Annotated in this window: 42 protein-coding genes, 1 tRNA gene, 1 pseudogene and 1 riboswitch; of the genes and pseudogenes, 31 read left to right on the top strand and 13 right to left on the bottom strand. The window is 73.2% G+C overall.

Annotation, left to right across the window (positions count from 1 at the left end; all coding sequences use genetic code 11):
• Positions 1–77: 77 nt before the first annotated feature.
• Positions 78–2483, bottom strand: a complete 2406-nt coding sequence (locus tag ACH9D3_RS13115; RefSeq protein WP_396411271.1) for an acyl-CoA dehydrogenase family protein — start codon at positions 2481–2483, stop codon at positions 78–80.
• 115 nt (positions 2484–2598) lie between these two features.
• Positions 2599–3366 (bottom strand): TetR family transcriptional regulator, encoded by a 768-nt coding sequence (locus ACH9D3_RS13110; protein WP_396411270.1) that lies wholly within the window; start codon positions 3364–3366, stop codon positions 2599–2601.
• Positions 3367–3435: 69 nt separating this feature from the next.
• Here ACH9D3_RS13110 and ACH9D3_RS13105 point away from each other — a divergent pair, with 69 nt between their 5' ends.
• From ACH9D3_RS13105 to ACH9D3_RS13080, 6 genes are all read left to right on the top strand, one after another.
• On the top strand, positions 3436–4809 hold the full coding sequence (locus ACH9D3_RS13105) for an acetyl-CoA C-acetyltransferase (protein ID WP_396399042.1): 1374 nt from the start codon (positions 3436–3438) through the stop codon (positions 4807–4809).
• 50 nt (positions 4810–4859) lie between these two features.
• On the top strand, positions 4860–6242 hold the full coding sequence (locus ACH9D3_RS13100) for a 3-oxoacyl-ACP reductase (protein WP_396411269.1): 1383 nt from the start codon (positions 4860–4862) through the stop codon (positions 6240–6242).
• Positions 6243–6244: 2 nt separating this feature from the next.
• The gene (locus ACH9D3_RS13095; RefSeq protein ID WP_396411274.1) at positions 6245–7207 is read left to right on the top strand and encodes a MaoC/PaaZ C-terminal domain-containing protein; all 963 of its coding nucleotides are present in this window, start codon (positions 6245–6247) and stop codon (positions 7205–7207) included.
• 57 nt (positions 7208–7264) lie between these two features.
• Positions 7265–9589, top strand: coding sequence for an NAD-dependent DNA ligase LigA (gene ligA / locus ACH9D3_RS13090; RefSeq protein WP_396411268.1), 2325 nt, complete (start codon positions 7265–7267; stop codon positions 9587–9589).
• A 2-nt stretch (positions 9590–9591) separates the two neighbouring features.
• Positions 9592–10431, top strand: a complete 840-nt coding sequence (locus ACH9D3_RS13085) for an inositol monophosphatase family protein (protein WP_396399070.1) — start codon at positions 9592–9594, stop codon at positions 10429–10431.
• 455 nt (positions 10432–10886) lie between these two features.
• Complete coding sequence (locus ACH9D3_RS13080; RefSeq protein WP_396411267.1) at positions 10887–11609, top strand: transglycosylase family protein; 723 nt, start codon at positions 10887–10889, stop codon at positions 11607–11609.
• Between the two features lie 117 nt (positions 11610–11726).
• Here the strand turns inward: ACH9D3_RS13080 and ACH9D3_RS13075 are convergent, their stop codons facing one another.
• Complete coding sequence (locus tag ACH9D3_RS13075; RefSeq protein ID WP_396411266.1) at positions 11727–12278, bottom strand: hypothetical protein; 552 nt, start codon at positions 12276–12278, stop codon at positions 11727–11729.
• Between the two features lie 137 nt (positions 12279–12415).
• On the opposite strand from ACH9D3_RS13075, the gene gatC reads away from it, so the two are divergent.
• The 4 genes from gatC (at position 12416) to ACH9D3_RS13055 (ending at position 17093) form a co-directional block, all read left to right on the top strand.
• Complete coding sequence (gene gatC / locus ACH9D3_RS13070) at positions 12416–12712, top strand: Asp-tRNA(Asn)/Glu-tRNA(Gln) amidotransferase subunit GatC (RefSeq protein ID WP_396399037.1); 297 nt, start codon at positions 12416–12418, stop codon at positions 12710–12712.
• Between the two features lie 4 nt (positions 12713–12716).
• Positions 12717–14363, top strand: coding sequence for an Asp-tRNA(Asn)/Glu-tRNA(Gln) amidotransferase subunit GatA (gene gatA / locus ACH9D3_RS13065; protein WP_396411265.1), 1647 nt, complete (start codon positions 12717–12719; stop codon positions 14361–14363).
• A complete protein-coding gene (gatB, locus tag ACH9D3_RS13060) occupies positions 14363–15877 on the top strand; it encodes an Asp-tRNA(Asn)/Glu-tRNA(Gln) amidotransferase subunit GatB (RefSeq protein ID WP_396399035.1) in 1515 nt (504 codons plus the stop codon). Before gatA ends, gatB begins: the two co-directional genes overlap by 1 nt.
• Before the next feature lie 88 nt (positions 15878–15965).
• A complete protein-coding gene (locus ACH9D3_RS13055; protein WP_396411264.1) occupies positions 15966–17093 on the top strand; it encodes an FAD-dependent oxidoreductase in 1128 nt (375 codons plus the stop codon).
• A 68-nt stretch (positions 17094–17161) separates the two neighbouring features.
• Here the strand turns inward: ACH9D3_RS13055 and ACH9D3_RS13050 are convergent, their stop codons facing one another.
• Both ACH9D3_RS13050 and ACH9D3_RS13045 read right to left on the bottom strand, forming a co-directional pair.
• Positions 17162–17917 carry an alpha/beta fold hydrolase gene (locus ACH9D3_RS13050; RefSeq protein ID WP_396411263.1) on the bottom strand — a complete coding sequence of 252 codons (756 nt, stop codon included), beginning with the start codon at positions 17915–17917 and terminating at the stop codon, positions 17162–17164.
• A 152-nt stretch (positions 17918–18069) separates the two neighbouring features.
• A complete protein-coding gene (locus ACH9D3_RS13045) occupies positions 18070–20241 on the bottom strand; it encodes a S9 family peptidase (RefSeq protein WP_396411262.1) in 2172 nt (723 codons plus the stop codon).
• Between the two features lie 85 nt (positions 20242–20326).
• Here ACH9D3_RS13045 and ACH9D3_RS13040 point away from each other — a divergent pair, with 85 nt between their 5' ends.
• Positions 20327–21106 carry a CPBP family intramembrane glutamic endopeptidase gene (locus ACH9D3_RS13040; RefSeq protein WP_396399032.1) on the top strand — a complete coding sequence of 260 codons (780 nt, stop codon included), beginning with the start codon at positions 20327–20329 and terminating at the stop codon, positions 21104–21106.
• A 42-nt stretch (positions 21107–21148) separates the two neighbouring features.
• Here the strand turns inward: ACH9D3_RS13040 and ACH9D3_RS13035 are convergent, their stop codons facing one another.
• On the bottom strand, positions 21149–21787 hold the full coding sequence (locus tag ACH9D3_RS13035) for a VOC family protein (protein ID WP_396411261.1): 639 nt from the start codon (positions 21785–21787) through the stop codon (positions 21149–21151).
• 198 nt (positions 21788–21985) lie between these two features.
• A riboswitch (SAM riboswitch) is annotated at positions 21986–22101 on the top strand.
• Between the two features lie 77 nt (positions 22102–22178).
• On the opposite strand from ACH9D3_RS13035, the gene ACH9D3_RS13030 reads away from it, so the two are divergent.
• Genes ACH9D3_RS13030 through ACH9D3_RS13020 form a run of 3 tightly spaced genes read left to right on the top strand, consistent with a single transcriptional unit; the run spans position 22179 to position 25466 of the window.
• Complete coding sequence (locus ACH9D3_RS13030) at positions 22179–23570, top strand: bifunctional o-acetylhomoserine/o-acetylserine sulfhydrylase (protein WP_396411260.1); 1392 nt, start codon at positions 22179–22181, stop codon at positions 23568–23570.
• Entirely contained in the window at positions 23567–24751 is a 1185-nt protein-coding gene (gene metX, locus ACH9D3_RS13025) for a homoserine O-acetyltransferase MetX (RefSeq protein ID WP_396411259.1), read from the top strand. Before ACH9D3_RS13030 ends, metX begins: the two co-directional genes overlap by 4 nt.
• 37 nt (positions 24752–24788) lie before the next feature.
• Positions 24789–25466: an alpha/beta hydrolase gene (locus ACH9D3_RS13020; RefSeq protein WP_396399028.1), complete on the top strand. Its 678-nt coding sequence runs from the start codon at positions 24789–24791 to the stop codon at positions 25464–25466.
• Here ACH9D3_RS13020 and ACH9D3_RS13015 read toward each other — a convergent pair.
• A complete protein-coding gene (locus tag ACH9D3_RS13015; RefSeq protein ID WP_396399027.1) occupies positions 25450–25692 on the bottom strand; it encodes an RNA-binding S4 domain-containing protein in 243 nt (80 codons plus the stop codon). The genes ACH9D3_RS13020 and ACH9D3_RS13015 overlap by 17 nt on opposite strands.
• 196 nt (positions 25693–25888) lie before the next feature.
• On the opposite strand from ACH9D3_RS13015, the gene ACH9D3_RS13010 reads away from it, so the two are divergent.
• The 10 genes from ACH9D3_RS13010 (at position 25889) to ACH9D3_RS12965 (ending at position 35966) form a co-directional block, all read left to right on the top strand.
• On the top strand, positions 25889–27271 hold the full coding sequence (locus ACH9D3_RS13010; protein WP_396411258.1) for a glycine--tRNA ligase: 1383 nt from the start codon (positions 25889–25891) through the stop codon (positions 27269–27271).
• On the top strand, positions 27271–28251 hold the full coding sequence (locus ACH9D3_RS13005) for a GNAT family N-acetyltransferase (protein ID WP_396411257.1): 981 nt from the start codon (positions 27271–27273) through the stop codon (positions 28249–28251). Before ACH9D3_RS13010 ends, ACH9D3_RS13005 begins: the two co-directional genes overlap by 1 nt.
• Before the next feature lie 93 nt (positions 28252–28344).
• A complete protein-coding gene (dusB, locus tag ACH9D3_RS13000) occupies positions 28345–29523 on the top strand; it encodes a tRNA dihydrouridine synthase DusB (RefSeq protein WP_396411273.1) in 1179 nt (392 codons plus the stop codon).
• Positions 29524–29551: 28 nt separating this feature from the next.
• Complete coding sequence (locus tag ACH9D3_RS12995) at positions 29552–30883, top strand: deoxyguanosinetriphosphate triphosphohydrolase (RefSeq protein ID WP_396399023.1); 1332 nt, start codon at positions 29552–29554, stop codon at positions 30881–30883.
• A 136-nt stretch (positions 30884–31019) separates the two neighbouring features.
• On the top strand, positions 31020–32900 hold the full coding sequence (gene dnaG / locus ACH9D3_RS12990; RefSeq protein WP_396411256.1) for a DNA primase: 1881 nt from the start codon (positions 31020–31022) through the stop codon (positions 32898–32900).
• Positions 32901–32988: 88 nt separating this feature from the next.
• Positions 32989–33064: transfer RNA gene (locus ACH9D3_RS12985), tRNA-Asn, on the top strand.
• Between the two features lie 321 nt (positions 33065–33385).
• Positions 33386–33889, top strand: coding sequence for a hypothetical protein (locus ACH9D3_RS12980; RefSeq protein ID WP_396411255.1), 504 nt, complete (start codon positions 33386–33388; stop codon positions 33887–33889).
• A gap of 70 nt (positions 33890–33959) precedes the next feature.
• Positions 33960–34151, top strand: coding sequence for a hypothetical protein (locus tag ACH9D3_RS12975; RefSeq protein ID WP_396411254.1), 192 nt, complete (start codon positions 33960–33962; stop codon positions 34149–34151).
• Between the two features lie 414 nt (positions 34152–34565).
• On the top strand, positions 34566–35156 hold the full coding sequence (locus ACH9D3_RS12970; protein WP_396411253.1) for an ester cyclase: 591 nt from the start codon (positions 34566–34568) through the stop codon (positions 35154–35156).
• A 132-nt stretch (positions 35157–35288) separates the two neighbouring features.
• Positions 35289–35966, top strand: coding sequence for a hypothetical protein (locus ACH9D3_RS12965; protein ID WP_396411252.1), 678 nt, complete (start codon positions 35289–35291; stop codon positions 35964–35966).
• An 89-nt stretch (positions 35967–36055) separates the two neighbouring features.
• Here the strand turns inward: ACH9D3_RS12965 and ACH9D3_RS12960 are convergent, their stop codons facing one another.
• Positions 36056–36190 carry a hypothetical protein gene (locus ACH9D3_RS12960; RefSeq protein ID WP_396411251.1) on the bottom strand — a complete coding sequence of 45 codons (135 nt, stop codon included), beginning with the start codon at positions 36188–36190 and terminating at the stop codon, positions 36056–36058.
• Between the two features lie 43 nt (positions 36191–36233).
• Complete coding sequence (locus tag ACH9D3_RS12955; RefSeq protein ID WP_396411250.1) at positions 36234–36737, bottom strand: hypothetical protein; 504 nt, start codon at positions 36735–36737, stop codon at positions 36234–36236.
• A gap of 118 nt (positions 36738–36855) precedes the next feature.
• On the opposite strand from ACH9D3_RS12955, the gene ACH9D3_RS12950 reads away from it, so the two are divergent.
• Entirely contained in the window at positions 36856–37137 is a 282-nt protein-coding gene (locus ACH9D3_RS12950; protein WP_396411249.1) for a hypothetical protein, read from the top strand.
• Positions 37138–37521: 384 nt separating this feature from the next.
• On the opposite strand, the gene ACH9D3_RS12945 is transcribed toward ACH9D3_RS12950, so the two are convergent.
• On the bottom strand, positions 37522–37917 hold the full coding sequence (locus ACH9D3_RS12945) for a hypothetical protein (RefSeq protein ID WP_396411248.1): 396 nt from the start codon (positions 37915–37917) through the stop codon (positions 37522–37524).
• Between the two features lie 175 nt (positions 37918–38092).
• On the bottom strand, positions 38093–38287 hold the full coding sequence (locus ACH9D3_RS12940; protein WP_396411247.1) for a hypothetical protein: 195 nt from the start codon (positions 38285–38287) through the stop codon (positions 38093–38095).
• 110 nt (positions 38288–38397) lie between these two features.
• On the opposite strand from ACH9D3_RS12940, the gene ACH9D3_RS12935 reads away from it, so the two are divergent.
• Entirely contained in the window at positions 38398–38592 is a 195-nt protein-coding gene (locus ACH9D3_RS12935) for a hypothetical protein (RefSeq protein WP_396411246.1), read from the top strand.
• Positions 38593–38817: 225 nt separating this feature from the next.
• On the opposite strand, the gene ACH9D3_RS12930 is transcribed toward ACH9D3_RS12935, so the two are convergent.
• Positions 38818–40296, bottom strand: a complete 1479-nt coding sequence (locus ACH9D3_RS12930; protein ID WP_396411245.1) for a nucleoside transporter C-terminal domain-containing protein — start codon at positions 40294–40296, stop codon at positions 38818–38820.
• A gap of 148 nt (positions 40297–40444) precedes the next feature.
• On the opposite strand from ACH9D3_RS12930, the pseudogene ACH9D3_RS12925 reads away from it, so the two are divergent.
• From ACH9D3_RS12925 to ACH9D3_RS12915, 3 genes and pseudogenes are all read left to right on the top strand, one after another.
• Positions 40445–41350 (top strand): annotated as a pseudogene (locus ACH9D3_RS12925) (nucleoside hydrolase); the annotation flags it as partial.
• Between the two features lie 39 nt (positions 41351–41389).
• Positions 41390–42325, top strand: a complete 936-nt coding sequence (locus ACH9D3_RS12920; RefSeq protein WP_396411272.1) for a PfkB family carbohydrate kinase — start codon at positions 41390–41392, stop codon at positions 42323–42325.
• A 101-nt stretch (positions 42326–42426) separates the two neighbouring features.
• On the top strand, positions 42427–42951 hold the full coding sequence (locus ACH9D3_RS12915) for an HPP family protein (RefSeq protein WP_396398996.1): 525 nt from the start codon (positions 42427–42429) through the stop codon (positions 42949–42951).
• A 297-nt stretch (positions 42952–43248) separates the two neighbouring features.
• On the opposite strand, the gene ACH9D3_RS12910 is transcribed toward ACH9D3_RS12915, so the two are convergent.
• The gene (locus ACH9D3_RS12910) at positions 43249–43512 is read right to left on the bottom strand and encodes a hypothetical protein (protein ID WP_396411244.1); all 264 of its coding nucleotides are present in this window, start codon (positions 43510–43512) and stop codon (positions 43249–43251) included.
• Between the two features lie 378 nt (positions 43513–43890).
• On the opposite strand from ACH9D3_RS12910, the gene ACH9D3_RS12905 reads away from it, so the two are divergent.
• Both ACH9D3_RS12905 and ACH9D3_RS12900 read left to right on the top strand, forming a co-directional pair.
• The gene (locus ACH9D3_RS12905) at positions 43891–45111 is read left to right on the top strand and encodes a heparan-alpha-glucosaminide N-acetyltransferase domain-containing protein (protein WP_396411243.1); all 1221 of its coding nucleotides are present in this window, start codon (positions 43891–43893) and stop codon (positions 45109–45111) included.
• 598 nt (positions 45112–45709) lie between these two features.
• Positions 45710–46612: a phage holin family protein gene (locus ACH9D3_RS12900; protein ID WP_396398992.1), complete on the top strand. Its 903-nt coding sequence runs from the start codon at positions 45710–45712 to the stop codon at positions 46610–46612.
• Positions 46613–46655: the final 43 nt, after the last annotated feature.

Below are 46655 nucleotides of genomic sequence, written 5' to 3'. Positions count from 1 at the left end.
GTGCGGGACGGCGACGGAGGAGCACGCCGCCCCGGGAGTCCCGGGGCGGCGTGCTCGCCGGACGGCGTGGCCGCGGCTCAGGCGTCCCGCGTTCCGACCGTGCTCGCGGCGTGCTCGGCACCGGAGTCCTCGGCACCGGAGTCCCCGGCACCGGCGGAACCGGGGCCGGCAGCTCTCGTGCCGGCGGCCCGGGCCGTGCTCCCGGCCGGCTCGCCGGACCCCGCGGCCCGCTTCGCGGCCAGCTTGCGCGGCTTGAGCTCGAGCCGGCGCTCGTGCTTGCGCTCGACCCTTCGCTCCGTGCGGCGCTCCGCCTGCCGCTCGGTCCTGCGCTCCTTCTTCTGCTCCTCCGGGGTCTTCTCGCCCGGGGCCCCGGCGGCGGAGGTGGCGGCCTCCCGGCGCGGAGCCTTCTCCCGGACCGGGGCGCTGCCCGAGGCGCGCCGCCGCCGGTAGTGCTCGGCGGCCTCCTCCTGGCGCTCCGCCTCGATCCCCGTGGCGATCTCGGCGCGCAGGTGCTCCGGCTCGAGCTCGAACGCGGCCACGAGGTCCAGCGCGTGCGGGCGCAGCCGGGCGAGCAGCCGGTCGATGTACTCGTCGAGGCTGCGCCCGCGCCGCATGGACAGCCGGCCGTAGGAGAGGTACCACGCGAGGTTCTTCTCGATCAGCCGCAGCCCGAAGACGTCGCGCAGCCAGGTGAGGACCGTGCGGGTGCCCGGGTCCTCGACCTGCTCCAGGCCCCGGGTGAAGGCCTCCCACTGCAGCAGCTCCGCGTGGGCGCGGGCCGTCGCGATGATCCTGTGCTGGTTCTCGTTGAACAGGGCCGCGGCCTCCGCACGGGGGAGCTTGGCGCTGGGCCGCAGGTTCTCCGCGATCTCGGCGACCATGGTCTCGACCCGGTCCGTGAGCAGCGCGCGCTGGGCGGACTCCTCGCGCAGGGCGTTGACGGAGCGGCGCACGTCCCCGGTGTCCCGGAACGCCTGTCCGAGCTTGCGCAGACCGGACCGGTGGTACGTGGCCTCGGTGGCGCGGCCGGCCACGTAGCGGGCCATCACGCCCACGTCGACCTGCTTGAACTCGTCCGCCCAGTCGGACAGCAGCCGCTTCGCCACGAGCTGCAGCAGCACCGTGTTGTCGCCCTCGAACGTCGCGTAGATGTCCAGGTCGTGGCGCAGCGAGGTCAGCCGGTTCTTCGTCAGGAACCCCGCCCCGCCGCAGGCCTCGCGGCACTCCTGGACGGTGTCCAGGGCGCTCCACGTGGACAGGGCCTTGAGGGCCGCGGCGAGGGTCTCGAGGTCCTGGCGGTTCTCGTCGGTGTCCTCGCGCCCGGAGAACACGTCGTCGTACTTGTGCAGCAGCTCCTGGTGGGCGAAGTGCATCGCGTACGTCTCGGCGAGCCGGGGCAGCAGCCGGCGCTGGTGCTGCTGGTAGTCCAGCAGCACCTCCTCCTGGATGTCGGAGGCGGCGTTGAACTGGCGCCGTTCGCTGCCGTAGCGGACCGCGATGCTCAGCGCGGCCTTGTTCGCCAGCACGGCCGCGCCGTCCAGGGAGACCCGGCCCTGCACGAGGGTGCCGATCATGGTGAAGAAGCGGCGTCCCGGGCTCGCGATGGGCGAGCTGTAGGTTCCGTCGGCGGCCACGGCGCCGTACTTGTCGAGCAGGTGCACCCGCGGCACCCGGACGTGGTCGAAGTGCAGCCGCCCGTTGTCGATGCCGTTGAGGCCGCCCTTGTGGCCGTCGTCCTCGCCGCCCACGCCGGGCAGGAAGTTCCCGTCCTGGTCCCGCAGGTCCACCCAGAACGCGTGCACGCCGTGGTTGACGCCGAGCGTGACGAGCTGGGCGAAGACCACGGCCGCGCGCCCGTGCAGGGCGGCGTTGCCGAGGTAGTCCTTCCACGCCGCCCTGAAGGGCGTGTGGATCTCGAACTCCTCCGTGGCGGGGTCGTACGTCGCCGTCGTGCCGATCGAGGCGACGTCGGAGCCGTGGCCGATCTCGGTCATCGCGAACACGCCCGGGATCCGGAGGTCCCGGATGTCCGCGAGCCAGCGCCGGTGGTGCTCCTCGGTGCCGAGGTTGAGCACGGCGGAGCCGAACAGGCCCCACTGCACACCGGCCTTGATCTGCATCGAGGGGTCCCCGAGGAGCAGCTCCTCGAAGCCCGAGACGTTCCCGCCCGGGTCGTTGTGCCCGCCGTACTCCTCCGGCAGGCCGCGGCTCATCGCGCCGTGCTCCGCCAGCAGGTGCAGCTGGCCCAGCACCCGCTCGCGCTGGTCCTGGTAGGCGAGGTCCGGCCGCTGGTGCAGCCGCTCGTCGAGCAGCATCCGGCGGGTCTCGCGGCGGACGCCGGCCCAGCGCCCGAGCAGCTGCTCGCCGAGGGCGGCGACGTCCACGGCGGGGGCCGGGATCCCGACGGCGTCCGCGGCGGTGGACCCGGTGGCGGCTCCGGTGGCGGTTCCGGCGCCGGCGGGTCGGTCGACGGTGGTGGTCATGATGGCTCCTGTCGTGGATGACCGGCGGTGGCCGGTGCGGTCACGGGGTGGTCGGGGCCGGTCGGGGTCCGGTCGGCCCGGGTGGTGGTCGGTCTGGCGAAGGTCGGTCGGGTGGTCAGGCGGGCGGCTGCTCCGGCTCGGGCGCGCCGGGCGGGCGCAGGCCGTCGACGGCCCAGCCCACGATGAGCTCCGTCATCCGCTCGCGGGACGGGCGCGGCGTGCCCTCGGGGGTGTTCATCCAGGCCTCGCCCGCGCCGCGGACCATGCCGATCGTGGACGCCGCCCAGTAGCTGAGCACCGGCTCCTCCAGCCGGCGCGCCGCAGGGGTGTGCCGCACGTGCGCCTCCGCGAGCAGGCCGCTGACCGACTCGGCGAACTCCTGGATCAGCCAGCGCTCGCCGCCGTCCCCCGCGCCGGCCTCCTCCTTGCGCTCGCCGCGGGCCCGTTCGGCCCGGTGCCTGTCGTGCCGGCCGCGGCCGGCATCGGGGGAGAGTGCGACGACGAAGCGGTACACCGACGCCGAGCGCTCGATGCTGAGCAGGTACTCCGCGACCATCGCCTCGACCGAGTCCTCGAAGGAGCCGGCCGCGCGGGCCGCCTCCTCGAGCCGGTCGCGCATCCGGGTCACGGTGTACTCGCCGACCGCGCGCTGCAGTCCGGCCTTGTCCCCGAAGTACCGGTAGTAGACGGACTTGGAGGTCTTGCACGCGGAGGCGATCTCGTCCATGGACGCCTGCGCGCCCAGCTCGTCCACGGCGCCGCGCGCCGTGCGGATGAGCTCGATCCTCCGCTGCGCCCGGTGCCGGGCCCAGCGGGAGGAGCGGCCGTCCGCGCTCGGCGCGGCGTCCGCGGCGGGCGGTTCCGATGCGTCGTCGTGTTTCACGATACCCAGAGTATCAGGTATTATCGTTCGTGACGTGATCGTCGTCACAACACCACCGAGGAGTTTCCTGTGAGCGAGTCCACCCCCGAGCAGACCGTCGAGCCCACCGCCGAGCACACCACCCCCAGCGGCGCCGGACGCACCGGCGTGGCCCGCCGTGCCGTGGTCGTCGGCGCCAACCGCATCCCGTTCGCCCGGGCGCACGGCGCCTACGCGAACGCCGGCAACCAGGACATGCTCACCGCCGCCCTGGACGGGCTGGCCGCCCGCTACGGTCTCGCCGGGGAGCGGATCGGCGAGGTCGCCGCCGGCGCCGTGCTCAAGCACCCCAAGGACTTCAACCTCACGCGCGAGTCCGTGCTGGGCTCGGTCCTGGACCCGCGCACCCCCGCCTTCGACGTGCAGCAGGCCTGCGCGACCGGCATGGAGGCCGTCTCCACGCTGGTCAACAAGATCCGGCTCGGCCAGATCGACTCGGCCGTCGCGGGCGGCGTCGACTCCGCCTCGGACGCCCCGATCGTGGTGAGCGAGCGGCTGCGCCGGGCCCTGCTCGAGCTCAGCCGGGCCAAGAGCACCCCCCAGAAGCTCAAGGCCCTCGCGGGCCTGCGCCCGGCCGACCTCAAGCCGGTGGCCCCCGGCACGGGGGAGCCGCGCACGGGCCTGTCCATGGGCGAGCACCAGGCCCTCACCACCGCCCGCTGGGGCGTCCCCCGCGAGGCCCAGGACGAGTTCGCCGCCGCGAGCCACCGCAACCTGGCCGCCGCCTACGAGCGCGGGTTCTTCGACGACCTCGTCACCCCGTTCCGCGGACTGTCCCGGGACAACAACCTCCGTCCGGACAGCTCCGTCGAGAAGCTCGCCGGGCTCAAGCCGGTCTTCGGGAAGTCGCTCGACGCCGAGGCCACGATGACGGCCGGCAACTCCACGCCCCTCACCGACGGCGCCTCGACCGTGCTGCTCGCCTCCGAGGACTGGGCCGCGGAGCACTCCCTGCCCGTGCTCGCCGACGTCGTGGACGTCGAGGCGGCCGCCGTCGACTTCGTGCACGGCGACGAGGGCCTGCTGATGGCCGGCGCCTACGCCGTCCCCCGCCTGCTGGCGCGCCAGGGCCTCGCCCTCGACGACTTCGACTTCGTCGAGATCCACGAGGCGTTCGCCGCGACCGTGCTCTCGACCCTCGCCGCCTGGGAGGACGAGCAGTTCGGCCGCGACCGGCTGGGCCTGGACGGCGCCTTCGGCACCGTGGACCGGAGCCGCCTCAACGTCACGGGCTCGTCCCTCGCCGCCGGGCACCCCTTCGCCGCGACCGGCGGGCGCATCGTCGGCACCCTGGCCAAGCTCCTGCGCGAGCGCGCCGACGAGACCGGACGCCCGGCCCGGGGGCTCATCTCCGTCTGCGCCGCCGGCGGCCTGGGCGTCACCGCGGTCCTCGAGGCCCGCTGACCCCCGCCCCCGAGGCCACCCACCGACCCGCACAGCAAGGAATCCACCCCATGGCAGACACCTATCTCGACCTCGTCAGCTCCGGCCCCGGCGGCACGCTCGCCCGGCAGCTCGGGCTGCCCGCGCCCGCCCGGCTGCGCCGTCATCGCCCCGGCGACCCGCTCGTGCCCGGACCCGTCCTGGTGCTGGGCCGGGGGGAGGAGGCCGACCGGATCGCCACGGCCCTGCTCGGCTGGGACCTCGACGTGCGCCGCCACCCCGACGACGTCCACCGGTTCGGGGCCGTCGTGCTGGCCCTGACGGAGCTCGCCCGGCCCGCGGACCTGGCCGAGCCCGCGCTCGGGCTGGGCGGGGCGCTGCGCTCGCTCGCCCCCGGCGGGCGGGTGGTCACGGTGTCCCGTCCCGCGCCGGGCATCGGCACGGGCGCGGCCTCGGCGACGCCCGCGCCGGCGGAGCCGCTCGAGCCGGTCATCGCCGCGGCCCGCCAGGCGGTCGTCGGTCTCCTGCGCTCCACGGCCCAGGAGATGCGCGGCGGGGCCACCGCCAACGGCGTCCTGCTCGCCGAGGGCGTCGCCCCCGAGGCCCCCAGCGTGCTGGGCGCCCTGCGGTTCCTGCTCTCGGGGCGCAGCGCCTTCGTCTCCGGGCAGTTCGTCACCGTCGGAGACGACGCCGGAGCCCTGCCCGCCGACTGGGAGGCCCCGCTGCGGGGCAAGGTGGCCGCCGTGACCGGCGCCGCGCGCGGCATCGGGGCGCAGATCGCCCGCACGCTCACGAGCGCCGGCGCGCGCGTCGTCGTCGTGGACGTCCCGGCCGCGGGCGAACCCCTCGCCGCGCTCGCCAACGAGCTCCGCGCCGTGGCCCTCCAGCTCGACGTCACGGACGAGCACGCCGGGGACCGGATCCTCGGGCTCGCCCGCGAGCGCTTCGGCCGCCTCGACGTGGTGGTGCACAACGCCGGGATCACCCGGGACAGGCTGCTGGCCAACATGGACGACTCCCGCTGGTCGTCGGTGCTCGCCGTGAACCTCGAGTCGCAGCTGCGGATGAACGAGCAGCTGCTGTCCGGGGACGGGCTCGGGGACGCCCCGCGCATCGTCTGCCTCGCCTCCACGAGCGGTGTCGCCGGCAACCGCGGCCAGACCAACTACGCCGCCTCGAAGGCCGGCGTGATCGGGATGGTCGCCGCCACCGCACCCCTGCTGGCCCGGCGCGGCGGCAGCATCAACGCCGTGGCCCCGGGGTTCATCGAGACGGAGATGACCGCCCGGATCCCGGCGGCGCGCCGTCAGGTCGCGCGCCGGCTGAACTCCCTGCAGCAGGGCGGGCTGCCGGAGGACGTGGCGCAGGCCGTGCTCTTCCTGGCCTCGGACGCCGCCGGCGGCGTCAACGGACAGACGCTGCGCGTGTGCGGCCAGAACCTGGTGGGGGCGTGAGCATGGGCACCGGGCGGAACGAGCAGGTGGTGCTCACGGAGGTGCCCTCCCTGGGCGGCCTCTACGTCCGGGCCGCGGCGGGCGCCGCCGGCCGGGCGCTGCCGGGCGCCCTCGCGCAGCGGCTGCCCGGGCGGCGCCGCGGCTCCGGCGGCGCGCCGGGCGACCTGCCCGCGGTGGCGCACGTCGTCGAGGGCGTGGTCGCGGAGGCGGCCCGCCACGAGGCGTTCTGCCGCACGGTCGGCGCGCCGCTGCGCGAGGGCCCCGGCGGGACGGAGGCCTTCTCGGGGTACCTGCACGCCCTCGCCTTCCCCGTGGCGATGAGCGTGCTGACCCGCCCGGACTTCCCGCTGCCGGTCCTGGGGATGGTGCACCTGGCCAACGAGGTCGAGCACCGCGGCGCCGTGGCGGTGGGGGAGGACCTCACCGTCACCGCCTCCGCCGAGCGGCTGCGCCCGCACCGGGCCGGCGCCCAGGTCGACGTCGTCGCCCGGCTCGCGCGCGAGGACGGCGAGCCCGTCTGGACGGGCCGCTCGACCTATCTCGCCAAGGGCGTGCGCGTTCCCGGCACGGTCGACGACGCCCCGCGCGGGGAGTTCGTGCCGCCGGCGCCGACCGGACAGTGGCGCCTGCCCGCCCGCACCGGACGGGACTACGCGGCGGCGAGCGGCGACTGGAACCCCATCCACCTCTCGGGCCCGTCCGCGAGGGCGCTCGGGATGAAGGGGACGATCGCCCACGGCATGTACTCGGCCTCGCGCGCGCTGGCCGGGATCGCGGTGCCGTCCGGGACGCCGTTCCGCTGGGCGGTGGAGTTCGCCGCCCCCGTCCCGCTCCCGGGCACCGTGGCGGTCGCGGTCGACGACGAGGGGCGGGGCGAGGCCTGGCGCCGATCGCGCTGCACCGGGTGGGACCCGGGGCGCGGACGCCCCCACTTCACGGTGACGGCCGAGCGTCTGGGCGGCTGACCCGCCGCCGCGCGACGGCGCGACGGTCCTGTCCGGCGCGTGGGCCACAATGGTCGGGTGAGCCCACAGCACAGGACAGCCGCACGACCCGTCGACGCCACCGGCCAGGACCTCAACCCGGTCCCGCCCAGCGAGGACCTGAAGGAGCAGTACGCGGACCTCGTGGACCGGGTGCGCGCCGCGCGGACCGCCTACTACGTGGAGGACGCGCCCACCATCTCGGACGCGGAGTACGACGAGCTCTACCGGCGGCTCGAGGAGGTCGAGGCGCTGAACCCGGAGCTGGTGGCCAACGACTCGCCCACCCAGGAGGTCGGCGGCGAGGTCTCCACCGCGTTCGCACCGGTGACCCACCTGGCGCGGATGTACTCGCTCGAGGACGTCTTCTCGATCGACGAGCTCACGGCCTGGATGGACAAGACCGCCGCCTCGATCGAGGCGCTGCCGGACGCCCCGGAGTCCGCGTGGCTGACCGAGCTGAAGATCGACGGCCTGGCCGTGAACCTGCTCTACCGGGACGGAGAGCTCGTGCGGGCCGCGACCCGTGGCGACGGCACCACGGGCGAGGACGTCACGCACAACGTGCGAACGATCGCGACGATCCCCGGGACGCTCACCGGCGAGGACGTCCCCGAGGAGGTCGAGATCCGCGGCGAGGTGTTCATCTCCTCCCGCGACTTCCGCTCCCTCAACGAGGCGATCGTGACCGAGGGGCGCGCGCCCTTCGCCAATCCCCGCAACGCCGCGGCGGGCTCGCTGCGGCAGAAGGACCCCGAGGTCACGGCCCGGCGCCGGCTGTCCATGTACGTGCACGGGGTCGGCGCGGCCACCGGCCTGCGCGCCGACACCCAGTCGGGGGTCTACGAGCTGCTCGAGCAGTGGGGGCTGCCGGTCAGCCCGTACTGCAGGGTGCTGCCGTCCACGGACGAGGTGCTGGCGTTCATCGAGGAGTTCGGCCGCCGCCGGCACGACCTCCTGCACGAGATCGACGGCATCGTGGTCAAGGTCGACGACCGCCGCACCCAGTTCCGGCTCGGGCACACCTCCCGGGTGCCCCGCTGGTCCGTGGCCTACAAATACCCGCCGGAGGAGGTGCACACGAAGCTCAGGGACATCCTGGTCAACGTGGGCCGCACCGGGCGGGTCACCCCGTTCGGGCTGATGGAGCCCGTGCGGGTCGCCGGGTCCACGGTCGAGATGGCGACCCTGCACAACCAGGACGTCGTGAAGGCCAAGGGCGTGCTCATCGGGGACACCGTGGTGCTGCGCAAGGCGGGGGACGTGATCCCCGAGATCGTGGGGCCCGTGGTGGCGCTGCGGGACGGCACCGAGCGCGAGTTCACGATGCCCACCTCCTGCCCGTCCTGCGGCACGGAGCTGCGCCCGGCCAAGGAGGGCGACGTCGACATCCGCTGCCCCAACGCCCGCAGCTGCCCGTCGCAGCTGCGGGAGCGGGTCTTCCACGCGGCCGGGCGCGGGGCCTTCGACATCGAGGCCCTCGGTTATGAGGCCGCCCTCGCCCTGACCCGGCCCGACGAGCCGGGGACCCCGCCGCTGACCAGTGAGGCGCACCTCTTCGACCTCACGCCCGAGGACCTGCGGGACGTCCGGATCCGGCGGGAGAAGAGGACGCGCGGCGAACCCACGGGCGAGACGGAGCTGGTGCCGTACTTCTGGACGAAGGGCACGGCCAAGAAGCCCTCCGAGCCCACCGCCACCACCCGCAAGCTGTTCGAGGAGCTCGAGAAGGCCAAGTCGCAGCCGCTGTGGCGGGTGCTGGTGGCCATGTCGGTCCGGCACGTGGGCCCGACCGCGGCCCGGTCGCTGGCCACCGCGTTCGGCTCGCTGCCGGCCATCCGCGACGCCGACGAGGAGACGCTGGCCCAGGCCGACGGCGTGGGCCTCGTGATCGCCGCCGCCCTCACCGAGTGGTTCGCCGAGCCGTGGCGCTGCGAGATCGTGGAGCGCTGGGCGGCGGCCGGCGTGCGCATGGAGGACGAGGTGGACGAGTCCGTGCCCCGCACCCTCGAGGGCACCACCGTGGTCGTCACGGGCACCCTTGAGCGCTTCAGCCGCGACTCCGCGAAGGAGGCGGTGCTGGTGCGCGGGGGCAAGGCCTCCGGCTCCGTGTCCAAGAAGACCCACTTCCTGGTGGCGGGCGAGAACGCCGGCACCAAGCTGGACCGGGCCGAGCAGCTCGGGGTGACCGTCCTCGACGAGGCGGGGTTCGAGCGGCTCCTCGCGGAGGGACCGGACGCCTTCGGCGCCGGCGCCGGGGGCACGGAGGGCGGTACGCCGGACAGCGCGCCGGCGAGCACGCGCGGGGGCACGGACGACGGCACGACGGACGACGGCACGACGGACGACGAGGACGGGGCATGAGCATGGGACGGCACGACGACGCGCTGGAGGGACTCGGTCCTTCGGGCGCCCACCTGGAGGAGCTGCTGGAGCTGGCCCTGGCGGCCGCGGAGGCCGGGGCCCAGGTCCTGCGGGGCCGTGATGCCGACCGCATGGGCGTCACCGGCAAGTCCGGCGAGGGGGACTGGGTCACCCGCTTCGACGTCGCCGCCGAGCAGGCGGTGCTGCGCACCATCCTGGACCGGCGCCCGCACGACACCGTCACCGGCGAGGAGTCGGGCACCCACCGTCCGCAGCACCCCTCCGGGATCCGCTGGTCGGTGGACCCGCTCGACGGCACCACCAACTTCATCCGCGGCGTCGTCTACTACTGCACGTCCGTGGCCGCCGCCGACGCCGAGGGCAACTGGCTCGTGGGCGCGGTCAACGCCCCGGCGCTGCGCCGCACGTACTTCGCGCTCCGGGGCGCCGGGGCGTGGGTCGAGGCGGACGGGGCGTCCCGGCGCCTCGCGGGGCCCGAGCCGGACCGGCCGGGCCGGCTCTACGGCACCGGCTTCCCGTTCGACGCCGCCCGCCGGGAGGAGCAGTTCCCGGCCTTCCTGGCCACGATGCGGCAGTACACGGACATGCGGCGGCTCGGCTCGGCGGCCCTGGACCTGTGCATGGTCGCGGACGGAACGCTCGACGGGTACGGCGAGCAGGGCCTGCACGAGCACGACTGGGCGGCCGGCGCACTGATCGCCGAGGAGGCGGGCGCCCTCGTGACCCGTCCGGAACTGCCCTCGCCGGCGCAGGGAGAGGTGCCGGTCGCCGACCGTCTCGCGGCCTGGATCACGGCGCGGGAGCGGGGGATCCCCGGCTGAGACCGGGACTCGCGGCCCGAGGCCGCCCTGTGACCTGGCTCTCGTGATTTGACCGAGACCAAAACGTTGCCATAGCGTGATCTACGAAGCGTTCTTCCCGAGGGTCTTCCCTCCGCTTCCCGGGGTGCGGACTCCGGAGCCGGCGTTCTGGTCCACACCGGCGCCCCTGTGACCCGTGCACGTGTGATACCTCACGTCGGGCCAGAAGGGGTAGCGCAAGCAAAATCGTTACGCTATCGTGATCATCAGCTTCCCCGAGGATTCCCTCCGGGGATCCGGTGTGCCTGGAGAACGATTCCCGGCCCACCACCACACCTGCTGGGTGCTGCCGTAACACCGCACGTCGTCTGAAGGGCAGACACCTGTAAGCACGTACCCGACAACACTTTGACGGGTAGACGACGGCGCGAAGACATCCGGGGACGGAAACGAGCGCAGGTGGCCCTGGGAGCATCATGACCAACGCTTTCGCTGTTCGTCGCAACGTCCGTCGCGGTGCCGCCGCCCTGATCCTCGGCGGGACCGCCGTGGGCGCCATGGCCCTCCCGGCCAACGCCGCTCCGGCCTCCACCTGGGACGCCCTCGCCGAGTGCGAGTCCGGTGGCAACTGGAACACCAACACCGGCAACGGCTTCTCCGGCGGCCTGCAGTTCACCCCCTCCACCTGGGCCGCCTTCGGTGGCCAGGGCGCCCCGCAGGACGCCTCCCGTGCGCAGCAGATCGCCGTGGCCGAGAACGTCCTCGACGGCCAGGGCTGGGGCGCGTGGCCCGCCTGCTCCGCCAAGCTGGGCCTCACCGGCTCCGCCGCCCCGTCCGAGAACCCGATGGGGACCGCCACCGTGACCCCGCAGTCCGTCCCGGCCCCGGCCGCCGCCCCGGCTCCGGCCCCCGCGCCCGCCCCCGTCGCGGCCCCGGCTCCGGTGGCTGCCCCGGCCCCGGCTCCGGCCCCCGTCGCGGCCCCGGCTCCGGTCGTCGAGTACGTGGCTCCGGCCGCCGCCCCGGCCCCGGCCCCCGTGTCCGCCGGTTCCTACACCGTGGTCTCGGGCGACACGCTCTCCATCATCGCCGAGAAGCTGGGCGTCGAGGGCGGCTGGCAGGCCCTGGCCGCCGCGAACGCGGGCACCATCGCCGACCCGAACCTGATCTTCCCGGGTCAGGTGCTGCACATCCCCGCCTGATCCCGTCGGATCGGCACCGCGCGGCCCCGCCGCGCGAGGGCACGCGAAAGGGCCCCTCCGCACGGAGGGGCCCTTCCGCGTGCCCGGCGTCCGCCGGGGGCGGCGCCGTGCGCGCGCTCAGGTCCACAGCCACGGGTCGGCGGGCTCGACGGCGACGTCCCCGAAGCTCACGGAGCGCTCCGCGCCCTTGACCCGGTACGGCTGGACGACCGTCAGGGACTCGCCCTCCCGGTGCTGGACCTGCACGGCCACGGCGTCCTGCCCGGAGCGGTCCGGCAGGGTGACGGGAAAGGCGACCCCGGCGCACAGGATCTCGTCGCGCAGCTCCCCGGCCCGCTCCCGCAGGGCCTCCAGGGCCGCCTCGGGGGACAGCTCCTCCAGCTGCTCCGGCGACAGCGCGTCGAGCTCGTACTCGCCGTCCCGCCGGGAGGTCACGAGGAACGCGGGGAAGGACCCGTAGCGCCCGAGCTGCTGCTCCGCCACGGCCTGCACGTGCGCCATGACCGTGTCGATGGTCGCGGCGGCGTCCTTGCTGACTCGCTGGCGCCACGCGTTGGCGGCGTCCGTGGCCGAGACCGAGCGTGCGGCCTTCCCGGAGCGGGCGCCTCCGGTGCGCTCCTTCTGGGCCCCGCGGGCCTTCTTCGTGCGGGCGGGGGTGGTCTTGGCCATGTTCGGGTGCTCCTGTGCGGTGGGTGGGCGTGACCTCCAGGGTAAGCCCCCGGGCCGTTCCTCCGTCCGGGCGGACGGCGGGACCCGCGCCGCTAGACTGGACCGGAAACCACCCCCGATCACCAGCAGGAGTGCGCATGTCTGCGATCACCCGCGAGCAGGTCGCCCACCTGGCGAAGCTCGCGCACCTCGAGATGACCGAGGCGGAGCTGCGGTCCATGGCGGAGGAGCTCGACCTCGTCGTCGAGTCCGTCGCGTCCGTCAGCGAGGCCGCCGGCCCGGACGTCCCGGCCACGAGCCACCCCATCCCGCTGCAGAACGTCTTCCGCGAGGACGTCGTGGGCGAGACCCTCACCGCCGAGGAGTCGCTGCGCAACGCCCCCGACGCCGCCGAGGGCAAGTTCAAGGTGCCCGCGATCCTGGACGAGGAGTAGTCGCATGACCAGCACAGGAACCCCCCAGGGCGTCGTCGGCCTCCCGGCCGCGGAGCTCGCCCGGCGGCTCGCGGCCGGCGAGGTCACCTCCGTCGACGTCGTCCAGGCGCACCTCGACCGCATCCGGGACACCGACGGCACCCCCGTCGACCCCGCCGACCGCAGCCGCGGCCGGACCGGGCTCAACGCGTTCCTGCACGTCAACACCGAAGGGGCCCTGTCCGTGGCCGCCGAGGTGGACGCCGCGCGCGCCCGCGGCGAGGAGCTGCCCGAGCTCGCCGGCGTGCCGATCGCGGTCAAGGACCTCATCGTCACGCAAGGGCAGCCCACCACCGCCGCGTCCCGGATGCTCGAGGGCTGGATGAGCCCGTACGACGCCACCGTGACCCGGCGGCTGCACGCGGCCCGGATGCCGCTGCTGGGGAAGACGAACCTCGACGAGTTCGCGATGGGCTCCTCCACCGAGCACTCCGCCTTCGGCGACACCCGCAACCCCTGGGACCTGGCCCGCACGCCGGGCGGGTCCGGCGGCGGGTCCGCCGCGGCCGTGACGGCGTTCCAGGCGCCGCTGGCCCTGGGCACCGACACCGGCGGGTCCATCCGCCAGCCCGCGGCGCTGACCGGCTCGGTCGGCGTCAAGCCGACCTACGGAGGGGTCTCGCGCTACGGCGTGATCGCCATGGCCTCCTCGCTCGACCAGGTCGGCCCCGTGTCGCGCACGGTGCTCGACGCCGCGCTGCTGCACGAGGTGATCGGCGGGCACGACCCGCACGACTCCACGTCGCTGCCCGACCCGGTCGGCGACCTCGCCGCCCAGGCGCGGGCCGGAGCCGCCGACGGCGGGCTGCGCGGCCTGCGCGTGGGCGTCGTCAAGGAGCTCACGGGCGAGGGCTTCCAGCCCGGGGTCCAGCAGCGCTTCGAGGAGGCCGTCGAGCTGCTGCGCTCGGCGGGGGCCGAGGTCGTGGAGGTCTCCACGCCGAACTTCACGTACGCGCTGGGGGCCTACTACCTCATCATGTCCTCCGAGGTCTCCTCGAACCTCGCCAAGTACGACGGCGTGCGCTTCGGCCACCGCGTGCTCCCCGAGGAGGGGCCCCTGACCATCGAGCGCGTGATGGGCTCCACGCGGGCCGCGGGCTTCGGCGCGGAGGTCAAGCGCCGGATCATCCTGGGCACCTACGCGCTGTCCGCGGGCTACTACGACGCCTACTACGGCTCGGCGCAGAAGGTCCGCACCCTGGTGCAGCGCGACTTCGCGGCCGCGTTCGCACAGGTCGACGTGCTCGTCTCCCCGACGTCGCCGACGACCGCGTTCGAACGGGGCGCCGTGGACGAGTCCGCCGACCCGATGCAGATGTACCTCAACGACATCGCCACCATCCCCGTCAACCTGGCCGGGGTGCCGGCGATCTCCGTGCCCGGCGGCCTCGCCCCCGAGGACGGACTGCCCGTGGGCATCCAGTTCATGGCCCCGGCCCGCCAGGACGCCCGGCTCTACCGCGCCGGCGCCGGTCTCGAGGCCCTGCTCGAGCAGCGCTGGGGCGGACCGGTCTGGCAGACCCTGCCGGACACCGCCGCCCTCGTCCGGGAGCTCTCGGGGGAGTCCGCCGCGTCCGATCTGTCCGCACCCGTCCGGGGAGGAGCCCGCTGATGACCCAGACCACCGAAGAGGTCCTGTCCTTCGACGAGGCCATGGAGAAGTTCGACCCCGTGCTGGGCTTCGAGGTCCACGTGGAGCTCAACACGCGGACCAAGATGTTCGACGCCGCCCCCAACGTCTTCGGCGACGAGCCGAACACGAACGTCACCCCGGTCTCGCTCGGCCTGCCCGGGGTGCTCCCCGTGGTGAACCGGGTGGCCGTGGAGTCGGCCATCAAGCTCGGCCTCGCGCTGGGCTGCGAGATCCGTCCGGTCTCCCACTTCGCCCGGAAGAACTACTTCTACCCGGACACCCCCAAGAACTTCCAGACCTCCCAGTACGACGAGCCGATCGCCGAGAACGGCTCCGTCGACGTCGAGCTGGAGGACGGGACCGTGTTCACGGTCGAGATCGAGCGGGCCCACATGGAGGAGGACGCCGGGAAGCTCACGCACCTGGGCGGCTCCGCGGGGCGCATCCAGGGCGCCGACTTCTCCCTGGTCGACTACAACCGCGCCGGGGTCCCGCTGATCGAAATCGTGACGAAGCCGATCGTGGGCGCCGGGTCCCGTGCGCCCGAGCTGGCCCGCGTCTACGTGGCCATGATCCGGGAGATCGTGCGGAACCTCGGGATCTCGGACGCCAGGATGGAGCGCGGCAACGTCCGCTGCGACGCCAACGTGTCCCTCATGCCCAAGGGCGGCGCCACGTTCGGCACCCGCTCCGAGACCAAGAACGTGAACTCCCTGCGCGCCGTGGAGCGCGCCGTGCGCTTCGAGATCCAGCGCCACGCCGCGGTCCTCGCCTCCGGCGGGACCATCGTGCAGGAGACCCGGCACTGGCACGAGGACACTCGTTCGACCACGAGCGGGCGGCCCAAGTCCGACGCCGACGACTACCGGTACTTCCCGGAGCCGGACCTCGTGCCGGTCGTGACCGACCACGAGTGGATCGAGCGGCTGCGCGCCGAGCTGCCCGAGCCCCCGGCCGAGCGCCGCAAGCGGCTGAAGACCGACTGGGGATTCTCCGACGAGGAGTTCCGCGACGTGGTCAACGCGGGGGTCCTCGACGAGATCGAGCAGACCGTCGCCGCCGGCGCGGTCCCGTCCGCGGCCCGCAAGTGGTGGATGGGCGAGATCGCCCGCCTGGCCAAGCAGCGGGAGGTCGAGATCGCGGAGCTCGGCGTGACCCCGCAGCACGTCGTCGAGCTCGACGGGCTCATCACCGCCGGGAAGATCAACGACAAGCTCGCCAAGAAGGTCCTCTCCCACGTCTCGGACGGCGAGGGCTCTCCGGCCGAGGTCGTCGAGCGGCGCGGCCTCGCGGTCGTCTCGGACGACTCGGTGCTGACCGCGGCGATCGAGGACGCCATGGCCCAGATGCCCGACGTCGTGGCGAAGGTGCAGGCCGGCAAGGTCCAGGCCGTCGGCGCCCTCATCGGCCCGGTCATGAAGGCCACCCGTGGCCAGGCCGACGCGGGCCGGGTGCGCGAGCTGATCCTGGAGAAGCTCGGCGTGCAGGGCTGACCCGCGCCCGCGGGGCCCGGCACCGAGGGGCCGTGCGCCGCGCGGTGCGCCACGGCACCGGCCCCGCGCGGCGTGCGAGCATGGGCGCATGGACCCAGTGTGCGACGTGCTCATCATCGGCGGCGGTATCGCCGGACTGTCCCTGGCCTCGGAGCTGGCCGCGCGGCGGGGGAGCGGGGCGGGGATCGTGCTCGCGGAGGCCGAGCCGCAGCTGTCCTTGCACACCTCCGGCCGCTCGGCCGAGCAGCTCATCCCCAGCTACGGACCGGCGCCCGTCCGGGAGCTGACCGGGGCGACCGTCGCCCGGCTGCTCGACCCCCGGCCCGCCCCGTCCCGGCCCCTGGCCTGGCCCAGCCGCATGGTCCTGGTGGGGTCCGAGGCGCGGCTGCGCGCCGAGGCCGCCCCGGGGATGCGGGCGCTGTCCCGCGCGGAGCTCGTGGAGCTGTGCCCCGAACTCGCCTGCTCCCCGGCGGACGCGGTCGAGGCCGGGCGCCTCGACGACACCTCCGTGCGCACCGACGCCGCGGCCCTCGTGGCGTGGCACCGGGACCGGGCGGCGACGGCCGGCGCCCGGCTGCTCACGGGCGCCCCGGTGACGGCGGCGGAGCGCGACGGCGACGTCTGGCACGTCGCGGCCGGCGTGCACCGTCTGCGGGCCCGGCGGGTCGTCGTCGCCGCGGGCGCGTGGGCGGACGAGGTCGCGGCCCTGTTCGGCGCCGCCCCGCTGGGCCTGCGCCCGCTGCGGCGCACCGCCGCGCTCGTGCGGCTCGCGAAGCCCCTCGCCCCCGACCACCCCATGGTCGTCGCCGCCGACCGCGGCTGGTACTACCGGCGGGCCGGGGACGGTGCGCTCGTCTCCCCGTCCGAGGCCGTGCCGAGCGCGCCCTGCGACGCGCAGCCCGTGCTCGAGGACGTCGAGGACCTGCTGGCGCGGCTCAACACCGTGACCTCCCTGGGCGCCACGGGGATCGAACGGGCCTGGACGGGCCTGCGCACCGAGACACCGGACGGTGTGCCCGCGTGCGGTCCCGACCCGGCCGTCCCGGGCCTGGTGTGGCTCGCCGGCCAGTCCGGCTACGGCTTCCAGACCAGTGCCGCCATGGCGGACGCGGCCGCGGACGTGCTCCTAGACGGGACCGTGGGTGCGTGGTGCTCCCCGGAGACCGCCGCCGCCCTGGACCCGGGCCGCTTCCGGGCCGGGTCCGGCGCCGCCTGAGCCGCCCGGCACGCTGGCCGCCACGCCACGGAGACCGTGCCCCGCCCGGGGCGCAGCTCTTCCCGGCTTCAGCGGCCGAGCTCGTCGAGGAACATCACGAGATCGGCGGCGACCCGCTCCGGTCGCTCCCACGTCACCAGGTGACCGGTGTCCTCGTAGGCGACCAGTCGCGATCCGGGGATCGCCGCGATCAGCGCCTCCGTGTGGTCGCGGGGGAGCAGGCCGTCGCACGCGCCCCAGAGGACCAGGGTGGGCGCGGTGATCGTCCCGGCATCGGTCGGTGGACGGGCCGTGCCCAGACCCTCGAGCGAGCGCTGCCGCACGCGGGCGGGGATGGCCGCGCCGTCCCGCACCCGTTCCTCCACGTACCACCCGGGGACCGGCTGGACGGTCGGGAACCAGCTGTGGAGATCCCGGACCCAGGCGGGGTCCACGGGGTCGCGCAGTTCTGCCACGGCGTCGGCGAAGGGCGGGCGGCCCTGCAGGGAACGAGGCGAGCCCACCAGGACCAGGCCGAGCACTCGTTCGGGATGGTCGACGGCGACCTGCTGGGCGACGTACCCGCCGCTGGACGATCCCAGCAGGACGGCCGACGGCAGGTCGAGGGCGTCGAGGAGCGCCACCACGTCCGCGGCATGGTCCTGCAGGGTGTAGCCGTCCTGCGGCCGGTCGGAGGATCCGTGGCCGCGCTGGTCCGGGGCCACGGCGCGCACTCCGGCGGGAAGCAGCGGCAGCAGCCGGGAGAACTCCCGGTGGGTTTCGCCCCAGCCGTGCAGCAGGACGACCGGCGTCGCGCCGACGGGTCCGGTGGCAGCCCAGGACATGGTCACTCCCGTCGGGAGAGCGGCACGGTGGATGGGCGGATCGTTCCCCATCGGCTCATTCTAGTCCGCCGGGAGCTGCTGTCCCGGTGGGACGGGCGGTCCACAACGCGGCCGCCGCCCCCGAGGAGGCGAGCAGTGCAGCAGGAGCGTGGTCAGGACCCGGCGAGACCCATCCGGTCCAGCACCCAGGCGTATTCCCAGGCCGTGTCCTTCCACTGCTCGTACCGGCCGGAGGCGCCGCCGTGGCCGCCGGCCATCTCGCAGCGCAGCAGCACCGGGTGGGCCGCCGTCGTGGCGCCCCGCAGCGCGGCGACCCACTTGGCGGGCTCCACGTAGAGCACGCGGGTGTCGTTGAGGCTCGTCACGGCGAGCACCGGGGGATAGGGCAGGGGGCGGACGTTCTCGTAGGGGGAGTAGTCGCGCATGTACCGGTAGACGTGCGCGTCCTCGATGGGGTTGCCCCACTCCTCCCACTCGAGCGCCGTGAGCGGCAGGGTGGGGTCGAGGATCGACGTCAGCGGGTCCACGAACGGCACCGCGGCCAGCGCGCCGCAGTACTTCTCCGGGGCGAGGTTGAGCACCGCGCCCACCAGCAGCCCGCCGGCGGAGCCGCCCATCACCAGGATCCGCCGCTCGTCGACGTCCGGCCGTGCGGCGAGGTGGTCGGTGACGGCGACGTAGTCCGTGAAGGTGTTCGTCTTGTGCAGCTTCTTGCCGTGCTCGTACCAGGTTCGGCCGAGCTCGCCGCCGCCGCGCACGTGCGCCACCGCCCACACCACGCCGCGGTCCAGCAGGGACAGCCGCGAGACCGAGAACGACGGGTCGGTGCTGTGCTCGTAGGAGCCGTAGGCGTACTGCAGCACCGGTGCCGGCACGGAGGGGTCGAGGTCCGCCCGGCGGACCAGGGAGACGGGGATGCGGGTGCCGTCCGCCGCGGTGGCCCAGTCCCGCTCGACCGCGTAGTCCGCGGGGTCGTAGCCGCCGAGCACCGTGGCCTCGCGGCGCAGCAGCGGCTCGGCGGGCAGGGCGGCGTCGTCCCCGGTGGCGCCCGCGGCGAAGACGTCGTAGACGCGCGGGGGCGTCGTGAAGGACGTGTAGGAGAGCCGGACCACGGGGGCGTCGTGCTCCGCGGCGGAGACGCTCGCGGTGTAGAGCTCCTCGGCGAAGGCCGGCTCCGCCGGGGCGGCCTGGGCGGGCGTGCCCAGTCCGGCGAGCGGGAGCAGCCGGACCCGCAGGGTGGTGTCCGCCCGGACGGAGACCACCAGGTGGGTGGACGTCACGGCGCAGCCGTTGACCCGGACGGTTTCCGAGGCCGGCACGACGTCGCGCAGGGCCACCTCCGTCACCGGCCGGCCGAGGTCGGCCGGGTCCATGAGGGAGATGCGGGAGTTCGGGGCGTCGTGGTCGTGGGTCAGCAGGATCTGCTCCCGCCCCTCCAGCAGCAGGGGCTCGGCCTCGTAGAGCACACGGTCGGTGCGGGGCAGCACGACGCGCAGCGGCGCCTCCGGGTCCGCGACCGGCTGGAGGAGCTGCTCGGAGAACTCGGAGCACACGGCCTCCACGACGATCCAGCGCCGGTCCGCGGACAGCCCCGCCCCGAGCCAGAGACCGGGGTCGCTCTCCTCGTGGACGACGACGTCCTCGGCCACCGGCGTGCCCAGCTCGTGCCGGCGCAGCTGGTGGGGACGCCAGGAGTCGTCCACCACGGTGTAGTACACGGCGCGGGCGTCGGGGGTGAGGAAGGACCCGTAGAAGGTGCCGGGGATCTCGTCGGCGAGCACGGCGCCCGTGGTGAGGTCCCGGATCCGCAGCGTGAACCGCTCGTCACCGGTGACGTCCTCGGCCCAGGCCAGCAGCTCCCCGTCCTCGGAGACGTCGAAGCTGCCGAGCGAGTAGAACTCGTGCTTCGCGGCCTCCGCGTTGGCGTCGAGCAGCACCTGCTCCCCGGCCATGGGGATCCCGGGCTCCACGAGGGGCGGCGTCCAGTCGGCGACGACCTCGCCGGAGATCGCCGCGGGGACCCGGCAGAACACCTGGTGCGCTCCGCCCTCCACCGTCCGGGCGAAGTACCACCAGTCCCCGCGCCGGTTGGGCACGGACAGGTCGGTCTCCTGGGTGCGGTCCTTGATCTCCCCGAAGACCGTCTCCCGCAGCCCCGCCAGGTGCGCCGTGGCGGCCTCGGCGTAGTCGTTCTCGGCCGCGAGGTGGCCGAGCACCTCGGGGGAGTCCTTGTCCCGCATCCACTCGTACGGGTCGGAGAACACGTGGCCGTGGAAGGAGCGCTCGGCGGGCTGCTGTCGGATCTGCGGGGGAAGGGCTGTCATGGACCCCATCCTAGGGAAGACGGCCCGGGGCGCGACCCGCCGCCGCTGCCGGGCCGCACCGGTGCTGCGGTGCCAGAATGTGCGCATGAGCACCCCCGCGCACCTCGCCCCGCGACCGCCCGCCTTCGGCTCCACCCGCGCCGACCTGTGGGCGCAGGTGCTCCTGGTGCTCGGGGTGTCCCTGGGCGCCTCGGCGGTCTACGCGGTGCTCTCCCTCGCCGAGGACCTCGCCCGCGGACCGCTGTCCGAGGCGCAGGCGACGATGAACCCGCCGCTGAGCCGGCAGCCGCTGTTCGACCTGCTGCGCCAGCTGACCGGCATCGCCCTGGACCTGGTGCCGGTCCTGCTGGCGCTGTACCTGCTCGCCGGCTCCGCAGGCGCCCTGCGCACGGTGCGCCGGCGGATCGGGCTCGACGCCCGCATGCCCCTCCCGGACCTCGGTCTGGGCACCGTGCTCTTCCTGCTCATGGGGGTGGGGACGCTGGCCCTCTACGGGGCCGGGCGGGCCCTGGGCATCACCGCGGAGGTCACCACATCGGGTCTCGGCGAGCACTGGTGGGCCGTTCCGGTGCTCCTGCTCTCGGCGCTGCGCCACGCCCTGCTCGAGGAGGTCGTCGTGGTCGCGTTCCTGACCGACCGGCTCACCCGCATCGGGTGGGGCTGGCCGGCGGTCCTGGTGGTCACGGCCCTGTTCCGCGGCAGCTACCACCTCTACCAGGGGATCGGGCCCTTCCTCGGCAACGTGGTGATGGGACTCGTCTTCGCGGAGCTCTACCGGCGCACCGGGCGGGTGATGCCGCTCGTCGTCGCGCACTTCCTGCTGGACGCCGTGGGCTTCCTCGGCACCGCGTGGCTGCTGGGCTGAGCCGGCTGCGGCCGGGCACCGGCGTGCCCGGCCGCAGCGGTCTCAGATGGTGACGGAGCCGTCCGGGGTGCTGAAGGTGACGGAGAGGACCCCGGGGGTGCCGGCGGGGTAGCGCCAGTCGACGTCGAGGTCGTCGAGGGCGGTCTCGACCGGGGCGCCCAGCCACTCGGTGACCCGCTCCGGGGCGCCGGCGATCGACATCCCGGCGAGGCCCACGTCCGTGATCCGCGCCTGGGACGGGTGCATCTCCGGGCCGGAGTCGAAGCGCACCATGAACGGCAGCTGCGGATCCGCGATCAGGCCCTTGACCCCGATCTGGTGCCACTCCAGGCACCGCCCGTCCGGGAACACCCGGCAGCCGGGGACGGAGGAACGGCCCAGTCGCCGTTCGAACGGCGCGAGGTCCTCGACCTCGACGACCCAGCCCAGCCAGCCGCCGCCGGCCTCGGAGCGGGCGCGCACGGCCTGGCCGAACGGGGCCTTCACCGCCGCGGGGTGCTCGAGGACCTCGACGACCTCGACGTACTGGTGGTTCGTGAGGGGGAGGATCATGTTGCGGGTGCCGAAACGGGGGTGCACACCGCCCTTGACCGGTTCGATCCCGAGCTGGTCGGCGATCCGCTCGGTGGTGGCCGCCAGGCCCTCCGGGCGGCAGGCGTAGGACACGTGGTCGACTCTCATGGCCACATCGTGGCACCGTGTGAGTTTCGTCTCCAAATCGGCCGGGCCCGGCCACGACGCGGTTCGCTCCCCGGCTCACCTTCCGGTCCGAACTCCGGTCCGCGGCGCGTCCGGCGCCGCGCGGGCCGGGCCGTTCTCGGGAGTCGTGCCCGGCCCCGGCTTGACGCCGCCGCGCCCGAATCCGGACAATGTTGTCCAGGTCATGAGCGCCAGCGTCCAAGCCCCAGCTAGCTGGCCGGCAACCCTCCTCCGCGGTGGGGTGCCCTGGGTGAAGACCAGGCTCCTCGCGACCCGCGAGCGAGCAAGCGCGGGTCCCCGGTGCCCGGCCGTCGCTCGGCCGCACCAGCTCGGCCGGAAACCGGACCCCTGACACCGCAAGGAGTCCCACGGCATGTCCGAGTCCCCCGCTGCCGGCACCGGCGCCCCCACGACCGCACGGCCCACCCCGGACAACCCGGCCGGCTGGTCCTTCGAGACCCGGCAGATCCACGCGGGGCAGAGCCCCGACCCGGTCACCGGGTCCCGGGCCCTGCCGATCCACCAGACCACGTCCTTCGTCTTCCCGGACGCCCAGGCCGCCGCCGACCGCTTCTCGCTCGCCGAGCTCGGCCCGATCTACACGCGGATCGGCAACCCGACCACGGAGGTCGTGGAGAACCGGATCGCCGCCCTCGAGGGCGGCGTGGGCGCCCTGATGGTCAGCGCGGGACAGTCGGCCACGACGTTCGCGGTGCTCAACGTCGCGGGAGCGGGCGACCACGTCGTGGCCAGCCCCAGCCTGTACGGCGGGACCTACAACCTCTTCAAGTTCACGCTGCCCAAGCTCGGCATCGAGACGACGTTCGTGACGGACCCGGACGACCCCGAGGCCTGGCGGAGCGCGGTGCGCCCGAACACCAAGGCCTTCTTCGCGGAGACGATCCCGAACCCGCGCAACGACGTCCTCGACATCGAGACGGTCGCCGGGATCGCCCACGACAGCGAGGTGCCGCTCATCGTGGACAACACCGTGGCCACCCCGTACCTGGTCCAGCCCTTCCGCTGGGGCGCGGACGTCGTGGTGCACTCCGCCACCAAGTTCCTGGGCGGCCACGGCACCGCCATCGGCGGCGTGATCGTGGACTCCGGCGCCTTCGACTTCGGCCGCTACCCCGAGCGCTTCCCCGGCTTCAACCAGCCGGACGAGTCCTACGGCGGGCTCGTCTACGCCCAGGCCCTGGGCGCGGAGGGCGTCTTCGGCGTCAACCTCTCCTACGTCCTCAAGGCCCGGGTGCAGCTGCTGCGCGACCTCGGCTCGGCGATCTCCCCGTTCAACGCGTTCCTCATCGAGCAGGGCATCGAGACGCTGTCCCTGCGGATGGAGCGGCACGTGGCCAACGCCGGGGCGGTGGCCCGCTGGCTGGCGGCCCGCCAGGACGTGCGCTCGGTGTCCTGGGCGGGGCTGGAGTCCTCGCCGTGGCACGAGCGGGCGCTGAAGTACGCGCCCCGGGGCGCCGGGTCGATCCTGGGCTTCGTGCTCGACGGCGGCCGGGAGGCCGGGGCCGCCTTCGTGGACGCCCTCACCCTGCACTCCAACGTGGCGAACATCGGGGACGTCCGCTCCCTCGTGATCCACCCGGCGTCCACCACGCACAGCCAGCTCCTCCCCGAGGAGCAGCTGGCGTCCGGCGTGGAGCCGGGCTTCGTGCGCCTGTCCGTGGGCCTCGAGCACATCGACGACATCCTCGCGGACCTGGAGCAGGGCTTCGCCGCGGCCGCGGCCGCGCGCGGAGGACAGGAGTGACCGTGACGGTCGTGCGGGGCGCCGCCGCCGGGACCGACGTCCGCGAGGACGGGGTGCCGCGCGTGGCCGAGATCGGCACCCTGGAGCTCGAGTCGGGCTTCCGGCTGCCCGGGGTCCGGATCGCCTACGAGACCTGGGGGACCCTCGCCCCGGACCGGTCCAACGCGGTCCTCGTCCAGCACGCCCTCACCGGGGACACCCACGTGGCCACCGGACGGGCCCGCCCCGGCGCCTCCGAGGCCGAGCGCCGCGCCGCGGAGACCGGCGGCTGGTGGGAGGGTCTGGTGGGCCCCGGCGCCGCCATCGACACGGACCGGTGGTTCGTGGTCTGCACCAACATCGTGGGCGGCTGCTACGGCTCCACCGGCCCGGCGACCCCCGCGCCGCCGGAGGTGGACCCCGAGGGGCGTCCCTGGGGCTCCCGCTTCCCGCTGATCACCGTCCGGGACGCCGTGCACGCCGAGGCGGCGCTCGCCGACGCCCTCGGCATCGAGGCGTGGCGCCTCGTGATCGGCGGCTCCATGGGCGGCGCCCGGGCCCTCGAGTGGGCCGTGACCCACCCGGACCGCGTGCGGGCGTGCGCGGTGGTCGCCGCGTGCGCCCGGTCCAGCGCCGAGCAGCTCGCGTGGGGCCAGGCGCAGAAGCTGGCGATCCACCAGGACCCCGACTTCCGGGGCGGGGACTACTACGACGGGCCGTTCCCCGTCACGGGCCTGGGGCTGGCCCGGCGGATCGCCCACATCACCTACCGCTCGCCCGACGAGCTGCACCACCGGTTCGGCTGCTCGCCGCAGGCCGGCGAGCAGGTCATCGACACGCACCCCGGTCGCCGGGGGCGCTACCAGGTGGAGAGCTACCTCGACCACCAGGCGTCCAAGCTCGCCGGGCGCTTCGACGCCAACAGCTACCTGGCCGTCAACGAGACCCTCATGTCCCACGACATCACGCGGAACCGGGGCACCCTGGAGGAGGCCCTGTCCATGACCTCGTGCGAGTGGCTCGTGGCGGCGGTGGACTCCGACCGGCTGTACCTGCCCCGCGAGTCGGACGTCCTGGCGGCCGCCCTGCCTGGAGACGTGCGGCGGCACACCCTCACCTCGCCGTCGGGCCACGACGGCTTCCTCATCGAGGCCCCGCAGCTCGGCCGGCTGCTCCTGGAGACGGTCCTGCACGAGCCCTGAGACCGTGCCCGCCGCACCCGGGTGGCAGACTGGAGCCATGACCGACACCCCCGCGACCGACACCCCCTTCGCCGTCTGGAACAACGACGCCGACGCCCGTCCCGGCACCCCGCTGCTCGTGCTGCTGCACGGCTACGGCTCGCACGAGCAGGACCTCATGGGCCTCGTCCCGGCCCTGCCGGAGGAGTTCAGCGTGGTGTCCCTGCGCGCTCCCGAGCCCATCGACTCGGGCTACCAGTGGTTCCCGCTCGCCGCGGACCTCAGCTTCTCGCTCGACCGGGTGGCGGAGGCCGTGCGGCCCGTCGCGGCCTGGCTGCGGGAGCTGGCCGCCGACCACCCCAGCATCACGCTGCTCGGGTTCTCGCAGGGCATGGCCATGGCCACGTCCCTCGCCCGCCACCTGCCCGGCGAGGTCACCGCGGTGGTCGGACTGTCCGGCTTCGTGGTGCCCGGGGCGCACCCCCTGTTCGCCGACGAGCGGCTGCGGGAGCAGCCGCTGCGGATGTTCTGGGGCCGCGACCCGCAGGACCCGGTCATTCCGCAGGAGCTGGTCGACTCCACGGCCGAGTGGGCGCTCGAGCACGCCGACGCCATGAAGGTGCACTACACCGGGGTGGGCCACGGGATCAGCCCGCAGGAGCTCGGGCACGTGCGCGAGTACCTGACGCAGGTGGTGCTGGGCGCCCCGGTCCGGGCGGTCAGCCGCCCGCGGTGATCCGGACGGAGGCACCCCCTGCGGAGACGACGTCGCCGGGGTGCAGCTGCCGGCCGCGGCGGGTCTCGACCTCCCCGTTGACCGAGACCTGACCGTCTTCCACGAGACCCCGGGCGTGCGCGCCGTCCTCGGCGAGGTTGGCCAGCTTGAGCGCCTGGCCCAGCCGGATCATGTCGTCGCGGATGGGCAGCTCGTCGGGGCCGCCGGGCGGCTGGGGAGTCGTCATGCGCCCATTGTCCCAGCTCCGGGCCGGTCCGCGCGCCCGGCGGGAATTGGCTACCCTGGGACGAGGACGTCGCACGCGGCGTCCTCGTTCATGACGGCCGACGGCGGCCGCTCTCCCGGCGGCGCTCCGCCGGGCCACACCACTGACCACGCGCGTCCGCAGCCGGCGGTCGGGCGGAATCCCGGAGGAAAACCACATGGCCCCCAAGTCCACGTTGGACAACGTCATCTCGCTGGCCAAGCGCCGCGGGTTCGTGTTCCAGGCGGGTGAGATCTACGGCGGCTCCCGCTCGGCCTGGGACTACGGGCCCCTCGGCGCGGAGCTCAAGGAGAACATCAAGCACGAGTGGTGGCAGACCTTCGTGCGCGGTCGCGAGGACATGGTGGGACTCGACTCCTCGATCATCCTCCCGAAGGCCGTCTGGGAGGCCTCGGGGCACGTGGCGACCTTCACGGATCCGCTCGTGGAGTGCACCTCCTGCCACAAGCGCGCCCGGCAGGACCACCTGGTGGAGGCCTTCGAGGAGAAGAAGGGCCGCGCCCCGGAGAACGGCATGGCCGACATCCCCTGCCCCAACTGCGGGACCAAGGGCCAGTGGACGGACCCGCAGCAGTTCTCCGGGCTGCTGAAGACGTTCCTGGGCCCCGTCGACAACCAGGAGGGCCTGCACTACCTGCGGCCCGAGACCGCGCAGGGCATCTTCGTCAACTTCAACAACGTGGTCACCGCGGCGCGGAAGAAGCCGCCGTTCGGGATCGGCCAGATCGGCAAGGCCTTCCGCAACGAGATCACCCCCGGCAACTTCATCTTCCGCACGCGCGAGTTCGAGCAGATGGAGATCGAGTACTTCACGCACCCGTCCGAGGCCGGGCACTGGTTCGACGAGTGGGTCGAGGCGTGCTGGGACTGGTTCACGGACCTGGGCATCGACCCCGATCACATGCGCCGCTTCGACGTCCCCGAGGACGACCGGGCGCACTACTCCGCCGGCACCATCGACATCGAGTACCGGTTCGGCTTCCAGGGCAATCCGTGGGGCGAGCTCATGGGCGTGGCCAACCGGACGGACTACGACCTCGGCGTGCACAACGAGCACTCGAACACCGACCTCAGCTACTTCGACCAGCAGAGCAACGAGCGCTACGTCCCGTACGTGATCGAGCCGTCCTTCGGGCTGACCCGCTCGATGATGGCGTTCCTGGTGGACGCGTACACCGAGGACGAGGCGCCCAACTCGAAGGGCGGCACGGACCGGCGCACGGTCCTGAAGCTGGACCCGCGCCTGGCGCCGGTGAAGGCCGCGGTGCTCCCGCTGTCCCGCAACGAGGACCTCTCGCCCAAGGCGAAGGACCTGGCCGCCGAGCTGCGCCGGAGCTGGAACATCGACTTCGACGACTCGGGGGCGATCGGGCGCCGCTACCGCCGCCAGGACGAGATCGGCACCCCCTACTGCATCACCGTGGACTTCGACACCCTCGAGGACCAGGCGGTGACCATCCGCGAGCGGGACGCGATGACCCAGGAGCGGGTGGCCCTCGACCAGGTCAAGTCCTACCTCGCCGGGAAGCTCGTCCGCTGATGAGCGGCGTGCACAGCGGACCGGGGCTGCGGCCGTGGCGGGACGGGGACGACCTGCGGCTGCTCGAGGTGTGGCCCGACGCGGAGACGCCCCAGGCGGCCGCCTTCCGTGCGGCACTGCGTCCCGACGACGACGCCCCGTGGTCGCGCACCCTCGTGGCGGAGGACTCCGGCGTGCCGGTCGCCGCGGGCACGGTCTACGAGTCGGCCCTGCACCCGGAGCGGCTGTGGGCCTACGTGGAGGTCGCCCCCGACCGCCGCGGCGAAGGCCTCGGGCGCGCCCTGCTGGAGCGGCTGCGCACCGAGGCCGCGGGCGCGCCCTCGGGCGTGCAGGCCCTGCGCACGAAGGCCGCGCCGGGGTCGACCGGTGAGCGCTTCGCCCGGGCCGCCGGGCTCGGACCCGTCCAGGACTCGCGCGTGGTCCGGGTGGAGGCGGGAGCGCTGCCCCTCCAGCCGATGCGGGAGCACGCCGACGGGACGCCCGCGCAGGCCGTCGAGGACCTGGCCACCGGCTCCGTGGAGCTCACCCGGGTGCTGTGGGACTTCTACCGCTCCGTCCACGCCTGGGACGAGCCGGCGGACCTGCCCGTGGGGCGGGTCAACCAGCTGTTCCTCTCCGACGCCGCGCACGCCTTCGGCGCCGTGGTGCTGCGCAACGGGGTGGGGCCCGGGGAGCGGGGGCGGATCTCCGCCTTCGCGGTGAGCTACCGGCCGGTCGAGCTCGACGGGGCCCCCGGCGCCCCGGAACCGGCCGAGGACGCGGTCGCGCACGTCCTGCTCGGCTGGGCGCCGGGGGACGCCGCGGCGGGTCCCGCGCTCGAGCAGCTGCTGGCCCTCCTGGCCCACCACCACCCCGTGCAGTTCCAGGTGGACGGGTCGATGGAGCCGCTGACCGAGGTCGTCGAGAACCTCCTGGCGGCCGGTGTCGCCACCGTCGTCGAGACCTCCGTCGTCCTCGCGGAGGACGCCGTGGGTGGCTGACGGCGTTCTCCGCGCGGACGGGACGGGACAGCTCGGCCGCCGAGGGCCGGGCGAGCACGGTGCCCTCCCCGTCCGTGAGAGAATTCCCCGGTGATGGACACCCGCAGCGACAACCCGCCCGCCCGGCTCGACCTCCCGCCGCTGCACCTGGGCGACCTCGTGATCGACGTCCCCGTGGTGCTGGCCCCGATGGCCGGGGTGACCAACAAGGCCTTCCGCCGGCTGTGCCGCGAGTACGGCGGCGGCCTCTACGTCACGGAGATGGTCACGGCCCGCGCCCTGGTGGAACGGCGGCCCGAGTCGATGCGGATCATCGACCACGACCCCGACGAGACGCCCCGCTCCATCCAGATCTACGGCGTCGACGCCGGCCACGTCGGCCAGGCCGTCCGGATGGTCGTGGAGGAGGACCGGGCCGACCACATCGACCTGAACTTCGGGTGCCCGGTGCCCAAGGTCACCAAGCGCGGCGGCGGCTCCGCCCTGCCCTGGAAGACCGACCTGTTCACCGGGATCGTGCGCACCGCCGTCGAGGAGGCCTCCCGCGGGAACGTCCCCGTGACCGTCAAGATGCGCAAGGGCATCGACGACGACCACCTCACCTTCCTCGAGGCCGGCCGGATCGCCCGTGACTGCGGCGTCGCCGCCGTCTCCCTGCACGGGCGCACCCTCGAGCAGCACTACTCGGGGACGGCGGACTGGGACGCGATCGCCCGGCTGCGCGAGGCCCTGCCGGACGTGCCCGTGCTCGGCAACGGGGACATCTGGAGCGCCGAGGACGCCGTGCGGATGGTCGAGCGGACCGGCGTGGACGGCGTGGTCATCGGCCGCGGCTGCCAGGGGCGGCCCTGGCTGTTCGGCGATCTGCAGGCCGCCTTCGAGGGCCGTGCCGACCGGTTCCGCCCCGGCGTGGCCGAGGTGGCCCGCTCGATCTACCGCCACGCCGAGCTGCTGGTGGAGACCTTCGCGGACGAGGGCAAGGGCCTGCGCGAGATCCGCAAGCACGTCGCCTGGTACTTCAAGGGCTATCCCGTGGGCGGGGAGCTGCGCGCCCGGATGGCCCAGGTGCCGGACCTCGCCACCCTGCGGGAGCTGCTCGACCAGCTGGACCTGGGCCTGGGCTACCCGGGGGAGGCGGTCGAGGGCCCGCGCGGCCGGGCCGGCTCGCCGAAGAAGCCGCACCTGCCGGACGGGTGGTTGAGCTCCCGGGAGCTCGGCGACACCGAGCGGACGGGCCTGGTCGCGGCGGAGCTCGACGTCTCCGGCGGCTGAGCCGGCCCCACGACACGGAAGGAACGGCATGCCCCACACGTCCATCGAGGTTGACCGCACCGGTGCGCCCGCCCCGGGCTACGAGGCCCGCGACGTCGCGCGCTGGGTCGCGGAGGACCACCACAACAAGTACCGCTCCGACTTCGAGCGGGACCGCGCCCGGATCCTGCACTCCTCGGGCCTGCGACGGCTCGCGGCCAAGACGCAGGTGGTGTCCCCGGACACCGACGACTTCGTGCGCAACCGCCTGACCCACTCCCTGGAGGTCGCCCAGATCGGCCGGGAGCTCGGCCGGATGCTCGGCTGCGACCCCGACGTCGTCGACGCCGCCTGTCTCTCCCACGACCTCGGCCACCCCCCGTTCGGGCACAACGGGGAGTCGGCCCTGCACCGGCTGACCCAGCACATCGGCGGCTTCGAGGGCAACGCGCAGACCCTTCGCCTGCTCACCCGGCTCGAGCCGAAGGTGCTCGACGACGACGGAGGGCCCGCGGGCCTGAACCTCACCCGCGCGGTCCTGGACGCCGCCTGCAAGTACCCGTGGCAGGCGCACGAGGCGCCCCTGCGCCCGGACGGGTCGCGGTCGCCGAAGTTCGGGGTCTACACGGACGACCTGCCGGTGTTCACGTGGCTGCGCGAGGGCGCCCCGGCGCGCACCCAGTGCCTCGAGGCGCAGGTCATGGATCTCGCGGACGACATCTCCTACTCCGTGCACGACGTCGAGGACGCGATCGCCTCCGGTCTCGTGCAGCTGGGCTGGCTCGCCGACACCCTCCAGCGGGACCGGGTCCTCGAGCTCACCCGCCGCTGGTACCTGCCCCAGGCCGACCCCCGGAACCTTGACGCCGCCCTGACCCGCCTCGAGGACTCCTCCCTGTGGGTCCGGGAGATGGACGGGTCCCGGAAGGACCTCGCGCGGCTCAAGAACATGACGAGCCAGCTCATCGGCCGCTTCGCGATGTCCGCGGTCGGCGCCACCCGGGACATCTACGGCGAGGACCCGCTGACCCGCTACGACGCCCAGCTCGTCGTCCCGGAGGAGACGTCGGTGGAGATCGCCGTGCTCAAGGGCATCGCCACGACCTACGTCATCACGGTCCGGGACGCCCAGCCGATCTACGACAACCAGCAGGAGGTGCTCTCCATCCTGGTGGGCGCGCTGATGGACTCGGCCGGCCGCTACCTGTCGCCCGCCTTCGCCGCCGACTGGCACGACCTCGGCGAGGGGCCGGGCACGGAGTCCGCCCGGCTGCGGCTGGTCGTGGACCAGATCGCGTCCCTCACCGACCTCTCCGCGGTGGCCCTGCACGACAGGATCCGGGGCACCCACTGGCGCGTGGGGGACAAGCCGCTCTGGTGACCCGCACCGGGGGCGCGGCGCCGGATCCGCCGCTCGCACCGGGCCCGCGTCGGCGGCCGCTGCGCCCCGTCCGACGGGCCGCCACCGGCGGCGGGGCCCGCCCGCGGGCGTCGGCTCGCGGACCTAGACTGTCGGTGTGGCAGGACTGATCAGACGCGAGGACATCGACGAGGTGCGCACGCGCACCGACATCAAGGAGATCGTCGACGGCTACGTCACCCTGAAGAGCGCCGGCATCGGGTCCTGGAAGGGTCTCTGCCCGTTCCACGACGAGCGCACCCCGTCCTTCCACGTCCGGCCCCAGATGGGCACGTACCACTGCTTCGGCTGCGACGAGTCCGGGGACGTCATCTCGTTCCTCATGACCATGGACCACACGACCTTCTCGGAGACCGTGGAGAAGCTCGCGGCCCGGGTCGGCTACCAGCTGCACTACGAGCAGGGCTCGGGCCCCAGCAAGGAGGAGGTCGGGCGCCGCCAGCGCCTGCTGGACGCGCACAAGGTCGCGGCGGAGTTCTTCCAGCGCAGCCTCTACACCCGCCAGGCGGCACCCGCCCAGCAGTTCCTGGGGGAGCGGGGCTTCGACGGCGAGGCGGCCAGGCGCTACGGGGTGGGCTACGCCCCGCGCGGCTGGGACCACCTCCTGAAGCACCTGCGGGAGCGCGGCTTCACGGACCAGGAGCTCAAGCTCACCGGCATGTTCTCCGAGGGCAACCGCGGCCTCTACGACCGCTTCCGGGGCCGTCTCGTCTGGCCCATCCGGGCGGTCGCCGGCGAGGTCATCGGCTTCGGCGCCCGCAAGCTCCACGACGACGACCAGGGCCCCAAGTACCTCAACACCCCCGAGACGGCGCTGTACAAGAAGTCCCAGGTGCTCTACGGCATCGACCTCGCGAAGCGGGAGATCGCCAGGCAGCGCCGCCTCGTCGTCGTCGAGGGCTACACCGACGTCATGGCCTGCCACCTCGCCGGGGTCACCACGGCCGTGGCGACGTGCGGCACCGCCTTCGGCCCCGAGCACATCAAGATCGTCCGCCGCTTCCTCTCCGACGACGGCGGCGGTGGAGAGGTGGTCTTCACGTTCGACGGCGACGCCGCCGGCCAGAAGGCCGCCCTGCGTGCCTTCGAGGAGGACCAGAAGTTCGTGGCCCAGACCTACGTGGCGGTCGAACCCCACGGGATGGACCCGTGCGACCTGCGCCTCGCCCGCGGGGACGCCGCCGTGGCCGAGCTGGTCGACAACCGCCGCCCCCTGTTCGAGTTCGCGATCCGGGCGACGCTGAAGAACTTCGATCTGGACACCATCGAGGGCCGCATCCGGGCGATGCGGGCGTGCGCCCCCATACTGGCGCGCATCCGGGACCGCTCCCTGCGTCCCGCCTACGCACGGCAGCTGGCCGGCTGGCTCGGCCTGGAGCCCTCCGAGGTCCAGCGCGCCGTCGACGCCGCCGGCCGCACCCAGCGCGACGAGCGGCCCGCGCCCCACCAGCCCGCGGAGGCGGAGACGTCCGGGCAGGCCCCGGTCGAGCTGCCCGACCCGCGCGAGCCCGTGGCCCGGATGGAGCGGGAGGCGCTCGAGACCGTCATCCAGTGCCCGGACCTGATGCAGGAGCGGCACTGGGAGGAGTTCGGCCTCAGCGTCTTCCGCTACCCCGTGCACGGGGCCGTGCACGACGCCGTGCTGGCCGCCCGCACGGAGCTCCCCGGGGGCGGGTCCGCCGTGCCGAGCGGCCAGGTCTGGGTGGACGCCGTGCGCGGGCACCTGCCGGAGCCGCTGCACGGCTACCTCGCGGAGCTCGCCGTCACGCCGCTGCCGGCCACGACCCAGCAGCAGCTCGAGCGCTACACCGCGGACATCCTCAACCGCCTGTTCGAGCTGCAGATCAACCGGCGGAAGTCGGACCGTCTCGCCGAGCTCCAGCGCACGGACCCCTCCGGGCAGCGGGACCGCTACCAGCAGCTCCAGCGGGAGCTGCTGGAGCTGGAGATGCAGCGCCGCGGCCTGCGCCAGGACTGACCGGACCGCCGCGACCGGGCCGGATCGGATTTGTCGAAGCCCGACGGGGACGGTAAAGTGATGCCTCGTTGCACGCGTGCGTGCACGGTCCCCCGTAGCTCAATTGGCAGAGCATTCGACTGTTAATCGAAGGGTTACTGGTTCGAGTCCAGTCGGGGGAGCCACGAAGAAGGCCCTCATCAGCGGAGACGCAGATGGGGGCCTTTGTTGCTCTGGGGCACCAGTGCTCGTCGGGGTCACGGCGGGGACGCGTCCTTTCGCGATGGCTCACCGACAGTGCGTTCGCCTCGGACAGCCTGATGGCCGCTGCCCCGAGCTCGACCTCGGCTTCCGGGTGGTCCTGGGTGGTGATCTCCCCGTCGGTCGCGCGCGGGCGCTCTCCCGGGCCGAGACGCGGACCGGCTCGCTCCCCAGGTGTGCGGACGGACGGGAGACAGTCCGGCTGGCTACGCTGAGGTGCACGGTGAGGCAGGCAGGAGGAGCTGATGGTCGCGGAGTCGCAGGGGCGAGACTCCGGGGTGCCGCAGAAGCGCAGGACGTGGTGGTGGTGGCTGGCCGTCTGGGCCCTGTGGACCTTCGCCGCTGACGACCTCCTCGAGGCGGCCCTCGACTGGATGGTGGCCATCGGCGGGTACGGGTTCTCCAACGCCGTGCTCGGGCTGCTCACCCTCGGGGTGTGCTTCATCGGGATCCAGCGCACCCACGTCCGGCACGCCGGACTGGAGGCCGAGGGCGATCCGGACCCGCTGCCGGCCGTCTACGACTACACGACCCAGGCCCAGGCCGGGCTCTACCTGGGATGGGGTGCCGCGGTGCTGGGATGGGCGGTCCCGCTGCTGCTGCTGAGCTTCGTCGGGCCGCTCTCCGCCCTGACGCCGGCGCCGATCATCGACACGACCTTGCTGGTCTGCGGGCGGATGCAGCTGGACCACGCCCGCGCCATGGACGCCCGTCGCGGGATGCCACCGGCGGCCGCCGGCCCCGGATGAGGTGACAGCCGCCGGCACCGGTCCGTGCGACGATGCGAGCACTTATGGTGTCGATCGTGAAGGAGCAGGCGTGTCGAGGCGATGGCAGCAGGTGCTCTTCCGAGCGGCGATCATCGTGGCCCTCATCGTGGGGCTGCGTCTGATCCTGGGCGAGTGGAACTGGTGGCTGACCGGGATCGGCGTGGCCTGGCTGCTGCTGACCGACCTGTGGTCTCCTGGCACACGTCGCAGCGGGGAAACCGGCCCGCAGGAGAGAGCATGACACCGGACCGATGCCTTCGCTGACAGGTGATCGGGATGCTCGTCGGCGCGGCGTTCCTGGTACTGGCGCTGCTGGACATGTGGCCGCCGGAGACCGGCCTCGACCGGTCCTTGGCCGGACTCACCGTTGCCGCGGTCCTCCACGACTCCTCGCTGGCGGTCCACGAGTGGCGGCAGGGTCGGATGAACGGTTCAGCGACTGAAGCGCTACCGGTCATGGTGCACACCCCAGGTGACGGCGGGGCACACCGGAGCGCTTCGTTCTCGCGTAGCAGCAGCGTCATGAAGGCACTGCGAGTCACAGGCCCGCGACATCCGGGCGGATCCCTTGGTCCCTGTCACGGCCGGTGCCTACCGTCGAGTGCCGGCTCTGCCGCAAGGGCGGGAGAGGGGTCCACCAGAAGCGGAGGTCACCATGAGCGACACCCACACGTCCGTCGTCGGACCGGTCCCGGACGAAGGCAGGGACCGCCGGGTAGAGGTCGAGCAAACCATCGCGGCTCTCAACGCCCACGACGCCGCCGGGTTCGCGAGCACCTACGGCCCGGAGGCGATCGTCTACACCCCTGCCTCGCCGGAGCCGGTGCGCGGCAGAGCCGCCATCCAGCAGGACACCCAGCAGTGGTTCACCGCGATGCCGGACATGACCATGGAGATCGAGGAGTTGGTGGTCGACGGTCCTACGGCGGCGATGCGGCTGTTGTTCGTGGGCACTCACACCGGGCCGCTGCTGACGCCGTCCGGGGCGGTTCCGCCCACTGGCCGGCGGGTGTCCGTGCCCATGGCCGTCTTCAACCGGCACGACGAGAGCGGGACGACGGAGGTGGAGCACCGCTACCTCGACATGATGGCCATGGCCCAGCAGCTCGGCCTCGTCCGAGGCCCGGAGCAGCTTCTCCCGCAGCTGCGGCATCGAACACCGGGGCGTTCACGGTGGCACCAGCTCGGGCGCGTTTGTGACGCACACTCGGTGGTGACCAGTAACGATCGCGAGGTCATCTGCTGACCCCTGCGTCGTCGGCTGGGCGACGTGACGACACTGGTGCCGTGGGCCCGGCCAGCCGGGCCCGAAACATCCACCGCACCAGCCGTGGACAGCGTCCGGCCCGTCCGCGGCACCCCGCCACGAGGACCGATCATGGACACTGCACACCGTCTCGTCGCCGCGGCCGCCGCCGCTCTGTTCGCCGTCGCCACTCCAGCCGTGGCGACCGCCCAGGAGCCCACCCCATCGGAGGAGCAACCTGTCGAGGCCCCGTGGCCCCCGGCCAGTACGCACGGGCAGTTCCTCCCGCTGCCGGAAGAGGCCGTGCAGCCCCTCACCGTCCCGGCGTGCGACACGGAGGTCACGGTGTCCATCGGCGAAAACGACCGGACCGTGCACCGGGTCTGGGTCACCGACACCGGGGACACGGTCATCGAGCTGCGCGGCACCGCCTCCTTCGACTTCACGCGCGCCTCCGACGGGGCCACCCTGGACGAGGTGGAACTGGACGGCGCCGCATTCCAGACCATCAGCGCCGACGGGACCACCGTGACCTTCGACCAGTTCGGGCCGGGGCTGCTGATGTCCGAGACCGAGGACTCGGCTGCGTTGTCGGCCGGCGCCGGGCTGCCCGAGGACTTCCTCTTCCTGGCCGGACGATTCACCGCCACGGTCACCTTCGACCCGGAGACCGTGGACGAGTCGGGGTTCCCGACGGTGGTCTCGGCGGAGATCACGGAGAACACCACCGAGTACGTCTTCGATGTCTGTGACCTGCTCGATCAGGCGGCCGCCGGCGAGCAACCCGATCTGCCGGAACCGACGGACTGAGCCGGTCGACTCTGCTGCGTGCCGTCCGGGCGAACGCCCCGGTCTCCGTCGTGGAGCAACCGGGGCGTTCATCGTCTCGGGGGGTCGGGTCAGGCGTCGACGGTGCCGAACATCTCGTCGAGCTCCTCCTCCTCGTCGGTCCGGCCCTCCACCAGGTCGTAGCGCGAGACCTCCACGACCGCGGTCAGCAACACGTCCTCGCGGGCGACCGCGGTGCGTGGCACGATGCGGGGACCACGACGACCGGGGGGAGTGCCTTGTCGGCGCTCAGCTCCAGTCGGCGCCGGCCGGAAGGTCCGCCGGTGTGCCGAGCACCCCGACGGCGACCACCCGAGCCACCAGCACCAGCAGCGGCGGGATGATCGCCAGCCCCACGACCCAGGCTCGCTCGCGGTAGGCGCGGGCGAACAGCTCCTCGGTCTCACCGTCGGCACCGCCGACCCACTGGCGGTAGGAGAGCTTCCCCGCGTACTGACTGAAATAGCGGGCCAGGACGTAGCCGTAGGCGAAGAAGGCGGCCCCGACGGCCGGGACGACGACCGTTTCGGTGCCCGTCACGCCGTAGAGGACCTGGGTTCCCACGGCGATCATCAGGAACAGGCTCATCGCCAGCATCGCGACGTGGAACAGCGTCACCGACAGCCGGGTGGAGACCACCGGGATCTCCTCGGGGCTCCCGGCGATCCGGGTGGCGATGGGGGCGCGGGCCAGCGTGGCGATGATGATCACGAAGAACAGGACGAACACGACGGCGAACGAGCCGATGACCACGGTGGACTGCCTCCCCTGTCGGACCGGCGGCCGTTGCCTCCAGACACCCTCAGCCTAGAAGTTGCAGGCGCGAACTGCTGTCCGCACTGCTGTGGATCTGCACGAATCCCCGAGGGGCATGGAACGGAGGCTGCCGCCGCAGAAGGTCGCGGCCACGCGCACGAAGACGACCTGCTCCAAGTGGTCATCGGAAGAGCCGATCGACACGGCCGCCGAGTCGCGCAGAAGCACCCGGACGGTGCGGCGACCCACCGGGGCGTCCAAGAATCCGGCCGGTCACCGCACCGTGCAGTTCGACGATCCCATGGAAGCCGCCGAAGCGATCCAGCTGGCCGACCCGCTGCTGCGCTTCGTGCATCGGGCCGGGAATCGGCTTGCGAGTGATGCGGACAGCCGCTGAGTCGGATCCCTCCGCCTCGCCCGCGAAGAACGGCTGACGGAGCATCCGCCGTACATCGGCCTCGGACATGTTCAACTCCCGAGATGTCGTCTCCACGCCGTCCTTACCCTGGCCGGCGGTGACGCGGTCGGGGCCTTGTGCTGTGCAGGCGGTGCGCACGCTCTGCCCGCGCTCGCGGGCCGTCGACGACCCGAGGACCGCGCAGAGGGGACTGCTGCACGCCCGCGCGCCACCCGGCGGTGCGTCCGTCCTCGAGCCCTCGGGCTGCCGAAGCGGGCGGCCGGTCGGCGGAAGGGCCCCGTGATGTCCGGGGCGGGGGCGAAGGCGGTGCCCGGGTCCTTCAGATCAGGGGCACCGCGCCCCGTGGCGATGGTCGGGTCCGACCTACTCGGTCCGCGGCAGCCGACGGACCATGGCCACGCTGCTTCCGGGGACGATGCCGTACAGGAACCCTCCGACCGGCTCGAAACCGTGCTCCTGGACGGCTCGGGCGATCCTGGTCCGACCCTCGTCCGCCCCGGTGAAGCCCGTGACCGTGCTCGCGGCGAAGACCGGGCCGACGTCGGTCTCGCTCTCCACCACCTTCCAGCGGGTCGGCCCCTCGAACCCGGGACCGGCGTCCTCGCCCCATTCCACGACCAGGGCGTACAGGGTGTTGGTGCCCTTCTCCAGCTCCTCGATCGCGGTGGCCACGCTGCTGCGCAGGAGGTGGATGTCGCCGCCGCAGTCGCGCTCGAGGTGCTCGCGCAGAAAGGCCGACAGGGTGTCGTGGTCGGCCATGAGGGGTCCTCCTTCGGTTCCCGGACGGATGCTGTGGCACAGATCGTAGATCCGATCCCGCGCACGCAGATAGCCTCCCGGGGCGTCGCCGGGCGTCGCCGGGCGTCCCGGCCAGCGGTGGACGAGGTGGCACCGGACCGGAGCCCGGACGGGCCTGCGGTCCGGCCGGGCGGAGTCAGCCGTCGCCGGCTCCCGGGCCCCGCGGCTCGTCGGCCGATCGGGGCGGGTGCTCGCGCTGCCGGCGGCGGGTGCGGACGAGGATGGAGGCCACCAGGCCGACGACGACCAGGCTCACCAGCACGAACAGGACGATGCTGGCCGGTGAGCCGGGCTCCACGAGACCGGAGGCGGCGGGGACGAGGATGCTCATGGTCCGAATCTAGTGCCGGAGCCGGCACCCGGGGGCCCGCCCGGTCGGTGAGCCGGCCCGCGGCCGGTCGCGGGCCGGCTGATGCGCGCCGGCCGAGAGGGGAGCCGTCGGTGCCGACGTCGCTGACGCTCAACCTGGTCGCACTGGCGTTCTTGACCGCCGGGCTGGGCTTCCTGTCCCGTGGCCTGCGCGTGGGCAAGGGCACGATGCCCCAGGGCCGAGACCGTCGTGCCGCCGCCGCCCTGTTCGCCGTCTCGGCGGTGCTGTTCCTGACGGCCGGTGGCTTGTCGATGTCCGGGGACTGAACTCCCGGTGGCTCCGTGGCGGCCCCGACAGGAGCCGGGACCGCCACGGGCGACGCGCGCCGGCAGGGGCGCTGCGTGCGGCAGGTCCACGCCCCCCGACGTGACCTGCACTGTCGGGCCGCTCGGAGGCGGCTCGCCGACAACATCAGCCTAGGCGGCGGTGCACGGGTCGGGGAGCCCCACTTGTGTGCACAAGCATGATCCCAGGGGCTCCCGTCCGTGACGTCAGCCGATGAGCATGCCGGCGATCGCGGCGCTCATGAGGTTGGCGAGCGTCCCGCCGAGCACGGCCCGCAGGCCGAGCTGGGCGATGACCGAGCGGCGGGACGGGGCGATGCCGCCGAGTCCGCCGAGGAGGATCGCCAGGGAGCCGAAGTTCGCGAACCCGGTCAGGGCGAAGGTCACGATGGCCTGGGTCTTCGCGGAGTAGTCGTCGATCTGCGGGGCGAAGTCGGCGAAGGCGACGAACTCGTTGAGCACGAGCTTCTGTCCGAGGAAGCTGCCGGCGTCGAGCGCCTCGGCCCAGGGGACCCCGACGACGAACATCACCGGCGCGAAGACGTACCCGAAGAGCTGCTCCAGGGTGAGCTCGCCCAACCCGAACAGTCCGCCGATCGAGCCGAGGATGACGTTGACGAGTGCGATGAGGGAGATGAAGGCGATGAGCATCGCACCGACGTTGAGGGCCAGGCTCAGACCGTCGGACGCGCCGCGGGCCGCGGCGTCGATGACGTTGGCCGGCGCCTCCTCCTCCTCGACGGGATCTCCCGCCGCGTCCGTCGCCGACACCCCCTCCGGGTCGGCGGACCGGGCGACGTCGTCGGGCCGGACGGCGTCGCCGTCGCCCCGGTCCGTGGTCCCGGCGTCCTGCCGGCGTGCGATCTCGAGGGCCGCATGGGAGGTCGCCCCGCGTCGGGCGCCGCCGGCGAGCCAGCGCCGCGCGCCGCGGCGCTCCTCCCCGGCCGGGTCGCCGGCGCCCTCCGCGGTGCCCGACGGTCCGTCGGCGACGCCCGGGTCGTGCGCGGGCGCGCCCGCCGGCGCCTCCTCCATCGCCCCGGTCGGGACGAGGAGCTTGGCCATGAGCAGTGCGGCCGGCGCCGCCATGAACGAGGCGGCGATGAGGTACTCGAGCGGCGCTCCGAGCAGGGAGTAGCCCACCAGCACGGAGCCGGCCACGGTCGCCAGTCCGCCGCACATGACGGCGAAGAGCTCGGACCGCGACATCTTGGCGACGTAGGGCCGGATGACCAGCGGCGCCTCGGTCTGTCCCACGAAGATGTTGGCGGCCGCGTTCATCGACTCCGGTGTCGACGTGCCGAGGAGCTTCGCCAGCCCGCCTCCGATGATCTTCACGACCCACTGCAGGACGCCCAGGTAGTACAGCACCGACGTCAGGGCGGCGAAGAACACGATGACCGGCAGCACCTGGAAGGCGAAGACCCCTCCCTCCTCGGGCAGGACCGGGCCGAAGAGGAAGTCGATGCCGGCGGCGGAGGAGTTGATGACGGCCTGGACCCCCACGGTCATGGCCTCGAGCACGACGCGACCGGCCGGGACGTACAGCACGAGCACGCCGAAGGTCACCTGGAGCGCCAGGGCCAGGGCGACGGTCCGGATCCGGATCTTGCGGCGGTCCACCGAGAACAGGACCGCAATGGCGAGGAGAGCGATCATCCCGCCGATGCCCCAGAACACGTCGATCATGAGCGTCTTCCTTCCGTCGAATGTGCCCGGACTGCCGGTCGGGACGTCGGTGCAGAGCCTGCCCCGTGCGAACGACGACGCCCCTGTCGTACGGGGTACTCTAGCCTGGGCGCTGTGAGGTGCCTCTCACCGACCGACCCGAAGGGTGATGGAGATGGCCGATGCGGATGCCCGTCCGTTCTACCTGGACTGCGACACCGGCATCGACGATGCCGTCGCCCTGACCTACCTGGCGGCCACGCCCTCGGTCGACCTGCGCGGCATCGGCACCGTCAGTGGAAACATCGACGCGGTGACCGCGGCCCGCAACACCGTGGACCTCCTGGCCCTGCTGGACCGGCCGGACATTCCGGTCGCGGTGGGCGCCCGGCATCCCCTCGTCGGCGAGTTCGACGGAGGAAGCCCGGACGTGCACGGCGCCAACGGCATCGGGGACGTGCACCTGCCGAGGGCGGCCGCTGAACCGGTGGCCGAATCGGCGGACGCGATGCTGGTCCGGCTCGCCCATGAGCATCCGGGCGAGCTCCACGTGGTGGCCATCGGCCCGCTGACCAACCTCGCCCGCGCTCTGCGGCAGGAACCGGGCCTGCCCGAGCTGGTGGGCAGCGTCACCGTCATGGGCGGTGCCGCCCTGGTCCCCGGCAATCTGACGTCGGTGGCCGAGGCCAACATCCGGCACGACCCCGAGGCGGCCGCCGAGGTGTTCGACGCCGCGTGGGAGGTGACCCTGGTGCCGCTGGACGTCACCATGGAACACCTCCTGGACGAGGACCAGCGCGAGCAGATCGCCGCCGTCGACCATCCGGTGATGCCCCCGCTGGCCGACATGCTCGAGTACTACTTCGACCACTACGTCGGCATCTTCGGCCGGCCGCTGTCCGCCATGCACGACCCGTTGGCCGCGGCGGTGGCGGCCGGCACCGTTCGCCCTGGCCTCGCACCGATGGTCCGGGTCCAGGTCGACACGACCGACGGTCCCGGGCGCGGTCAGACGATCTGCGACATGCGCGGCCGCTACGCGGGCTACCCCGATCCGGACGGAGGCCGGTGCCGGGTCGTGCTCGAGCTGGCCGAGGACTTCGCGCCGCACCTCCTGAGCACGTTCCGCCGGTTCGCCCCGTCCCCGCCGGCGGAGTCCGTGCGGCCGTCCCTCACCGTCGTAGGCAGCGTCAACATCGACCTGACGGCGGTGTGCGAGCGGCTGCCCACGCCCGGGGAAACGGTCGGCGGCGCGACCCTGCAACGGCAGCCGGGGGGCAAGGGCGCCAACCAGGCGGTCGCCGCCGCACGACTCGCCGGTCGCGCACGGATGATCGGTGCCGTCGGTGACGACCCGGACGGCGGCGCCGTCCTCCGCAGCATGGCGGCAGCCGGGGTCGACGTCACCGGCATCCGACGGGTGGCGGCACCGACCGGCACCGCGCTCATCGCCGTGGACCGCGACGGGGAGAACCAGATCGTGGTCTGTGCCGGTGCCAACGCCGAGGTGTCCGTCGACGACGCGACCTTCTCGCCGGACGACGTCGTGCTCTGCCAGCTGGAGATCGAGCTCGACGCCGTCCGCGAGGCGGCCCGACGGACCACGGGCTTCTTCGCCCTGAACGCCGCCCCGGCCATGCCCCTCCCGGGCGATCTGGTGAACCGGTGCGACCTCATCATCGTCAACGAGACCGAGTACGAGCTCAACCCCGGGCTGGCCGACGCCACGCTGGTCGCGGTGACCTACGGCGCCGAGGGCTCGGCCATCTACGAGCACGGGCGGCAGGTCGCCTCCGCACCCGGCAACACGGTCGCCGTCGTCAGCACGGTCGGCGCCGGAGACGCGTTCTGCGCCGCGCTGGTGCTCGCCCTCACCTCCGGGCACGACTACGAGACGGCGCTTCGCGCCGCCAATGCGGTGGGCGCGCATGCTGCCGGCGACCCCTCGGCGCAACCGGAGTTCTTCCCGCTGGAGCACTACCTGTCGTCCGCGGAGGATGCCGACAGCACCCCGTCGACGGGAGAATCGCGATCCCACGGCCGCTCCTGACCCCGCCCGGAGCCATCCTGCCCGGCGGCGGGGTGTCCGGCAGCGGCTGGGCAGCGGCGGCATCCCGCGGGGCGCCGGGCGAAGGAGCGGAGTGAGACAGCATGGCACCACCTGAGCGCATGCGGCGCAGCGACCCGGAGGCGGACTGGAGACGTGTCGCCACGGTCAGCGCAGCCACGGTGATCACCGTCGTGCTCATGATCGTCGTGGTCGAGCAGATCGCCGAACAGGCCGTCCTCGTCACCTCGCTGGCGGCGTCGACGTTCCTGCTCTACTACCAGCCGCTGCACCGGATGAACCGGTTCGTCCCCGTGGTGGGCGGGCACCTGATCGCGGCCGGAGCCGGGTTCCTCGCCGATGAGGTCATTCCCAGCAGCACCCTGGCGCTGGCCGTCGCGATCACCGTCACCGTCACCACGCTGGCCTCGTTGCGGATCATCCACCCGCCCGCGGTCAGCACCAGCGTCGTGTTCGCCTACCGGCCCCACGACGCCAGCGCCCTGCTGACCTTCTCCCTGACACTGGCCGTCGTCGTCGCCCTGGCGGCGGTCTACCTCCTCCTGCGCCACGTCATCGCACCCCGCCGGTGGGCACACCTGTTCGGCCTCGACGAGCATCGCCCCTGAGGACCTGCGGTGCATCGGCCTCTGGGCCGGACGGAAAGACCGGTTCGCCGGCGGAGTCGATGGAGGGACACCGGACCGTCGTCGACGTCGTGGCGATCGTTGCCGGAATCGCGGCCGGGCCGGGCCGTGACCGGACGGGGAGACGCGGGGCCGGCCGGACTTCGCCGCTCTCCGGCGCAACCGACGCCCGGAAGCCCACGGTTCCGCACGAAGATGCTGTGGGCCCGCGAGAACCGGCACGACCACGACCGGGTGGCCCGGGTCGTGCCGCCGACGTCGTTCCGCCACGGGTGCGCCTCATCCCGTGAAGCTGATCCGGACGCCCTCCGTGGGGGCGGGCACGTCGAAGACGGCCGTGCAGTTGAGAAGGGCGGTCCAGACGGCCACACGAACCTCGGTCTCCGACTTCCCCTCGGGGTAGGAGGAGACGGTCACGGCCCACTCCTGGCCGTCGAACAGCATCTCCACGGACGTGACGGTGACGCCCCGGGCGGCCAGCGCTCCGACGACGCCTGCTCGGACCAGGGACTCGGCGGGATGGGCGCGAGGGATGGCGGTCATGGTGGTCGTCCTTCCCGCGGGAGCTCGGATCCCGCTCTTTTCCATTGACTCGCATCCAGTCGCAGAAGTAATGCCCGCTCTTCGGTGGACGTCCCGGCACAGGGGACCGGGTCCGCACCACTGCCCGGGGAACGCGCAGGTGGTTCCCACGGAACCACTCAGGCCTGTCACTCGCTCGAAGAGCGCCCGTGACGCGACGGAGGTGGAGGGACCGAGTCGCCCGGACTCGCGGAGGTCGCATGCTTGCGAAGACGTTACGGAATTCTCAGGTCCGTCCTAGCCGGAGCCGGAGTCCGGGCCGCATCCTTGGTCCAGGGCGGCCTCGGAAGCACCGGCATCCCGGACACGGTCCGATACACAGGGGGAACCATGCACTGGATGGCCAGGACAGCCCGACCTGCCGCGTCCGGGGAGCGGCGCACCGGCCGGAATCCGTCACGACGACTGGTGGGCGTCGACGCGGCCCGTGGTCTGGCGCTCATCGGTCTGATGTCCGTCCACGTCCTGCCGTCCTCCGACGACGAGACCCACGAGCCCACCTGGTCCCACATCCTCTTCTCGGGCGACTCGGCGGCGCTGTTCGCGCTGCTGGCCGGCGTCGGCCTGGCCTTGGCCTCCGGTGGGACCCGTCCGCACGAGGGCGGGAGGTTGACCGCGGACCGGGTGGCGCTCGTGGTGCGGGCTGTGCTGATCGCCGTGCTGGGACTGGGGATCGGCTCTCTGCTGTCCGACGACCTGCCGGCGGACAACATCCTGATCTACTACGGCGTGTTCTTCCTGCTGGCCGTTCCCTTCCTGGGCTCGGGTCCGACGTCGCTGTTCGGCGCAGCGGCGGTCTTCCTGGTCACGGCTCCGGTCCTCATGCAGCTGCTGCGCGATCCACTGCCCGATGTCGTCTCCAGCAACCCCACGTTCGGAGATCTGCTGACACAACCGGTGGCGACGGCCGCCCAGTTGTTGCTCACCGGCACCTATCCTGCCCTGGCGTATCTGGCCTATCTGCTGGTCGGCATGGGACTGGGCCGGCTCGACCTCGGGAGACGGGCGGTCCAGGTCCGCCTGCTGGCGGTCGGCGCAGGTGTGACAGTCTGCGCCCAGGCCGCCTCGTACCTGCTGCTCCACGGCCTCGGCGGCTACGAACGGCTGCTGGCCGCCTCGTCGGGCGATGAGGAGGAACTGACCGAGCTGCTGGTCTGGGGAGGGGAGTGGTTGCCCACCGGCACATGGTGGTCACTGGCGGTCGACGCGCCGCACACCAATGCTCCGCTGGCCATCGCGGTGAGCCTCGGCACCGGCATGGCGGTGCTGGGCCTGTTCCTGCTGGTCTCTCACGCCGTCGGCGCCTGGTTGTTGCCGTTGTCGGCGATGGGGTCGATGACCCTGTCCCTGTACACCGCCCACCTGGTCGCGCTCTCCCTCGAGGTGCACTACGACCAGCCCCATCTGTGGCTCGCCGTCCAACTGGTGACGGCGGTCCTGTTCGCCGTGGCATGGCAACGAACACTGGGGCAGGGGCCACTGGAGCGGGTGGTCGGCGCCATGTCGAAGAGCGCCCGCCGACGGTCCCTGGCCGCATCCTCGGCCAGGGAGCGCGACTAGGGGACCGCGGGCTGCGCGGGATCCGTGCGTCCAGGAGGCGGGGACGGCAGCGCGGATCCCGGACGGCGCACCCCCCGGTTCCCGCGGGACATGACCGGAGCGGTCCTCGAGTCGATCGGCGTTGCCGCCGCACGCTCGATGGTCGCGTGCCACCGGGTGCCCGTCCTGGCGCACGCTCGTGACGGGCCGGGGCGGTGAAGACGTACGACCGGGCACACCGCCCGCACGGAGTCCTCGGCGGGCAGACACCCGACGGACGCCGCCGACAGAAGACCCGGCATCCCCGGTCATGGGGCTCCGCCGGGCGCCCACCCTCGGCCGCCCGGACGAGAGGGGCAGGACGGCGTACGCGCAGGTGCACGTCGTCGACAACAGGGTGGTCGACCACAGGGAGGTCGACCACAGGGAGAAGGGGGAGCCCGACACGAAGAGGCACGGGTCACCGGCAGACGGACGGTGCCCGTGCGGCGACCGGACGGGCACCGTCCGTCTGCGTGACCCGGACGGACGACAAGCCCGTGCAGGCCCGCCCCCGGCGTCCCCGATGGTAGCTTGGTGCTCAGTCCACGTACTTTTCTCATCATCAACGGAGGCGGGCATGAGTCATTCGGTAGGCCCCAGCACGGGCGGGGCGTCGCGAGCGGAGTCGGAGCAATCCGACCCCGGGTCGGCGTCGATCCTCGACGTCGTCAAGGTCTTCGGGCGCCTGCTGCCCAAGCAGCTCAAGGACGAGGCGCAGCTCGCCAAGATCGAGCTCACGGAGAAGGCCAAGACCCTGGGCAAGGGGGCGGCCTTCGTCGTCGTCGGCCTGGTCTTCCTGCTCCTGGCCACGATCGCCCTCGTGGGTGCGGCGATCGCGGGTCTGTCGCAGCTCATGCCGGCCTGGCTGGCGGCCCTGTTGCTCGCCGTGCTGTTCCTGATCATCCTGGCCGTCGCGGCGCTCATCGGGGTGGCCACCATCAAGAAGGCCCTGCCGCTCGTGCCGCGCAAGGCGATCTTCGGGGTCAAGTACGACCTCGGCGTGGTCAAGGAGGGCTCCGCCTACACCGAGGGCCGTGTCCAGCGCGAGGAGCAGCAGGCCCGCGAGCGCAAGGAGCAGGAGAAGCGCGAGGCCGCCCAGGATCCGGCCCAGCAGAAGCCCCCGGCGCCCACCGAGGAGCAGCTGCGGCACCGGCTCACGCTGCGCCGCGACCACCTCAAGACGCTGCGGGACGACGTGCAGGGCCGCGCGGAGACCATCCACTCCGTGACCAAGGGCTTCGTGGACCGCACGAACCGCACCGTGCAGACCACGCAGAAGGACGTCAAGGGCCTGTTCGCCCAGGGCGGCTCGACGTCGGGCGCGACGTCCCGGGTGAAGTTCGGGTCGAGGTTCGGTGCGACCGCGGGGTCGACCTCGGCCACGGCGCAGTCCGGCCTCGGCGACCGGTGGCAGCCGCTCTCGGTCCTGGCCGTGGCGGGGAGCGCGTTCGTCGTCTTCCTCCGCAAGCTGTTCCGGTGACCTCGCCGTCCATGGGCCTCCCGTGGACGAGCGCACCGGTCGA

This window comes from Kocuria kalidii (assembly GCF_044462225.1).
Lineage (GTDB): Bacteria > Actinomycetota > Actinomycetes > Actinomycetales > Micrococcaceae > Kocuria > Kocuria kalidii.
Note: the sequence above shows the minus strand (reverse complement) of the source record. Positions and strands in the feature narration are given on the sequence as shown.

Excerpts from the sequence above, each read along its gene's own strand:
- ACH9D3_RS13115 (WP_396411271.1), bottom strand. The coding sequence starts at position 2,483 with ATGACCACCACCGTCGACCGACCCGCCGGCGCCGGAACCGCCACCGGA.
- ACH9D3_RS13100 (WP_396411269.1), top strand. The coding sequence starts at position 4,860 with ATGGCAGACACCTATCTCGACCTCGTCAGCTCCGGCCCCGGCGGCACG.
- ACH9D3_RS13095 (WP_396411274.1), top strand. The coding sequence starts at position 6,245 with ATGGGCACCGGGCGGAACGAGCAGGTGGTGCTCACGGAGGTGCCCTCC.
- ACH9D3_RS13085 (WP_396399070.1), top strand. The coding sequence starts at position 9,592 with ATGGGACGGCACGACGACGCGCTGGAGGGACTCGGTCCTTCGGGCGCC.
- ACH9D3_RS13080 (WP_396411267.1), top strand. The coding sequence starts at position 10,887 with ATGACCAACGCTTTCGCTGTTCGTCGCAACGTCCGTCGCGGTGCCGCC.
- ACH9D3_RS13075 (WP_396411266.1), bottom strand. The coding sequence starts at position 12,278 with ATGGCCAAGACCACCCCCGCCCGCACGAAGAAGGCCCGCGGGGCCCAG.
- gatC (WP_396399037.1), top strand. The coding sequence starts at position 12,416 with ATGTCTGCGATCACCCGCGAGCAGGTCGCCCACCTGGCGAAGCTCGCG.
- gatA (WP_396411265.1), top strand. The coding sequence starts at position 12,717 with ATGACCAGCACAGGAACCCCCCAGGGCGTCGTCGGCCTCCCGGCCGCG.
- gatB (WP_396399035.1), top strand. The coding sequence starts at position 14,363 with ATGACCCAGACCACCGAAGAGGTCCTGTCCTTCGACGAGGCCATGGAG.
- ACH9D3_RS13055 (WP_396411264.1), top strand. The coding sequence starts at position 15,966 with ATGGACCCAGTGTGCGACGTGCTCATCATCGGCGGCGGTATCGCCGGA.
- ACH9D3_RS13050 (WP_396411263.1), bottom strand. The coding sequence starts at position 17,917 with ATGTCCTGGGCTGCCACCGGACCCGTCGGCGCGACGCCGGTCGTCCTG.
- ACH9D3_RS13045 (WP_396411262.1), bottom strand. The coding sequence starts at position 20,241 with ATGACAGCCCTTCCCCCGCAGATCCGACAGCAGCCCGCCGAGCGCTCC.
- ACH9D3_RS13040 (WP_396399032.1), top strand. The coding sequence starts at position 20,327 with ATGAGCACCCCCGCGCACCTCGCCCCGCGACCGCCCGCCTTCGGCTCC.
- ACH9D3_RS13035 (WP_396411261.1), bottom strand. The coding sequence starts at position 21,787 with ATGAGAGTCGACCACGTGTCCTACGCCTGCCGCCCGGAGGGCCTGGCG.
- ACH9D3_RS13030 (WP_396411260.1), top strand. The coding sequence starts at position 22,179 with ATGTCCGAGTCCCCCGCTGCCGGCACCGGCGCCCCCACGACCGCACGG.
- ACH9D3_RS13020 (WP_396399028.1), top strand. The coding sequence starts at position 24,789 with ATGACCGACACCCCCGCGACCGACACCCCCTTCGCCGTCTGGAACAAC.
- ACH9D3_RS13015 (WP_396399027.1), bottom strand. The coding sequence starts at position 25,692 with ATGACGACTCCCCAGCCGCCCGGCGGCCCCGACGAGCTGCCCATCCGC.
- ACH9D3_RS13010 (WP_396411258.1), top strand. The coding sequence starts at position 25,889 with ATGGCCCCCAAGTCCACGTTGGACAACGTCATCTCGCTGGCCAAGCGC.
- ACH9D3_RS13005 (WP_396411257.1), top strand. The coding sequence starts at position 27,271 with ATGAGCGGCGTGCACAGCGGACCGGGGCTGCGGCCGTGGCGGGACGGG.
- dusB (WP_396411273.1), top strand. The coding sequence starts at position 28,345 with ATGGACACCCGCAGCGACAACCCGCCCGCCCGGCTCGACCTCCCGCCG.
- ACH9D3_RS12995 (WP_396399023.1), top strand. The coding sequence starts at position 29,552 with ATGCCCCACACGTCCATCGAGGTTGACCGCACCGGTGCGCCCGCCCCG.
- ACH9D3_RS12980 (WP_396411255.1), top strand. The coding sequence starts at position 33,386 with ATGGTCGCGGAGTCGCAGGGGCGAGACTCCGGGGTGCCGCAGAAGCGC.
- ACH9D3_RS12970 (WP_396411253.1), top strand. The coding sequence starts at position 34,566 with ATGAGCGACACCCACACGTCCGTCGTCGGACCGGTCCCGGACGAAGGC.
- ACH9D3_RS12965 (WP_396411252.1), top strand. The coding sequence starts at position 35,289 with ATGGACACTGCACACCGTCTCGTCGCCGCGGCCGCCGCCGCTCTGTTC.
- ACH9D3_RS12950 (WP_396411249.1), top strand. The coding sequence starts at position 36,856 with ATGGAACGGAGGCTGCCGCCGCAGAAGGTCGCGGCCACGCGCACGAAG.
- ACH9D3_RS12945 (WP_396411248.1), bottom strand. The coding sequence starts at position 37,917 with ATGGCCGACCACGACACCCTGTCGGCCTTTCTGCGCGAGCACCTCGAG.
- ACH9D3_RS12940 (WP_396411247.1), bottom strand. The coding sequence starts at position 38,287 with ATGAGCATCCTCGTCCCCGCCGCCTCCGGTCTCGTGGAGCCCGGCTCA.
- ACH9D3_RS12930 (WP_396411245.1), bottom strand. The coding sequence starts at position 40,296 with ATGATCGACGTGTTCTGGGGCATCGGCGGGATGATCGCTCTCCTCGCC.
- ACH9D3_RS12915 (WP_396398996.1), top strand. The coding sequence starts at position 42,427 with ATGGCACCACCTGAGCGCATGCGGCGCAGCGACCCGGAGGCGGACTGG.
- ACH9D3_RS12910 (WP_396411244.1), bottom strand. The coding sequence starts at position 43,512 with ATGACCGCCATCCCTCGCGCCCATCCCGCCGAGTCCCTGGTCCGAGCA.
- ACH9D3_RS12905 (WP_396411243.1), top strand. The coding sequence starts at position 43,891 with ATGGCCAGGACAGCCCGACCTGCCGCGTCCGGGGAGCGGCGCACCGGC.
- ACH9D3_RS12900 (WP_396398992.1), top strand. The coding sequence starts at position 45,710 with ATGAGTCATTCGGTAGGCCCCAGCACGGGCGGGGCGTCGCGAGCGGAG.